Annotated in this window: 45 protein-coding genes, 3 pseudogenes and 1 riboswitch (2 of these 49 cut by a window edge); of the genes and pseudogenes, 22 read left to right on the top strand and 26 right to left on the bottom strand. The window is 40.5% G+C overall.

What is annotated here, in order from left to right:
• Positions 1-348 carry the 3' portion of a hypothetical protein gene (locus tag AC0L4E_RS18510; protein ID WP_473680922.1) on the top strand. It extends 246 nt beyond the left edge of the window, so the window shows 348 of its 594 coding nt (coding positions 247-594); its start codon lies beyond the left edge, outside the window; the stop codon is at positions 346-348.
• A 301-nt stretch (positions 349-649) separates the two neighbouring features.
• Here AC0L4E_RS18510 and AC0L4E_RS18505 read toward each other — a convergent pair whose 3' ends face one another.
• The 9 genes from AC0L4E_RS18505 to AC0L4E_RS18465 form a co-directional block, all read right to left on the bottom strand.
• A complete protein-coding gene (locus AC0L4E_RS18505) occupies positions 650-1,129 on the bottom strand; it encodes a hypothetical protein (RefSeq protein WP_473680920.1) in 480 nt (159 codons plus the stop codon).
• Positions 1,116-2,435, bottom strand: coding sequence for a hypothetical protein (locus AC0L4E_RS18500; protein WP_473680918.1), 1,320 nt, complete (start codon positions 2,433-2,435; stop codon positions 1,116-1,118). Before AC0L4E_RS18500 ends, AC0L4E_RS18505 begins: the two co-directional genes overlap by 14 nt.
• 282 nt (positions 2,436-2,717) lie before the next feature.
• Positions 2,718-3,182, bottom strand: coding sequence for a hypothetical protein (locus tag AC0L4E_RS18495; protein WP_473680916.1), 465 nt, complete (start codon positions 3,180-3,182; stop codon positions 2,718-2,720).
• 6 nt (positions 3,183-3,188) lie between these two features.
• Positions 3,189-4,904 (bottom strand): hypothetical protein, encoded by a 1,716-nt coding sequence (locus AC0L4E_RS18490; RefSeq protein WP_473680914.1) that lies wholly within the window; start codon positions 4,902-4,904, stop codon positions 3,189-3,191.
• On the bottom strand, positions 4,901-5,503 hold the full coding sequence (locus tag AC0L4E_RS18485) for a tyrosine-type recombinase/integrase (RefSeq protein WP_473681748.1): 603 nt from the start codon (positions 5,501-5,503) through the stop codon (positions 4,901-4,903). Before AC0L4E_RS18485 ends, AC0L4E_RS18490 begins: the two co-directional genes overlap by 4 nt.
• A 317-nt stretch (positions 5,504-5,820) precedes the next feature.
• Positions 5,821-6,117: a hypothetical protein gene (locus AC0L4E_RS18480; protein WP_473680912.1), complete on the bottom strand. Its 297-nt coding sequence runs from the start codon at positions 6,115-6,117 to the stop codon at positions 5,821-5,823.
• Positions 6,118-6,216: 99 nt separating this feature from the next.
• On the bottom strand, positions 6,217-7,575 hold the full coding sequence (gene gorA, locus AC0L4E_RS18475; RefSeq protein WP_473680910.1) for a glutathione-disulfide reductase: 1,359 nt from the start codon (positions 7,573-7,575) through the stop codon (positions 6,217-6,219).
• A 194-nt stretch (positions 7,576-7,769) separates the two neighbouring features.
• A complete protein-coding gene (locus tag AC0L4E_RS18470) occupies positions 7,770-8,345 on the bottom strand; it encodes a hypothetical protein (protein WP_473680908.1) in 576 nt (191 codons plus the stop codon).
• Positions 8,346-8,474: 129 nt separating this feature from the next.
• A complete protein-coding gene (locus tag AC0L4E_RS18465) occupies positions 8,475-9,200 on the bottom strand; it encodes a hypothetical protein (RefSeq protein ID WP_473680906.1) in 726 nt (241 codons plus the stop codon).
• Positions 9,201-9,546: 346 nt separating this feature from the next.
• On the opposite strand from AC0L4E_RS18465, the gene prlC reads away from it, so the two are divergent.
• Both prlC and AC0L4E_RS18455 read left to right on the top strand, forming a co-directional pair.
• A complete protein-coding gene (prlC, locus tag AC0L4E_RS18460) occupies positions 9,547-11,601 on the top strand; it encodes an oligopeptidase A (protein WP_473680904.1) in 2,055 nt (684 codons plus the stop codon).
• Positions 11,602-11,805: 204 nt separating this feature from the next.
• Positions 11,806-12,477 carry a PilZ domain-containing protein gene (locus tag AC0L4E_RS18455; RefSeq protein WP_473680902.1) on the top strand — a complete coding sequence of 224 codons (672 nt, stop codon included), beginning with the start codon at positions 11,806-11,808 and terminating at the stop codon, positions 12,475-12,477.
• Positions 12,478-12,562: 85 nt separating this feature from the next.
• Here AC0L4E_RS18455 and ribB read toward each other — a convergent pair whose 3' ends face one another.
• Positions 12,563-13,219, bottom strand: a complete 657-nt coding sequence (ribB, locus tag AC0L4E_RS18450) for a 3,4-dihydroxy-2-butanone-4-phosphate synthase (RefSeq protein ID WP_473680900.1) — start codon at positions 13,217-13,219, stop codon at positions 12,563-12,565.
• A gap of 93 nt (positions 13,220-13,312) precedes the next feature.
• A riboswitch (FMN riboswitch) is annotated at positions 13,313-13,488 on the bottom strand.
• A 236-nt stretch (positions 13,489-13,724) separates the two neighbouring features.
• On the opposite strand from ribB, the gene AC0L4E_RS18445 reads away from it, so the two are divergent.
• Both AC0L4E_RS18445 and AC0L4E_RS18440 read left to right on the top strand, forming a co-directional pair.
• Positions 13,725-14,279, top strand: coding sequence for a thioesterase family protein (locus tag AC0L4E_RS18445; RefSeq protein WP_473680898.1), 555 nt, complete (start codon positions 13,725-13,727; stop codon positions 14,277-14,279).
• Between the two features lie 45 nt (positions 14,280-14,324).
• Complete coding sequence (locus tag AC0L4E_RS18440) at positions 14,325-15,014, top strand: DNA-3-methyladenine glycosylase I (RefSeq protein ID WP_473680896.1); 690 nt, start codon at positions 14,325-14,327, stop codon at positions 15,012-15,014.
• Between the two features lie 11 nt (positions 15,015-15,025).
• On the opposite strand, the gene AC0L4E_RS18435 is transcribed toward AC0L4E_RS18440, so the two are convergent.
• Positions 15,026-15,655, bottom strand: a complete 630-nt coding sequence (locus AC0L4E_RS18435; RefSeq protein ID WP_473680894.1) for a TetR/AcrR family transcriptional regulator — start codon at positions 15,653-15,655, stop codon at positions 15,026-15,028.
• 105 nt (positions 15,656-15,760) lie between these two features.
• Here AC0L4E_RS18435 and AC0L4E_RS18430 point away from each other — a divergent pair, with 105 nt between their 5' ends.
• The 4 genes from AC0L4E_RS18430 (at position 15,761) to AC0L4E_RS18415 (ending at position 22,231) form a co-directional block, all read left to right on the top strand.
• A complete protein-coding gene (locus tag AC0L4E_RS18430) occupies positions 15,761-16,852 on the top strand; it encodes an MBL fold metallo-hydrolase (RefSeq protein WP_473680892.1) in 1,092 nt (363 codons plus the stop codon).
• A 378-nt stretch (positions 16,853-17,230) separates the two neighbouring features.
• Positions 17,231-18,376, top strand: coding sequence for an efflux RND transporter periplasmic adaptor subunit (locus AC0L4E_RS18425; RefSeq protein WP_473680890.1), 1,146 nt, complete (start codon positions 17,231-17,233; stop codon positions 18,374-18,376).
• Between the two features lie 9 nt (positions 18,377-18,385).
• A complete protein-coding gene (locus AC0L4E_RS18420; protein WP_473680888.1) occupies positions 18,386-21,541 on the top strand; it encodes an efflux RND transporter permease subunit in 3,156 nt (1,051 codons plus the stop codon).
• Between the two features lie 189 nt (positions 21,542-21,730).
• On the top strand, positions 21,731-22,231 hold the full coding sequence (locus AC0L4E_RS18415; RefSeq protein WP_473680886.1) for a TlpA disulfide reductase family protein: 501 nt from the start codon (positions 21,731-21,733) through the stop codon (positions 22,229-22,231).
• 90 nt (positions 22,232-22,321) lie between these two features.
• Here the strand turns inward: AC0L4E_RS18415 and AC0L4E_RS18410 are convergent, their stop codons facing one another.
• Positions 22,322-23,953, bottom strand: a complete 1,632-nt coding sequence (locus tag AC0L4E_RS18410) for an AbgT family transporter (protein ID WP_473680885.1) — start codon at positions 23,951-23,953, stop codon at positions 22,322-22,324.
• 611 nt (positions 23,954-24,564) lie between these two features.
• Here AC0L4E_RS18410 and AC0L4E_RS18405 point away from each other — a divergent pair.
• Both AC0L4E_RS18405 and AC0L4E_RS18400 read left to right on the top strand, forming a co-directional pair.
• The gene (locus AC0L4E_RS18405) at positions 24,565-25,755 is read left to right on the top strand and encodes a lytic transglycosylase domain-containing protein (RefSeq protein ID WP_473680883.1); all 1,191 of its coding nucleotides are present in this window, start codon (positions 24,565-24,567) and stop codon (positions 25,753-25,755) included.
• An 8-nt stretch (positions 25,756-25,763) separates the two neighbouring features.
• The gene (locus AC0L4E_RS18400; RefSeq protein ID WP_473680881.1) at positions 25,764-27,137 is read left to right on the top strand and encodes a M28 family peptidase; all 1,374 of its coding nucleotides are present in this window, start codon (positions 25,764-25,766) and stop codon (positions 27,135-27,137) included.
• A 316-nt stretch (positions 27,138-27,453) separates the two neighbouring features.
• On the opposite strand, the pseudogene AC0L4E_RS18395 reads toward AC0L4E_RS18400, so the two are convergent.
• Positions 27,454-28,295, bottom strand: a pseudogene (locus AC0L4E_RS18395) (23S rRNA (adenine(2030)-N(6))-methyltransferase RlmJ).
• A 121-nt stretch (positions 28,296-28,416) separates the two neighbouring features.
• Here AC0L4E_RS18395 and AC0L4E_RS18390 point away from each other — a divergent pair.
• Positions 28,417-29,196, top strand: coding sequence for a class I SAM-dependent methyltransferase (locus AC0L4E_RS18390; protein WP_473680879.1), 780 nt, complete (start codon positions 28,417-28,419; stop codon positions 29,194-29,196).
• Between the two features lie 203 nt (positions 29,197-29,399).
• Here the strand turns inward: AC0L4E_RS18390 and AC0L4E_RS18385 are convergent, their stop codons facing one another.
• Both AC0L4E_RS18385 and AC0L4E_RS18380 read right to left on the bottom strand, forming a co-directional pair.
• On the bottom strand, positions 29,400-30,743 hold the full coding sequence (locus AC0L4E_RS18385; RefSeq protein WP_473680877.1) for a winged helix-turn-helix domain-containing protein: 1,344 nt from the start codon (positions 30,741-30,743) through the stop codon (positions 29,400-29,402).
• Positions 30,744-30,924: 181 nt separating this feature from the next.
• A complete protein-coding gene (locus AC0L4E_RS18380; RefSeq protein ID WP_473680875.1) occupies positions 30,925-33,252 on the bottom strand; it encodes a multiheme c-type cytochrome in 2,328 nt (775 codons plus the stop codon).
• Positions 33,253-33,711: 459 nt separating this feature from the next.
• Between AC0L4E_RS18380 and AC0L4E_RS18375 the strand changes: the two are divergent.
• Positions 33,712-33,864: pseudogene (locus AC0L4E_RS18375) on the top strand (class I SAM-dependent methyltransferase); the annotation flags it as partial.
• A 70-nt stretch (positions 33,865-33,934) separates the two neighbouring features.
• Here the strand turns inward: AC0L4E_RS18375 and AC0L4E_RS18370 are convergent.
• From AC0L4E_RS18370 to AC0L4E_RS18355, 4 genes are all read right to left on the bottom strand, one after another.
• Positions 33,935-34,924 (bottom strand): porin, encoded by a 990-nt coding sequence (locus AC0L4E_RS18370; protein WP_473680873.1) that lies wholly within the window; start codon positions 34,922-34,924, stop codon positions 33,935-33,937.
• Positions 34,925-34,983: 59 nt separating this feature from the next.
• Positions 34,984-36,783, bottom strand: coding sequence for an aryl-sulfate sulfotransferase (locus AC0L4E_RS18365; RefSeq protein WP_473680871.1), 1,800 nt, complete (start codon positions 36,781-36,783; stop codon positions 34,984-34,986).
• Between the two features lie 72 nt (positions 36,784-36,855).
• On the bottom strand, positions 36,856-37,482 hold the full coding sequence (locus AC0L4E_RS18360; protein ID WP_473680869.1) for a disulfide bond formation protein B: 627 nt from the start codon (positions 37,480-37,482) through the stop codon (positions 36,856-36,858).
• Between the two features lie 14 nt (positions 37,483-37,496).
• Positions 37,497-38,108, bottom strand: a complete 612-nt coding sequence (locus AC0L4E_RS18355) for a thioredoxin domain-containing protein (RefSeq protein WP_473680867.1) — start codon at positions 38,106-38,108, stop codon at positions 37,497-37,499.
• 360 nt (positions 38,109-38,468) lie between these two features.
• On the opposite strand from AC0L4E_RS18355, the gene AC0L4E_RS18350 reads away from it, so the two are divergent.
• Positions 38,469-39,482: a hypothetical protein gene (locus AC0L4E_RS18350; RefSeq protein ID WP_473680865.1), complete on the top strand. Its 1,014-nt coding sequence runs from the start codon at positions 38,469-38,471 to the stop codon at positions 39,480-39,482.
• A 21-nt stretch (positions 39,483-39,503) separates the two neighbouring features.
• Here AC0L4E_RS18350 and AC0L4E_RS18345 read toward each other — a convergent pair whose 3' ends face one another.
• Both AC0L4E_RS18345 and AC0L4E_RS18340 read right to left on the bottom strand, forming a co-directional pair.
• Positions 39,504-40,385, bottom strand: coding sequence for a LysR family transcriptional regulator (locus tag AC0L4E_RS18345; RefSeq protein ID WP_473680863.1), 882 nt, complete (start codon positions 40,383-40,385; stop codon positions 39,504-39,506).
• Positions 40,386-40,617: 232 nt separating this feature from the next.
• Entirely contained in the window at positions 40,618-41,982 is a 1,365-nt protein-coding gene (locus AC0L4E_RS18340; protein WP_473680861.1) for an alkyl sulfatase dimerization domain-containing protein, read from the bottom strand.
• Between the two features lie 139 nt (positions 41,983-42,121).
• On the opposite strand from AC0L4E_RS18340, the gene AC0L4E_RS18335 reads away from it, so the two are divergent.
• Positions 42,122-43,045 carry a LysR substrate-binding domain-containing protein gene (locus AC0L4E_RS18335; protein ID WP_473680859.1) on the top strand — a complete coding sequence of 308 codons (924 nt, stop codon included), beginning with the start codon at positions 42,122-42,124 and terminating at the stop codon, positions 43,043-43,045.
• Between the two features lie 77 nt (positions 43,046-43,122).
• On the opposite strand, the gene AC0L4E_RS18330 is transcribed toward AC0L4E_RS18335, so the two are convergent.
• A complete protein-coding gene (locus tag AC0L4E_RS18330; protein WP_473680857.1) occupies positions 43,123-43,512 on the bottom strand; it encodes a YybH family protein in 390 nt (129 codons plus the stop codon).
• A gap of 114 nt (positions 43,513-43,626) precedes the next feature.
• On the opposite strand from AC0L4E_RS18330, the gene AC0L4E_RS18325 reads away from it, so the two are divergent.
• The 4 genes and pseudogenes from AC0L4E_RS18325 to AC0L4E_RS18310 all read left to right on the top strand — a co-directional run bounded on the left by AC0L4E_RS18325 (position 43,627) and on the right by AC0L4E_RS18310 (position 50,645).
• Positions 43,627-44,481 carry a LysR family transcriptional regulator gene (locus AC0L4E_RS18325; RefSeq protein ID WP_473680855.1) on the top strand — a complete coding sequence of 285 codons (855 nt, stop codon included), beginning with the start codon at positions 43,627-43,629 and terminating at the stop codon, positions 44,479-44,481.
• A gap of 360 nt (positions 44,482-44,841) precedes the next feature.
• Positions 44,842-46,224, top strand: a complete 1,383-nt coding sequence (locus AC0L4E_RS18320) for a TolC family protein (protein WP_473680853.1) — start codon at positions 44,842-44,844, stop codon at positions 46,222-46,224.
• Positions 46,225-46,228: 4 nt separating this feature from the next.
• Positions 46,229-47,469 (top strand): annotated as a pseudogene (locus AC0L4E_RS18315) (efflux RND transporter periplasmic adaptor subunit).
• Positions 47,469-50,645, top strand: a complete 3,177-nt coding sequence (locus AC0L4E_RS18310; protein WP_473680851.1) for an efflux RND transporter permease subunit — start codon at positions 47,469-47,471, stop codon at positions 50,643-50,645. The pseudogene AC0L4E_RS18315 and the gene AC0L4E_RS18310 overlap by 1 nt, the downstream one beginning before the upstream one ends.
• A 98-nt stretch (positions 50,646-50,743) precedes the next feature.
• Here the strand turns inward: AC0L4E_RS18310 and sigZ are convergent, their stop codons facing one another.
• The 3 genes from sigZ to AC0L4E_RS18295 form a co-directional block, all read right to left on the bottom strand.
• Positions 50,744-51,316 (bottom strand): RNA polymerase sigma factor SigZ, encoded by a 573-nt coding sequence (gene sigZ / locus AC0L4E_RS18305; RefSeq protein WP_473680849.1) that lies wholly within the window; start codon positions 51,314-51,316, stop codon positions 50,744-50,746.
• Between the two features lie 177 nt (positions 51,317-51,493).
• Positions 51,494-52,192, bottom strand: coding sequence for a glutathione S-transferase family protein (locus AC0L4E_RS18300; protein ID WP_473680847.1), 699 nt, complete (start codon positions 52,190-52,192; stop codon positions 51,494-51,496).
• A gap of 151 nt (positions 52,193-52,343) precedes the next feature.
• The gene (locus tag AC0L4E_RS18295) at positions 52,344-52,898 is read right to left on the bottom strand and encodes a TMEM165/GDT1 family protein (RefSeq protein WP_473680845.1); all 555 of its coding nucleotides are present in this window, start codon (positions 52,896-52,898) and stop codon (positions 52,344-52,346) included.
• 426 nt (positions 52,899-53,324) lie between these two features.
• Between AC0L4E_RS18295 and AC0L4E_RS18290 the strand changes: the two genes are divergently transcribed.
• The 3 genes from AC0L4E_RS18290 (at position 53,325) to AC0L4E_RS18280 (ending at position 56,785) form a co-directional block, all read left to right on the top strand.
• Positions 53,325-54,344 carry a cation diffusion facilitator family transporter gene (locus tag AC0L4E_RS18290; RefSeq protein ID WP_473680843.1) on the top strand — a complete coding sequence of 340 codons (1,020 nt, stop codon included), beginning with the start codon at positions 53,325-53,327 and terminating at the stop codon, positions 54,342-54,344.
• 4 nt (positions 54,345-54,348) lie between these two features.
• A complete protein-coding gene (locus tag AC0L4E_RS18285; RefSeq protein ID WP_473680841.1) occupies positions 54,349-54,765 on the top strand; it encodes a MarR family winged helix-turn-helix transcriptional regulator in 417 nt (138 codons plus the stop codon).
• 139 nt (positions 54,766-54,904) lie between these two features.
• Positions 54,905-56,785: a GGDEF domain-containing protein gene (locus AC0L4E_RS18280; protein WP_473680839.1), complete on the top strand. Its 1,881-nt coding sequence runs from the start codon at positions 54,905-54,907 to the stop codon at positions 56,783-56,785.
• A gap of 19 nt (positions 56,786-56,804) precedes the next feature.
• Here AC0L4E_RS18280 and AC0L4E_RS18275 read toward each other — a convergent pair whose 3' ends face one another.
• Positions 56,805-57,671 carry the 3' portion of a BamA/TamA family outer membrane protein gene (locus tag AC0L4E_RS18275; RefSeq protein ID WP_473680837.1) on the bottom strand. Its footprint extends 345 nt past the window's final position, so only the last 867 of its 1,212 coding nucleotides appear in the window; the start codon falls outside the window, past its right edge; its stop codon occupies positions 56,805-56,807.

Here is a 57,671-nt window from a genome sequence, read left to right as displayed (position 1 = left end):
AAGCAGTCTGTTAAAAATAGTAATGTTGGTGAAATGCGCTTTTCAACTCTTGTCGATTATGAGTTTGTGAAGCGGTTAATTCCAAGTGCAGAAGTTGGTAAATATGCCGCTTACGGATTTGATAATGCAGTGTGGACGACAACACCTTTGCGCAGTAAGGACTTAAGGGAGGGAACCTCTAGTGTATTTTACTTTTATCCAACAAAATATTGGTTTAATTCATCAGATAACGGAACCACATACAGGTATACATATAGGGTAACAAAAATTCGCGACCCTAAGTTACTTGGTTTAATTTACCTACATAATTCTGAATTTGAAGATAAAAAAATTGCAATTATAAGATAATTAAGTGCTCCTCAATTCAAATATTGAATTGAGGAGCACTTGCATCTAACTATTGAGCAACTTAATGTACCTATTATTGCTCTATTCTGTATCTGTCTGATTTATAAGTTTATAATATTAAAGGGTAAAAGCGTCTTTCAAATGATTTCACGTATATATTTATAGTGATTAAGTTGTACTAGCTTAGACTTGAATTGACAGTTGCCCAATTTAGTCGGATAGATGACAAGTTATAAAGTGTAACTCAAGGAAGTTTCGATTTTGAGTTTTGCCCACCCAGATACTCTAGTAACTAATAAAGCTATTTGTTAAATAGAAAAATTTCTTTCCTCTTTAAAATTGCTAACTCTTCTCTAGTTTCTTTGAGATTTACCTTTAACTCTTTATTCTCTATTTCGAGTTGATTAGATTTGCTTTTAAGTTGTCGAGTTAAGTCGTTAAACTGATGATGTTCTGCTGTCAGCTGTTGTATTATTATTTTTAATTTCGAACTTTCCTCTCTATGTTTTACTTTAATCCGTTTTTCATTAGCTAGCTTAGTTCTTAATGTCTTAGATTGATCTGCTATGGGGTTAGTAACAGCTTTTTGGCTTCTTTTTAGTTCGCGAACTTTAGACGAAAATTCAGCATAGTAATGACAACTACCATTTCCTAAGTTAGCTTCCTCTTCAACAGCCCTTATACTTAAAGCCCTGCCTTTGGCAATACGTCTAGGCTCTCCGGTTAGTATTCGCTTAAGAGCTGCCTCTAATCTCATTATCGTGTTTTCATTTTTGCTCATGTTGAGTTATCTCAATTGGGTGCTCATATTTTTCGAAAGTCATTTCAAAATCTTTCATAACAGATTCTGCGGCTCGGATTTGGGTGATGCAGTGGGCATAAATTGAAGGGGATACATCAACTTGATTTTGGAGGAAAATTGTTAATTGTGAGTGTTTTTCTTGCCAATATTTAGCTTGTGTTTGGTCAATAATGCTTCCTCCACCTTTACAATCTACGCAAAAAGCAGGGTTTACAACACCATCCATGTCGCAGTCGTAACCATTCTTACAATAACTATGTAGTGTCCCGTGCAGTGTAAGAGTTCCTTTTTTCACAGCATCATATATAACATCCCAAGAGCTATATATGTGTGGGATATCTTCACGCATTCTCATGATAGCTTTTCCGTGGCTTCCTGATAAAGGAGACTTACTGTTAGTCATATCAAAAAATTTATTTGTAGTTTCTTCAAGCGCTGTTTTTTCGAGTAGTTGTTGGAAATCACTATCTATTTCTAAGTCATTTAATCTATTTGCAATACTACCGACGGAATACCAGTCAGCCATTTGAAGGTAAACGTGTTTATACTGTTGTTTCAAAGCGCTGCTATTACCAAGCCTATGCCTTGTTGTATATAATGCTAGCGAGCGTCTAAATTGATGAGGCTTTAATGGCCAACTTTCACCTACAACACATATTTCTCTTACTTTATCTAAAGCATTGGGATTAGAGCGAATAGCCTCAAAGTAATCTTCTTTCGTTATTATTGTGTTATACGTTTCTGAAAAAAGTTGTAACCTTTCTGGCCACTTAGTTATTATCACTGGTATTTTTGAGCGAGCAGTTCTATTTAACCAAAGATAATTGTTCTCCTCGATTGAAATGTCTCCTTTCAGCTCTTTTCGCCAATAGTGTGTGAAAAACTTCATGAGTTCGATTGCTTTTTCTGTGATGGGTGAGGTTACCCAAGTCGTATTCTTTTCACCAAATTTAAAGGTTCTAGATTGTAGAAAATGGAATGTATGACCATTGATTTCGTCACAAAAATAACTATCTGGTCTCAGTGCACTCAGTTCTGAGTCACGCATTCCTGAAAATGCTCCACAGCATATGTAGCATGCCGTTGTTATCCGGCCATATAACTTCTTCCACTTCGCAGCTGTCTTTATGTCTTTGAAAGGAGGTTTTAATGAATATTTAGCTAAAATTACAGAAGCTTTGTATGGCATCGCTTTATTTATTTCTGCAGCTTTAGCATGATTTTTTGAACCATCTACAGAAGTCGAGTTTAAAAAATTCCAAATTCCATCTTCTATTTTTTTCAACTACAGCTTGTCCTTTCAGGTAGTTTTCTTGTAGTTCTCTTTCGATAGTTGCTAGTGTTTCTCTATGTGGGTAAAAGGTTTCAACTAATTCAATTGCTTTTGCATAGAGTTCATCCGCTATTCTCTCGGGTATGGCCAGTGTTTGTTGAGGAGTTTTATTACTAAGTCTTAAAGCATGTTCATACGGTTTTGTTATGGAAAGAGATAAATCTATTTGAAGCCAGGATTGTAGTCGGATGACACTATTAATACCTGCGTAAACGTGCTCTAGAGTTCGTTGAGCTAAGTTTTTTTAATTAAGAAAGAATCTAATTTTTGTGAGGTTACGGGGTTTTCTAGCTCAGATATTGATTCGTAGTTATTTTCATTTAAAAAAATATATACTTTTTTTATTGCGGCTAATCTGTTTACTAATGTTTGGATTTTTATATGCCTGCTTCGTGTGCTGTTTTTTCGAAATATCCAACCGTAAACAATGAGCTTTAATTCCATCGTTAAATTTTTAGATGATTTTATGAAACTGAAATCAAAGGAATCTTTTTTTGTCACTTGCAAATTTGATGTATAGGCCTCCATTAGCCAGACTTGATCCCCGAAATAACTGAGTTCATTTCCGTCTCTACTGTTGCTAATCAAAGTTTGATCAAGTTTTTCCCAATGACTTTTATTTCTTAATTCGATTACATCTATAGCGTCAACTAATAAGTTTCTTGGTAATCCATTGGGTATGTTAATTAGTGGAATCATGTTTACTTACCTAGGTAACAAATCGGGATTAAGCCAAAGCGGGTGTCGGCCCGTTTTCTCTAATTTAGCTTCAGCCTTATTAAGTAATCTTTGTTTTATTTTTGGAAGAATAACTTGATTAATGTACTCCAATGTTTTTGAAAAATTTTGGTTAAAGTGCTTTTTGTTCAAATGAAAGTATAGTGACTCTTCAAGGCAATCTTTAAATGATAAAAGACACCAAATGTCTTCAATCGATTGAACTATTACCTGATGTTGACACCCAAAGCATGCCAGTAGATTTGCGCATGCTAAACCAGGTTCATCTAAATTATGTGAATTGACTTTCTTGTTAAATTTCTTAGATTGCTCGCCGAATGGACTAGAGCAGTAGGCGCCATGTGCTGATTGTTTTACTTGGGAGGAAAAGTTATTTATTAACTCTTCATAAGTAAGAACCTTTATACAAAGAGTCTCTTTAGCCTGCTTTATAGTTGAGCTACTTTTAGCTTGTTCTTCCCTGATTAATAAAGCCTCTTGCATCATTTTAGTATTTTCAAATCTGTTCCCTTCGGAATAATTTTTTCTAATGATGTTAGGAGTATTATTTAACAAAAGAGCAGTTTCTATCTCATTACTATTACATTGTGATATTTGGCTTCCTGTAGCCCTAAACCTAGAGACGTTTAGCCTAAGCTCTCTTCCTGCCGCATCAGTCATTGGGAAATACTTTCTGATAAAAATGCTATTAAAATCTCGTAAAAATGCGTTGTTCATGGGCGCTTTCTTACCTTCCCAGCATGTTTGAACTAAAAGAGCATCACTAGAGCTATCTACTAATTTTGAAACCTCAAGAAGTGTTTCAAAAAAATCTATACAATATTTAGGTATATCAATGTGATGTGAGCCTATTTCAATAGTAATGACTTTAAATGCTCTTCTCTTAAAAGCTGGCATGACATACCAACTTTCTTTATCAACCCCAACGTTTTTAGGCCGCTTGAGGTTAAATAGTTGAGTAGCATTTGAATACGTGTAATAAGCCAACAGAAATGTAGCTGAAATCATCATTTTGTTTACGGCTAGGTAAACTGGAGTGGATGTACCTTGCCATTCAAAAGTCATTGGTGAAGTCGTTTTAGAAGCTTTCATATATTTTTCAGGTGAAATCATGAATTGCTTCGCTGTTTGTTTAAAAAACGCTCTTAGAAGAGGTAACATTTTTTTTAAGTCAGAATTAGAATATGCCTCATAAGGTGAAGAATCATTCCTAGCTAAAATAATTGCACTATCAAGCCAGTTCGCAGAAGCATTATTTAGCTCTAAATTTGATAAGATGATTCTTAATGATGATATTTTTGTGATGTAACTTCCACTCTTGATATTACCAGCTCGGTAACGGTTATAAATATAATCACAGTAAGTTTTGATTGTTTCTAGCTCAATAGGAGGGAGGACGTTAGAGTCACACCACTTTAAGTAAGAAGTAAATCTTGAAAAGTAATTGGAAATTGTAGCTGTAGATCTTTCTTTGCTAAGCATCATCAGTGTTTGTTTAAACTCAAGTGCTAATTGATCTCGTTGAGCGTATTGAGTCACTCGAAAGCTTTTAATTTCCTGAGTTGTTGGAATTCCCAAAAACCTTATTCTGTTGAAATCGAGGTAATGAATAGTGTTAGCACCATCTCTCTGTGCTTGACATAAATTTGGTAGCCAAATATTACTTGTGTCACTTGACTTCATTTTGCTCCCTCTATTGCCTCGTGCATTATCTGATCCAGTAAGGCAAACTTGTTTTCAATAGCTGATTTTTGCTTTAAGTATTTTATATATTTCATAACTGTACTTATTTGGTTGTGGCCCATCCAAGACATAAGGCAGTCAAGAGCTTCACTAATAGGTAGTCCAGCATTAAGTAAATCATTAAGGCGATACGTGGCATAAGAACACCTTAAGTCATGAAAAGTATAATTAAAGTCGAATGGTATACTCTTTATTTCTTTCCTAAATTCCGACCAGCGAGAACTTAATGTATCTTTTTTTATCGGGTTACCATATTGGCTAATGAATAGTGGTTCGAATTTGCTTTTCACTTTTAACTTGTTAACTTTTTTTAAACGCCTTTCACTTATTGAGTAGCTTCTCAATCTAGATAACAAAAGTGCAGAAATTTCAATTTTTCTTTGTTTGTTAAATTTAGTTTTAACACCTGTTGAAGGCCCTAATACTAAGGCAAATCTACTTTTATTATCAGAAGTTGGGAATGCACTATTTAGTGCCTCTAATGTAAAGGAACATGCTTCTGTTATTCGTAATCCACTTAAGACTGCTAAGAAGCAAATTAACTGAAATTCAATAGATTGATCATTTAATTTGGAAGTAAATGCAATTAACGAATCTTTTGTTAAAGGGTTAAGGTTATTCTCAGGATTTTTAGGAACACGTATTCTAAGGTCTGAAGATTGAACAATAAATTTAGGCTTTAAATAGGCAAGTCTATCTGACTTTTTTACTGTGACAAATTCAATAGAAAATGGAGCTGACTTCTCGTTAGGTATGCTGATTTCTGACTCTTCAATAGCCCAAATATAGAATTGAACTACATGTTTTAAGTAATGATTAGCTGTCGAGTGTGAAACTCTTCCATTTTCAATTTCAGTTAATAAATAATATTTAAATAAATATGTAGGTTTAAGCCTTTTAATGGGGGGATTTTATCCCAACACAATGAGTTTTCTTCTAAAAATGACCAATATAGCAACAGGGCTCTAGAATACGAACTGAGGTTTTTAAGTTTTTGTGTAGCAATTAAATCAAAGAACCAAGCGTTGACTGAATGGATAAATCTACCGTCTTGTCCGTAAAGGGTAGGTAAACTTCCTAAGTTATGCGACTCCATTGTTTCATCTTTATCCCAATTGACATAAACATCAGAAGATTTGAAAAGAGTAGCCATTTTTCTTTACCTCTAAAAAAGCCAACTAAACCTGTAAAAGTATAGTTGGCTTTGGAAGAAGTTCCAGAGTTGAAATAATGTATGTGTATCTTTTCTACATTAACGTGTCATGGTAACAAACTCTTCTGCGCCTGTTGGATGAATAGCTACAACTGCATCAAAGTCTGCTTTGGTTGCGCCCATCTTCATAGCAACACCAAAACCTTGCAGGATTTCATCCATACCAAAGCCAATACCGTGAATACCTACAACCACTTCGTTTTCGCCTGCGCAAATCAACTTCATTTTGCATGCTTCACGGTGTGCAGTAATCGCAGTATACATAGAGGTAAACCCTGATTTGTACACTGTAATATTATCTTCGCCGTATTGTTCAATGGCTTCTGGTTCAGTTAAGCCCATAGTGCCAATTGGTGGATGACTGAATACTACGGTTGGAATAACGCTGTAGTCCATTTTCGCATTTGGCATATTGCCAAATAGACGCTCTGATAATAAACGACCTGCTTTAACAGCAACAGGAGTCAGCTCTACGCCGCCTTCCATAATATCACCAACACAGTAAATACCTTTTGCAGTAGTATTTTGCTGCTCGTCAGTAACAACATAGCCTTTGTCATTCAGTTTTACATCAGTGTTCTCAATACCGATATTGCCAGTTGATGGTGAACGGCCAATTGCCCAAATTAAGCTGTCGACAGTGATGCTTTCACCGTTTTCAAGCTCTAGCGTGAGGCTGTCATCAGCATTTTTTACCACAGCTTTTGGAATGCTATGGGTATGCAGTGTTGGCCCATTGATGTCCATTGCTTCAACTAAAGTGTCAGTCAAAATTGGGTCAAAATTACGTAGCGGCGCATGTTTGCGAACTAATAAATGGGTTTCGCTGCCTAAAGCATGTAATACACCTGCAAGTTCAACAGCAATATAACCCGCGCCAACTACAGCAACACGTTTAGGTTGCTCACGTAGGGCAAAGAAACCGTCAGAATCGATACCGTATTCAGCACCTGGAATATTCGGAATCGTTGGCGCGCCGCCAGTGGCGATAAGGATATGATCAGCAGTGTAATGCTCGCCATCGACTTCAATGGTTCTACCGTCGACAAACTTACCGTAACCGTTAAGCAAGGTAACATTATTGCTGGCAAAACCACGTCCGTAAGCATCATGGATACGACCGATATAGGCTTCACGGTTATCAACTAGGGTGTTCCAGTTGAAGTTATTTACGGTCACGTCAAAGCCATAATCTTTGGCAAATAAATGCATTGCTTCAGCTACATGAGCGCCATACCACATGACTTTTTTCGGTACACAGCCGACGTTTACGCATGTTCCGCCAACATGTTTTGCTTCAATAACCAAAACTTTTGCACCGCGCATTGCTGCACGATTACCAGATGCGATACCACCACTGCCTGCACCTAGGCAGATATAGTCATAATGTTGAGCCATGTTAACCCTCTCTATTTATTACTTCTGCCAAGCTATCAATTAATTACAGCCTGACTTTAATAAGTGTCTTTTTGAGTTCGAATGATTTTATTGCAGCCATTGTAGGGTGGAATGCCATCACAAGCTAGTTTCAAAGACCGTATTAAATTGTAATTTATTGCAACGGTTTGAGAGGTTGTAAGATGAAATTGACGCTAACGTTTATATTGGCAGCTTGAATGTTGTGCTTGAGTGGGTCCTGAGGTTGCACAGTTCATACAGTCCCATTCTTTTTGTCTGTGACTTAACTCGGTTTGATGATATTCAGCTTGCTGCTGTTTGATGTGACGCTTCAAATAGGTCATTCGACTGGCTAACCAGCGACAACTTGGATCGTTGGCGACCGCCGTTTTAGTATTGGATTTGGCTGCAGGTGATGAATGAGGTGACCGTTTGCGTGATGACAGCTGCGCTGATGCAGATCTATCTAGCTGCATTTCATCTGCAGAGTATTCGAGAGCACTTTGCGGAATTGGCAAAGTGATAGGGTTGCCTTGGTTATCAAGTACGCTGCCAATAGCGAGTGAAGGTTGTGGTTTTTTAGTGGATTGCTGTGTGCGATTACTTTCAGTTTTACTTGATTGAGTCAGTTGGCTTAGGTCGTTAGCTTGAGTGGAACTAGTGAGTGGCAAGGCTAATATCACAATGATTAAAGGTGTGAGTTGGTCGTCGTTAAACTTGTTGGCAAGTTTACCGTTGAATAGACGGAAAAGTCCCTGAATCTGTTTCATAAGCATTCCTTTGCTTGTAGTGAGCCAGTATCATGATTTGATACGGCTCACTTAGCTTAGAAGTGAATACAGATGTTTGCCAGAAGTGACTGCAATCGAGTTGATTGTTATGAGGTATTAAAAGTGAGCTTAAAAACTCCAGCTTAAGTGAATACCACCATAGCTTTCATCTAAACTGCCAGTGTAGCCTTCCGCTTTAGCTTCTTTTTTAATGTCATCCATGGCTATAACATGGCTAAAGTGAGCACTGATAGCAATATTACTGGTGAGGGCATAACTGGCTTCAACCCCCATTTGAAAATGGTTAGCGCCATTATGTTCTTCGGTAGCGTACTGGAAATCAAATCCTTGGGTGATATATGGGGTGACAGAGAATTGTTCGGTTAATTGCCAAGGACTGTGCAGGCTGACCTCGATAAAATATCCACCCGCTTCAGTAGCATAGGTGTAAGCAACTGATGGGATTAACCAATCCACACCTGTATATGCTACTTCAGCAAAAAACTCATTGTCGTGCCCACGTTCGTCGCCATAAAACTCAAGTCGTTGGTAACCCACTACGGTTTCTAAATCTTCATGTAGGTGTAAAGCGTACTCTAAACCAAAATTCCATTCGGTATAGTGTTCTGAATCGCCTCTTACCACTGCGGCATAAGTCGTTAAGTCGCCACTCGTGACAGAAGCTCCGCCAAGGTAAACACCGCCGTCAGCTAAGTTATTTCGGCCTTCTGATATGTATTTTGAATCCCAGCCTAAATCGACTCCAAATTCAATATCTTCGGCATGAACTTGGTTAGATAGCATTGCTGAAAAGCTGATCAATGATAAAAGTAAAGGGTTCAAATATGTTTTCATATCAGTGATGTTCTCATCGGTGAAATAAAGATGCGGTAAGAATACATGATTCGGAATTATTAAGAATGAGAACGAGTTAGATTTGCGATCAGCTTGTCAATAATTAAAGTGTAAAGGCTACGTAAATTAGTTTGTGCAGCGGTTCACGTTTTTTAAGGTTATTTTAAGGTAGTGATTTGAATTATCTCTGTAGATGGAGGATCTCAAGTTATAGCAGAGTAGAAACTTACTGGATTTGAGCCGTTAATTAGAGGCTTTCAATCAAGCTGTAGACTTGAATTCATCAACTCGAGCCCTTATTAATAAACTACAGGCAATTATTACCCTATTTCCCGAGGAATCACCTATGAGCAACACATTGCTAGATAATCCTTTATTAGAGCAAAGCGAGTTACCGCAGTTTTCGAAAATTAAAGCGGAACATATTCAACCTGCTGTTGAACATGCCATTGCTCAATGTCGCAGCAAAATTGATGAAGTGTTAGCAGATAACAGCACATACTCATGGGAAAATTTAATTGAGCCATTAGAAGAAGTGGATGATCAGCTAAGTAAGATTTGGTCTCCGGTCTCGCACATGAACTCAGTCACCAGTACTGACGAATGGCGTGAAGCTCATGATGCATGCCTACCTTTATTATCTGAATATGGCACTTTTGTGGGTCAACACCAAGGCCTTTATCAAGCTTATAAATCTATTCAAGAATCAGCAGATTTCGAGCAGCTTTCTACAGCGCAGCAAACCTTACTGACTCAAAGCTTACGTGACTTTGAATTATCAGGTATTGGCTTAAATGATGAACAAAAAGTGCGTTACGGTGAAATCGTAAAGCGTTTATCAGAACTGACCAGCAGTTTTTCAAATCAATTGCTTGATGCTACGCAAGCATGGACGAAGTTGATTACTGACGAATCACAGTTAACTGGACTACCAGAGTCAGCAGTTGCTGCGGCAAAAGCCATGGCTGAAGCGAAAGAGCTTGAAGGTTGGTTATTTACTTTAGATTTCCCATCTTACTTACCTGTGATGACTTACAGCGAAAACCGTGAATTACGCGAAGAGTGTTATCGCGCGTTCGTGACTCGTGCATCGGATCAAGGCCCAAATGCTGGCGAGTTTGATAACAGTGCCAATATGGATGAAATTTTAGCGTTACGTCATGAGCTGGCACTGTTATTGGGCTTTGATAGCTATGCCGATAAATCACTGGCCACCAAAATGGCCAACGATTCTAGCCAAGTACTATCTTTCCTCAATGAGCTTGCACTTCGCTCAAAAGAGCAAGGTAAATCTGAGCTTGCTGAGCTTAAAGCGTTTGCTAAAGAGCACTTTGATGTTACTGAAATGGCATCTTGGGATTTGAGTTTTTATGCTGAAAAATTACAGCAGCATAAATATGAAGTCTCACAAGAATTATTGCGTCCATATTTCCCTGAAGACAAGGTGTTATCGGGCTTGTTCTATACCGTGTCACGTCTATTTGGCTTAAGCATAGAAGAACAGCAAGACTTTGATAAATGGCATGATGATGTGCGTTTCTTCCACATTTATGATGCTGAAAAAGTTCATCGTGGTAGTTTCTATCTTGATTTGTATGCCCGCAGCGGTAAACGTGGTGGTGCTTGGATGGATGACTGTCGCGGCCGCCGTGTAACAAGTTCAGGGCTGCAAAAACCTGTTGCTTACTTAACGTGTAACTTTAATGGTCCAGTCGATGGCAAACCTGCATTATTTACTCACGATGAAGTAACCACTTTATTCCATGAATTTGGTCATGGTATTCACCATATGCTAACTCAAATCGATGTTGGCGGTGTGGCAGGTATCAATGGTGTGCCTTGGGATGCAGTGGAGTTACCAAGTCAGTTTATGGAAAACTGGTGCTGGCAAGAAGAGGCATTAGCTGAAATCTCAGGTCATTTTGAAACAGGTGAGCCATTACCAAAAGCATTGCTTGATAAAATGCTGGCTGCAAAGAACTTCCAATCAGGCATGATGATGTTACGTCAGCTTGAGTTCTCATTGTTCGATTTCAGAATGCACCATGAATTTGACGCCGAAAAAGGCGCAGATATTCAAGGTATTCTTGATGAAGTACGTGGACAAGTTGCTGTGAATGTACCACCTGCGTTTAATCGTTTTCAGCATGGTTTTGCGCATATTTTTGCTGGTGGCTATGCTGCAGGTTATTACAGCTATAAATGGGCTGAAGTATTATCTGCTGATGCATTTTCACGCTTTGAAGAGGAAGGTATTTTTAACCCTGAAACGGGTGAAAGCTTCTTGAATAACATCCTAGAGATGGGTGGCAGTGAAGAGCCTATGACTTTATTTGTTCGTTTTATGGGGCGTGAGCCGAATACCGACGCACTATTACGTCACTCAGGTATTAATGCCTAAGTTCAAATGAAGATTAATAAGTAGTTGCTTTTAATCAGTAAAATAATAAAATTTAAAGACACTCTAGGTTATAAATAGTAACTTTAGGGGTGTCTTTTTTTGTTTTCATCTTGTCAGGATTGATTGTTTTGTAAGATAAACTTATTAAATCATTAAAGTTACATTACTATGTTATCGATAGCATAATTTGAACGGATTCGTATTTTGAACGAGCAACCATCTCCAGAAGAACAAGTGTTCTTTACATTAACACCGGGTAGATCGGTGGATATACAAATTGATTTTCCAGTTAAGTTTAGAACCAAAGCGACATTGGTGGGTTATGAACTGGGCAAGTATATTATTTTAAAACATCCTGCGCCGCAGCAAATGAACAACTATAAAGACGTGTTTGTTGAAGGTAATGGTGTAGTGGTGCGTTACTTGTTAGAAGGTCAACAAGGCGAGTGTTATGCCTTTAAGTCAACAATTCGTAATATCACTAAAATTCCAGAAAAATTTATCTTTCTGTCATACCCAAAACAAATCGAAAACCGTCAATTACGTACCCATCAACGTTACGTCACTCACCTACCTGCAGCCATTCAAGCTAAAGATGAAAATGACGCTAGCCATGGTACTCAGCTAAAAGGCATTATTTCTGATATATCATCAAAAGGTTGTGGCTTCGTATTTAAAACGGACAACCCGAATTTAAAAGTGAGTCAGAAAGACATTATTGTGATGATCCGCAACCCTAATAACGAAGGGATCAGTATCCCAGCTAAGGTATGCAACAGCCGCTATGAAGACGGTAAGGTAAACGTTGGTATTAAGTTCGAAGAAGATGACGTGCAGATTAAAACCTTGCTGAACCAACTGTATATTGATCTTTAATGGCTTAATTGTGCAGGTATAAAAAGAATTAAAAGCGACTTATTCAGTCGCTTTTTTTGGGTCGTGATATTAGCTATTTATATGCTTACGCTAACTTTAAATCATATTGTTGGCGGTACATCACCATGTCTTCAATGGTCAGTACTGGCATATTGTGTTTAAGGCCAAAAGCGACGATTTCAGGGGCTTTTGCCATAGTGCCGTCTTCGTTGGTCACTTCACATAAAACGCCTGCAGGTTGTAAACCCGCCATTTGCATTAAATCTACCGTGCCTTCGGTGTGACCTCGGCGGGACATAACACCACCAGCGCGTGCGCGAAGTGGAAATACATGTCCTGGTCTTGCAAGATCACTCGCTTTAGCATTGGCTGCAGTAGCTGTTTTTACCGTGGTTACACGGTCTTGAGCTGAAACACCCGTGGTCACGCCTTCTTTAGCTTCAATAGACACAGTAAACGCAGTTTGATTGGCGCTATTGTTATCTTGCACCATTGGCGGTAGTTCAAGCTTGTTGGCTTGATCATCCGTTAAGCATAAGCACACAATACCGCTGCATTCACGGATCATTAATGCCATTTGCTTGCTAGTAAGATGTTCTGCTGAATAAATAATATCGCCTTCATTTTCACGATCTTCATCGTCGAGCAATAATACGCCGTTACCTTCGCGCAAGGCTGATAAGGCTTTTTCAACACGTTCGATAGGATCGCCAAATGGCGAAAGTAGTGATAGCTGATTCATGGTTAACTCCTAAAAAATACCAGAATCAGGGCTTTAAAGAGGGTTTTTACGCCAACCGAAATACACCAGCAAGCAATATGCTCACTGGCGTATTTCTATTCTCTCTCATCCGGACTTTAACCGTCGGCTCTGGAATAGTAGACATTACATCTACATCACCAAATCTGCTGACCTCGACGAATCGAGCGCTCGCGGGCTTAGTTAAGATTACATAAAGGTAAGTTAACATCACCGCCGGTGGGGAATTTCGCCCCGCCCTGAGAATTAAAATAACCTGCTCACACCCAATGTGTGAACAGAGCCGCCATGGTAAGCCAAAACGCTCGTTTAAAAAAGTGCTAACGCTCACAGAGGAGATAATTTTTAACTCCAAGTGAATAGCTGAACTCTACAGCGCATATTTTCGTATAAGTTGTTCTATTTAATGATTTGTTAATTTAGTGAGTGGACTTGATAGCTGGTATGACCTCTGATAGCCTGATGCGCTCAAAAGGAGTAGTAGTATATGAATTTATATTTCCGTCTAATGTGGTTACTGTTTTGGCGTAACCGTCAGGCTAAAAAAATTGGCTTTTTAGATACCAGCCGAATTAGTTACCGTGCATGGCCACTTGATTGTGATATCAATATGCATTTAACCAATTCACGTTACCCTGCATTTATGGATCTTGCTCGTACCCATATGATTGCTGAAATGGGTTTGATGAAAAAACTCCTTAAACTTAAATGGCTACCTATCGTTAACGCGTCTGAATTCACTTTCTTCCGTGATATTAAGCCGATGGAAAAATTTGAGATTGAAACCCGCATAGTAGGTTGGGACGAAAAATACTTTTATATCGAACAACGTTTTGTCACTGCTAGAGGCTTGCATTGCATCATGCACATTCGTGGGGTGTTTATTTGCCGCGGTAAGCAAGTTCCGATTAAACAGCTCGTTGAAGCTGCTGACTACTTTGGCCCTGTGCCAGAGATGCCACCTGAAATAGTGAAATGGAAAGAGTTTCTACAGGTTAAGAAAGAGCAAAATCTTGCACCTAAATTGAGTTTAGCTTCGTAAACGTTATTATACCCAAACGTAAAATACATTGAGTAGGTAACCACTGTGGCGACATTAGAGACATTTAGCGATATTTTTGACCGTGCTGCAGAGCGAAAAGGCGGCGCTAAAGCGTTAGGTTTATTAATGCCGCAATCATTAGAGGCTGACGAAATTGGTCAATATGCTGATGCGCAATTATTATCGGCGATGAGCAAGCAAGTGTTTCAAAGTGGCTTTGTATGGCGGGTTGTTGAGAATAAGTGGCCTGCCTATGAAGAAGCTTTTTTTAATTTTGAACCTTTCAAAGTATTAATGCTGTCGCCAGACCAAATTCAAGCCCGTGCCACAGACGCCAGCCTAATCCGCCATCAAAAGAAAACCCAATCTATTGTTGATAATGCCTATATGGTTCAACAACTCGCTGCTGAACATGGCAGTTTCGCAGAGTTTATCGCTAATTGGCCCGAAGAAGAGATTACCCAACTGTGGCAAGTTTTGAAAAAGAAAGGCAGTCGTTTAGGCGGTAATACAGGGCCTTACTTTTTGCGTACCATAGGTAAAGATACTTTTTTGCTTACTAACGACGTTCAATCATATTTGAAAGCCACCAAGGTGGTTGATGCAGGCTTTACCTCACAAACCGCTTTACGCCAATCCCAAGCTGCATTTAATCATTGGCAGCAAGAGTCTGGCTTAAGTCTCGCTCACATTAGCCGAATCATTTCCCTTAGTGTCGGTGATAATCGCGTTTAATTGTCAGATAGTTAGTGTGATTCACTCGGTGTGACTTGATAGCGGCACAAAAACATTTTTGCGACTTCATTTGCAATGTTTTGTTGTTCTTCGTGGTTTAGTCTTTCTGAAAACTGCATGACTTGGGGCCAAAAACAGCTGCCTTTAATGAGGCTGTGTATTTGCTGTAAGGCAAGTTCTTCGTCAGTAAGCGCGAGCTTTTTGTCTGCTGCGGCTGCCCTTATCCAACGCATAGTGGCACTTTCTTGTTTTTTGACTCGCTGAAATTCTTTATTCATTGACTCAGGCGTATAGAAGAAGTGACCAATAGCCATACGCGTTAGCTCAATGTACTCCTGACTACTGATAAAACTGACTTCTTTAAATACCACTTCAGATAGCTGCTCAAGTAACGGTCTATCGCTTTGATACTCTGCAACATTATGCTTAAAAGAACGGTCCCATAAGTCTGCCATTAAGGTCATGACAATCGCTTCTTTAGTTTCAAAGTGATTGTAAACCGTGCGTTTTGACACTTCGGCGACTTCAGCAAGTTTGTCCATGCTGGTAGCCGCGACACCAAACTCTGTGAAAGTCACTTTGGCTGCATGAATAATCGCTGCACGTTTCTTTTGGCTTAAAGTCATTTTTTCAGTAGGCATCAATTTTGTTCTCAATATAAATCTTAGGACATTCTACACTGGGCAGTTTACTTTTCAATCATATTTTATTAAACTGCACCGTGCAGTTTACTTTTGGGTTTTATAATGAAATACATTTTGATGTTAGTAGGGGTATTGGTGATGGCTTTTTCAATAAAAACACTTTTTACGACCAATAAAGCAGAAGCGGAAAAATATGAGAATACAGATATCAAATATCAATCAGGTTTAAGTGATATTTGGAATATTGCTAAAAGCCATATAACCACCAAAAGACTGCATCCAATACCTGAAGTTGAAGTGCCAGTTAAGCCAATGACAGCGACAAGCTTGAGCTTTTCTAACCAAGATGAAATTTTCCGTTTAGGTCACTCTACGTTACTTCTTCGTCTTGATGGCGAATATATTCTTTTAGATCCAGTATTTAGCCAAAGAGCATCACCTGTTCAGTGGGCCGGACCAAAGCGTTTTCATCAATCTCCAATAAACATTGAACAATTACCTCCGATTAAGACGGTCATTATTAGTCATGACCATTACGATCATCTTGATAAAGCAGCTGTCATTGCGCTGCAAGATAAAGTTCAGCACTTTGTTACGCCTGAAAAGGTGGGTGATTATTTAATTGAGTGGGGTATTGAACCAAGTAAAGTGACGCAACTAGCATGGTGGAACGAGTTTAGTTTGGATGGGTTAACACTTGTGGCAACACCTGCACAGCATTTTTCGGGTCGCGGCTTATTCGATCGTGATACCAGTCTGTGGGCGAGCTGGGTCATCCAAGGTGAAAATAGTAAGTTGTTTTTTAGTGGTGACGGTGGTTATTTTTCTGGTTTTAAAGAAATTGGAGATCGTTACGGGCCATTTGATATCACCATGATCGAAACGGGTGCCTATAATGAATTGTGGAGTGAGATCCATATGATGCCTGAACAAAGTCTGCAAGCGCATAAAGATTTAAATGGTGAGAACTTTCATCAAACCGCCATGATGCCTATTCATAATGGTACTTTTGATCTGTCACTACATGATTGGTTTGAGCCGCTAGAGCGGATTGTGCAATTGGGTGAGCAGGCTAATGTGTCTGTTATTACCCCCGTTTTTGGTGATGCAGTGAATGTTGCTTCACCGAAGAAAACACAAAGATGGTGGCGAGAAATGCTGCCTGGTCATGAGTGGATCTTACAATCACAGTAAGTTTTTCATAGAAAATAGAAAAATATCTGGTTTAACCTAAACTAAACCAAATAAAATACTATTTCATATGCATATTTTTTAACGTTATGTTGTATATTGTTGCTTTTATAACCCGCCACAGCGCAACGTATCTGTAACATATATAGATTGTGTTTTTTGTTGGCACAAACTCATTAACAACCCTGAAACAAAGGGGCTAAGCTTATTATTTGTTTACAATTTATAATATTTTAAATGGTTGTTGAGTTTACACGGGTGTGCGATAACAGTGCCCATCAAAAAGTAAGTAAATTGAAACGTAGGAATATCGCTATTTAGTAACTATTTACGCAGTGGAGCGTAAGGTTATTGATGATGTCATTAGGAGTAAGAACAGTCATGCACAAAGCACTGAAAATAGCCTCAGTTATCACTGCGGCTTTATGGATTACCGCTTGTGGTAAAGCCGATCAAGGCCAAACCCAGCAAAAAGCGCCTCCCGTTCCTGTAGGAGTGTTGAGTGTGACTGAGCAACCTCAAGCTATTCAAGTTGAGTTACCTGGTCGTAGCCGCGCATATTTAGAAGCAGAAGTACGTCCGCAGGTATCAGGTATTATCACTAACCGTGGTTTTGTTGAAGGTAAGGATGTTGAAGCGGGTCAATCGCTATATCAAATTGATTCAGCAACCTACACTGCAGCGCTTATTAGTGCTGAAGCTGACTTAGCAAGTGCGAATGCTTCTTTAGCATCGGCAAAAGCAACAGCAGACCGCTACTCAGCTCTAGTTCAAACCAACGCAATTAGTAAGCAAGATTTTGATGAAGCGGATGCGGCATACAAAGAAGCGATTGCTAACGTTACTGTTGCAAAAGCAGCGATTAATACTGCCAATATTAATCTTGAGTACACCGAAGTGAAAGCGCCAATCTCTGGCCGTATCGGTAAATCAAGTGTGACTCCTGGTGCATTGGTTACAGCAAACCAAGCAGCAACATTAGCTAAAATTCAACAGCTTGATCCAATCAATGTTGATATTGCTCAGTCAAGTGCACAGTTATTGCGTTTAAAGGCAAAACTGAGAGACGGCAAACTACAACAAAGCGACAATGCTGAAGTTAAGTTGGTTCTTGAAGACGGCACTATTTATGAACAAGCTGGTACATTGCAGTTTGCTGAGGTGAGTGTTGATGAAGCCACTGGCTCTGTGACTTTACGTGCTGAATTCCCTAATCCTGATGGGGTGTTACTACCTGGTATGTATGTACGCGCGATTTTAAATGCGGGTCAAGATCCAAAAGCGATTTTGGTACCTCAAAAAGCGATTACACGTAATACCAAAGGCCAAGCGGTAGCTATGGTTGTTGGTGCTGAAAACAAAGCTGAGTCACGAATAGTGACGACTGCTGAAGTGATAAATCATCAATGGCGTATTACGGATGGTCTAGAAGCTGGCGATAAGTTAATTGTCGAAGGCTTACAAAAAATTCGTCATGGCGCAGTTGTGGCACCACAAGTTTTATCTGCAACTCCAGCAACTAAATAGGGTAACGTTATGGCTCGTTTCTTTATCGATCGCCCTATTTTTGCTTGGGTGATCTCAATCTTAATCATGCTTGCAGGGGTCTTAGCAATTAAAGATCTTCCTGTTGCACAGTATCCGACGATTGCACCGCCAACCGTTGAAATTACTGCGTTTTATCCAGGTGCGTCTGCAAAGACCATGGAAGACACGGTAACTCAGGTTATTGAGCAGCGAATGACGGGTATTGACCATTTACGCTATATTGCTTCAAGTAGTGATAGCTTTGGTAATGCGACTATTACCCTAACATTCAATGCTGAAGCTGATCCTGATATTGCTCAGGTACAGGTACAAAACAAGCTGCAAGCAGCAATGACTTTGCTACCTCAAGAAGTACAATCGCAAGGGGTTAACGTTGTTAAATCCAGTGCTGGCTTCTTAATGGTTGCTGCGTTCGTATCTGAAGATGATTCATTACAGAAAACCGATATTGCTGATTATGTCGCTGCTAACATTCAAGACCCGCTTAGTCGTGTTGCTGGTGTAGGTGAAATTCAGTTATTTGGTGCGCAATATGCAATGCGTATTTGGCTTGATCCGTTAAAACTCACTCAATACAACTTAACCAGTATTGATGTTATGGCAGCGGTTAGAGAGCAAAATGCACAGATTTCTGCAGGTCAATTAGGTGGTGCACCGTCGATCGCTGGCCAAGAGTTGAACGCAACAGTAACAGCTCAAAGTCGTTTACAAACGCCTGAACAATTCCGTGAGATTATTCTTAAGTCTGACTCATCAGGTGCTAACGTTTATTTGAATGATGTAGCACGTGTTGAACTAGGTTCTGAAAGCTATTCAGTTGAATCTTTCTTTAATGGCAAACCAGCTGCGGGTGTTGGTATTCAGTTAGCTACAGGTGCAAACGCACTTGATACGGCAGATAACGTGCGTGAAAAGCTAGCAGAACTTCAAGCTTATTTCCCAGATAGCTTAGAAATTTACTACCCATACGACACGACTCCTTTCGTTGAAAAATCAATCGAAGGTGTTGTGCATACGCTGGTTGAAGCGGTTATCTTAGTATTCTTGATTATGTATCTGTTCCTACAGAACTTCAGAGCTACTTTGATTCCGACTATTGCTGTACCTGTAGTACTGCTTGGTACATTTGCAGTCTTGTCTGCGACAGGTTTCTCGATTAACACGTTGACCATGTTCGCAATGGTACTGGCTATTGGTCTATTGGTAGATGACGCCATTGTCGTGGTGGAAAACGTCGAAAGGGTAATGTCCGAAGAGGGCCTCAGTCCACTCGAAGCGACCAGAAAGTCAATGGATCAAATTACCGGCGCTCTAATTGGTATTGGTTTAACACTATCCGCTGTATTCGTTCCTATGGCATTTATGTCAGGTTCGACAGGTGTTATTTATCGTCAGTTCTCAATCACGATTGTGACAGCAATGTCATTATCAGTATTGATCGCGATGATCTTAACTCCTGCGTTATGTGCGACCATGCTTAAGCCTATCCCTAAAGGTCATACTCATATTAAAACGGGTTTCTTTGGTTGGTTTAACCGTAACTTCGATAAGCTAACTTCACGTTATGAAGCAAGTGTTGCGGCTATCTTGAAGCGCACAGTACGTATGATGGGTGTTTATCTTGTTCTGGTTATTGCAACAGCGTGGATCTTCATGCGCATGCCAACAGCATTCTTACCAGATGAAGATCAAGGTATCTTGTTCACCCAAGCTATTTTGCCAACTAACTCGACCCAAGAAAGCACCATTAAAGTGTTGGAAGAAGTGAGTGACTATTACCTGAATGAAGAAGGTGACACGGTAAAATCAGTATTCAGTGTTGCAGGCTTCAGTTTCGCAGGTTCTGGTCAGAACATGGGTATTTCATTCGTAGGCCTACAAGATTGGGCTGATCGTACTGAAGCTGGTCAAGATGTTCAGTCATTGTCTAATCGTGCAATGGGCCGATTCCAGCAGATTAAAGATGCACTGGTATTTGCATTCGTACCGCCTGCTGTAATTGAGTTGGGCACCTCGAATGGTTTCGATATGTACCTGCAAGACCGTAGTGGTATGGGGCATGATGCCTTGATTGCAGCACGTAACCAATTGTTAGGCATGGCAGCGCAAAATCCAAACTTAGTAGGTGTTCGTCCGAACGGACAAGAAGATGCACCTATGTATGAAATTCATGTAGACCAAGCCAAGATCCGCGCCCTAGGCGTTGATATTGATAATGTTAACAGCGTATTGGCTACCGCTTATGGTGGCTCGTATGTGAATGACTTTATTGACCGTGGTCGTGTGAAGAAAGTATATGTTCAAGGTGAAGCTGAATATCGTATGCAGCCAAGTGACTTAGATACTTGGTACGTGCGTAACTCCGAAGGTGAAATGGTACCTTTCTCTGCCTTTACAACAGGTACATGGGAATACGGTTCACCTCAGCTACAACGCTTTAACGGCTTACCAGCGATTAATATCCAAGGTGCAACAATGCCAGGATACAGTACTGGTGACGCGATGCTTGATTTCGAAGAAATGGTGAAACAGTTACCACCAGGATTTGGTATTGAGTGGAACGGTTTATCATACGAAGAAAGATTGTCAGGTAACCAAGCGCCAGCGCTTTACGCCTTGTCAATCTTAGTGGTATTCCTCGTACTTGCAGCACTTTACGAGAGCTGGTCGGTACCGTTTGCGGTTATCTTAGTTGTACCACTTGGTGTTATTGGTGCACTAATAGCGATGAATGGTCGTGGTTTACCTAATGACGTATTCTTCCAAGTAGGTCTACTGACGACGGTGGGGCTTGCAACCAAGAATGCGATCTTAATTGTAGAATTCGCTAAAGAATTCTACGACAAAGGTGCCGGCTTGATTGAGGCGACATTGCACGCGGTTCGTGTACGTTTACGCCCAATTCTAATGACATCATTAGCATTCGGTTTAGGTGTTGTGCCGTTAGCAATCAGTACAGGTGTTGGTTCTGGTAGTAAGAACGCACTAGGTACTGGTGTACTGGGTGGCATGATGAGCTCAACCTTTATTGGTATCTTCTTAATTCCATTATTCTTCGTAGTGGTTGAGAAAATATTCAGTAAGAAAGAGCGTAAAGGCTACAAACCGCCTGAAGCTGAAGCGGAAACCACTGAAAAAAGTTAATCGTTAAGTTAACTGATTCATAAACTTAAAAGCCTGCAATTTGCAGGCTTTTTTATGTCCGAACATAAATAATTAGGTCAAAGCTAAATAGCTAACGCTTTATTGATCCTTGCGTAGTGGGATAAACGTAAGTTTAATAGTTAGAGATATACACGCTGATAATACAATGACACCAGTTTGGAAATTGATATGGAATTAACAATAGCGCGCAAAAAATTAATACTGAATATGGCATTAATGGCTGTACTTGCCATATCTGCTCTGAAAGTGAATGCCGCGCCTTCTTTAAGTCACATGGTGCAAAACGAGCTTGGTGAGCAAGTCAGCTTGAGCGAGTTTAAAGGTAAAGTCGTGTATGTGGACTTTTGGTCGTCATGGTGCGGCCCTTGTCGAAAGTCTTTTCCGTGGATGAACCAAATGCATACTAAATATCAGCAACAAGGTTTGGCCGTTGTAGCCATTAACCTTGATGTTGAATTACCGTTAGCGTTGAGTTTTTTAAAAGACTTTCCCGCTGATTTTGCCGTTCGTTACGATCCAGATAGTGAGGTCGCAAGACTATTTGCACTCAAAGGTATGCCAAGCAGTTTTATTTTTAACCGACAAGGTGAGCTTGTTCAGCAGCATACGGGTTTTAATTTAGATTATCTTGAACAGTATGAGCAAGAGCTCGTGGAGCTATTGAAGTAAGATTAGCTATAGATGGGAGAGTTTATTGCCAATAAAAAACCAGCCATAAGATGACTCATGACTGGTTTGATTGCTCAATTGTTTATTATCCTAAGGCGTGTAGTATGTCGCCGCGCCAGGACCTACAGGGAAGCCTAGAACGAATACCCATAGGAAGAAGAACAAGGTCCAACCGATAAAGAACACGATTGAGTATGGCAACATGGTGGCGATGAGTGTGCCGATACCTAAGTCTTTCTTATAACGACTTGCTACCGCAAGAATAAGCCCGAAGTAACTCATCATTGGGGTTATCAAGTTAGTAACAGAATCACCAATACGGTAAGCCGCTTGAATGGTTTCAGGTGCGTAACCCACCAACATCAACATAGGTACAAAAATAGGTGCTGTCACTGCCCACTGAGCAGAAGCACTACCCAGCATCAAGTTAATCACCCCACACAGCATAATAAACAGCACAAATACTAATGGCCCAGTTAAGCCAATACTGCTTAATGCATCAGCACCAGTTACCGCAAGTACCGCGCCTAGGTTCGTCCATTTAAAGAAAGCAACAAACTGTGAAGCAAAGAACACCAGCACGATGTACATACCCATGGTGCTCATACTATGAGACATGGCGTTGATGACATCAGTGTCTTTATTCATGGTGCCAACAACTTTACCGTATACCAAACCGGGAATCGCGAAACCAATAAAGATGAAGGCAACAATCCCTTTTAAGAAAGGTGAGCCTGCCACTAAGCCTGTATCTGGGTTACGCAATGCGCCCCAATCAGGCACGATAGTTAGGGCTAATAATCCTGAAAACACTAATACTGAAAAACCGGCCATTTTTAATGCATGCTTTTCAGTTTGGGTAACCTTATCCATCTGCTGTTCAGATAAATCATCAGCCGCTTCTGAAACATCGTATTTACCTAATTTGGGCTCAACAATTTTCTCAGTAACAATCGCGCCTAAGGTGGTGATTAAAAACGTCGACACGAACATGAAATACCAGTTTACTTCAGGGCCAACGATATAATCTGGATCAATCATTTGTGCAGCAGCTTCAGTAATACCTGACAATAATGGATCGACCGTGCCGAGTAATAAGTTGGCACTGTAGCCACCAGAAACCCCTGCAAATGCGGCTGCTAGACCAGCTAAAGGATGACGTCCCAATGAATGGAATATCATCGCAGCCATTGGGATAAGCACTACATAACCTAGTTCAGAGGCTGTATTTGAGACAATACCTGCAAACACAATTGTCAGGGTAACTAAACGCTTTGACGCGCCCATGACCAGTAAACGCATAGCGGCAGAAAGCAGGCCTGAACGTTCAGCAATACCTACACCTAGTAAGGCAACAAGTACGGTACCTAGTGGCGTGAAGCCAGTAAAGTTAGTGACGAGGTTTGAGACAATCATTCTCAAGCCTTCGGCGTTCATTAGGCTGACGACGTGGATCAATCCGTCTTCGCTGCGGCCTGAGCTGCCTATTGGTCTTGGATCTGCGACAGTAAGCTCAAAATAGCCTGCGATACCACTGAGAGCGATCACGGCTAAACAGAACATGGCGAATAAGGTAATCGGGTGAGGTAATAAGTTACCTAAACGCTCAACAATATTAAGAAATTTTACGAAAGCCCCACTTGAGGCGAGATCTTGTGGTGTATTGTTGGATGGCGGCGCCCCATTATTAGGTGGCGTAGTATTTGATGACGTAACGGACATGATCTTCCCTTTAGCTTGGCTTAATTATTATGAGTTTGAGATTTTGCCAACTTACAGACTAGCTTATAAATTTTAAATTAAGCTTAAATTAACGATGAAAAAGTTGATAAATAATACTTAACAACAGTTATTCAATCAACGCAACGTAATGACAACTCATTTTAATCAAAACATCTAATAAAACCATGATTTTTTTGTGTAAGGGTATAAAAAACACCCACTACTATTTTGTTTTAGCTTTATGTTTTTTAATGATAAAAAAAATAATATCTGTTTTTTGTTGATGATTATATAGTTTAATCAGTATTTCGTTGTAGCTAAATGTAAAGCATTCATTTTATAAGGTTTTAACCCTGTTTTTTATCAGGTTTTTGACTAAGTTGTAAAATTGTGTGCAATAAAAACACACCGCTTTTAACTGACTAGGATGAACTTTGAACTGATTTGTGGCTATTATGGAGAGGTGAGACAGATAACATTAAACTGAACCGGTCTCGATATCATAGGTGAGTAAATAGTGAATCTAGTGTTTTACTTATTGCTTTGTTCAAGTTACCAGCTGTGATTGATACAAAAAAGACAGATAGTTTTATTAAATAATTATAAGAACAATGAATAAATTACTGAGTTTAATTAACCGTGTTGTTGCTACATATGCCGCTAGCGCCTTGCTACTCGGTAGTGTTTTTGCTGGGTATGAGTCAGAACCATCGGCAATAAAAAAAGCCAAAGTATCCATGACGCCAATGGCAGAAGAAAGTCTTGCTACTGAGTTAAAACCACAAAAATCGCTTTCTCCAACAACGACAAAAATTACTGAAGTGGTACAAAAAGAGCAGCTAGAAAAATCTCCTGAACCAGTAAAACGTCAAGAACGGTACCTTCCCTCTTCTTCTCATACTAAAACGACTCGGGTATCTGTACCTCAGGTTGAAGTTAAACAACAGCAAAAATCTAAGCAAGTACTATTAGCACCAATCGTAGTGCTCCCTGCGGAAGAGCAAGTAAAGCAAGATGTTGAAAGTCGCCTGCAGTTAAAACCTAAAAAGCAGCAGGTACTTCACCCAGCAGTTGTGGCTTTACCTGATGATTTGCCTAAACCTATGTTAGTGCTACAACCTAAAGTTATCTCGCAGCCTGTGGTTGATATAAATACGGTGCAAACTCCAGTTAAATCAGTAAGCAAGCCTAAATGGGTTAAGCCATCAAAAACGGCATCTTTTTCTGATCAAAGCCTGAAGACCAGTAATAAGCCTAAGCGTAAAATCTATCAATATGAACAGGGCGGTATCACCACCTTTTCTAATATCGTACCGGACAGCGCAGATTTTGAAGTGTTACTTTATGACTGCTTTGCCTGCCAAGTGAACTCGCAAGTCGATTGGCACCGTATTCCTTTATTCGCTTCTAAACATAGCGATTATATAACTGATGCTGCAGAACAATTTGATTTAGATCCAGCGTTGATACGAGCAGTTATCCATGCTGAATCTGCTTTTAATGCTAAAGCGCGCTCAAAAGTGGGTGCAGTTGGCTTAATGCAATTAATGCCTGCAACCGCCAAAGAGTTAGGGGTCAGTGACGCCTACGATATTAAGCAAAATATTTGGGGCGGCAGTCAGTATCTGGCTTATTTACTCAAACGCTTTGATAACGATATTGATTTGGCCTGCGCAGCCTATAACGCGGGACCTACGGCAGTCACTAAATATCAAGGCATACCGCCTTATCCTGAAACCCAAGCCTATGTAGAGCGAGTCAAAATACTCTTAAAACGCTACCGCACTGCACTGCAAAGTTAGAGGAACTTATGAAACAAGTATTACAACTCACCAAAACGGCCGCTGCATTGGCTGGCCTCATGTCACTAATCAGTTTTGGCGCGAGTGCTGCGCCAGCACCTTCGCAAGAAGACTTACGCTTATATGATATTGCTGTGGCTCCCAAAGCTGAGCGCTTACATGATGACGTTGCCAAGCTAGTAAGCTTTGGCACAAGGCATACCTTATCGGAAACTAAATCGGATACGCGTGGTATTGGCGCGGCAAGGCGTTGGATTAAAGAAGAATTTGAACGCATTTCAGCTGATTGTGGCGGATGTCTTGAAGTGGTGATGGTCGGCGAAACGGTCACAGGAAAACGAATTCCAGAGCCGACTGAAGTGGTCAATGTTTTTGCGATTCAACGCGGCAAAACTGACCCTAACCGAGTCGTTATGATGAGCGGGGATATAGACTCTCGTGTAACTGATCCGATGAACTTTACTTCAGATTCACCTGGAGCAAACGATAATGCATCAGGGGTGGCTGGCGCATTAGAAGCGGCGCGAGTGCTGTCTAAATATGAGTTTAATGGCACCATTGTTTATGCGGCGTTGTCAGGTGAAGAGCAAGGCTTATATGGTGGTGATGTATTGATTAATTACGCTAAAAAACATGATTGGCAAGTTCAAGCCGTACTCAATAATGACATGATAGGCAATATCGCAGGCATAAACGGCGTGATAAACAATTCTACCGTTCGAGTATTCTCAGAAGGGGTGAGAATTGCTGAAACAGAAGCCGAGGCAAAAGAGCGTTACTTTAGTGGCGGCGAAAATGATTCAGCCTCACGTAATTTAGCCCGAAATATTAAAACCTTGGCTGACCAATACATGACGAATTTAGATGTGATGTTGGTATATCGTCTCGACCGTTTTGGCCGTGGTGGCCATCACTTACCATTTAATAAAGCGGGTATGCCAGCTGTTAGGGTGATGGAAACCAATGAACATTACGATCGCCAACATCAAGATTTACGTACCGAAAACGGTATCGAATATGGTGATGTGATTGAAGGCGTTGATTTTGACTTTAATGCCAAACTAACCGCATTAAATGCGATCAGTTTAGCCTCAATGGCTTGGGCGCCTGCGCCGCCAACAGGCGTTAAGATTGAAGGGATCATGCAACCCGACACTAAAATTCAGTGGAATGATAATAGTGATAAAGATGTTGTTGGCTATCGGGTTTATTGGCGCCTAACGACTGAGTCTGAATGGACTCATAGCCGCTATGTTGGCAAGGTGAATGAATTTATTATGAAAAATATGGTTATAGATAATTATCTCTATGGCGTTGCTGCTGTCGGAAAAGACGGTAATACCAGCCCTGTGGTATTTCCTGGTGCAGCTGGCGCTTTTTAAAAACGTCTTAAGGAGTTAAGCAAAAAGGGGGCTAGAAAGAATGTTAAACAAGGATGTAGACATTGAATAAAATATTAACCTTGCCGGTAATCAATGCGCCGAGTGGAAATATGGTCTCGAAAAGATCCACAGCAAGACGTTTCTGTAGGCCTTTTCAGTGCCTTGATGGGTTTGATTGTTCGTCCTTTTTCTGGCGATAAAGGATGCGTATAGCAGGCTTTATCACCTGAAATTCATTCATTAAAAAGCCACCAATAACGGTGGCTTTTCAATGATCTATTATTGAGTACTTTTAGCTATTTCACTCAGGTATTTTCTATTCAGGTACTTCTAGCTTAACCACTGTTTTTCCGCCACTTTGACCTAGGCAGCGCTCTAAGTAATCTAAAGTTTCTTTAGCAGCGGTATCTAGCTGCCAAGGTGGATTAATCACCCATAATCCTGCAGCTGTCATACCAAAGGCATTGTTGTCTGGCGTAATTGATTGCTCAATTCTAAGTTGATTTTTAATGCCGCTATCAGCCAATATTTTCAGCATAGCTTCAGTTTGCGCTCTATCAACGACAGGATACCAAAGCATATAAACACCTGTTGCAAAGCGTTTGTGCGCCTTAATGATAGCGTGTGCAACATCTTGATAGTCGGTTTTCATTTCATAACTTGGATCTATCAGTGCAACACCGCGGCGCTCTAGTGGAGGTACTGCGGCAATCAGTCCTTTTAAGCCATCACCTTTAACCACACGTATATGTCTGTCTCCAGCAAATTGCTCATCAAGTGAGGCAAAATCAGTACTGTGAAGCTCATGCAATACCATGCGGTCTTTGTCGCGCATGTTCATATCAACAAAAGCAGGAGAGCCAGGGTAATAAGCGAGCTCATCTTCACCTTGGTTGAAGTGTTTTACATCTTCAACATAAAGCTGCAATGACTCAGGTAAATCATCTTTACCCCAAATTTTGGCAATACCATCTAAATACTCGCCGGTTTTTTAGAAAACTCATCGGTCAGGGCATAACCGCCAGCACCCGCATGGCTATCAATGTAAGCCATAGGCTTATGTTTTTTGTGCATAAGTTTAAGCACTTGCAGCAACATTGAATGTTTCAGTACATCGGCATAATTGCCAGCGTGAAAACCGTGACGGTAACTTAACATGAGTGATCCCAGACTAGTTTGAACAGTAATAAACTGTGTAATGAAACTATTATAAGTTTTCTATGGCAACAGGTATAGGTATTCACTACCGCAGGCATTTGGCATAATAGTCACAATCCCATTGAGTCTTGGACATTCCTTTGCAAATACCAGTTTTTTTAATCAGCAATACCCATCTTTAGTTGATATCAGTGAACGCTGGGGCTTAGTGTGGGATAAAGAAGCTGAGTTTGAATTACGCTTCGAGCAAAACACCTTAACCTTACATAAGCGTGACGAACCTAAGCTTGATGGTATCGAAGTCGATTTTGTTTCAGGCGCTGTAGCCCATCGACGTAAATTCGGCGGCGGCCGCGGTCAAACAATTGCTAAAGCGGTTGGTTTGAAACAAGGTATTTCTCCGACGGTTGTGGATGGCACAGCAGGTTTAGGTCGTGATGCTTTTGTGTTAGCGAGTTTAGGTTGCAAAGTCATTATGGTAGAACGTCATCCCGTGGTGGCCGCATTACTTGAAGATGGCCTGCGCCGTGCTTATGAAGATGCAGAGATTGGCGAGTGGATGCGTGAACGCATGAGTCTATTTCATGGTTCAAGTATCGAAGCTTTGGCCGATGCTGCAGCGCAGTCAGGTGAAGAAATTGATGTAGTGTATTTAGATCCTATGTATCCACACCGTGAAAAATCCGCGCTAGTGAAAAAAGAGATGCGCGTGTTTCAAACTCTTGTGGGTGCAGATTTAGATGCCGATGGATTATTAAAACCAGCCCAAGCATTGGCAACAAAACGTGTGGTCGTAAAGCGCCCAGATTATGCTGAAGACTTAGATGGCGTAAAACCGAGTATGGTGTTGGCACAAAAGAAAAACCGCTTTGATGTCTATGTTAAGGCAGCAATGAAATAAATTAAGCAATAGATTTATACTAATATGTTAGATGCTGCCTGAATACTTGATGATGAAAAATACAGACCACGGCATTAGCTTTGAACAAAGTTTCTTTTTAGTTCTACGGTGTATTGAGTTTAGAGTGTGAAATTATCCGGCCTAATAAGTGGTTTTAATATAAAGAAAATATTGCTGCAATTTGGCTAGTTAATTTCTTATATTCATAAAGATATTTGTTTTCTATGTGCCCACATAACAGTATCGGCCCATAACGGTAGCACCCAGACGCCGCTGTCATCATCTTGATAAAGTTGCCTAAGCACCACTTGTTCACTTTTGAGTACATTTTTACGTATTTCTCGATATATCGTCGCTGATTCTTTTGATATCTGTTGTGGGCTAGTAAATGAATGTTCTTTTATGTCCACTATAAAAGTGTTAATTGTTTTGCCATCAATGTCGTTTTTCGTTCGCTTAAAGTCCCCACTAAATTGATATCTAATGGAAATTTCTTTAAGCATATCATCGGTGATACACGCTGCAGCAACTAAGGTTCCTCTGTTTTCTGAGTCATAAATCATCGATAAACGTACATCAGCTCGTACTATATTTTTGTTATCAGAATAGTAGTACACATCAGCACGATATACGTCCTCCACTAAGTCTCTTTCACTCGTTTCAAATTTATCGAGCAAGATTTTATTATAGGTCACTTGCTCCATTCTTAATTTTGTATCAGCTAACCATTGAATATCCAACGGTGTACTGAGTGAATTGGCTGAGCGAACAAGATTTAATGGCTGTTTATCGATACAGGTTTCATCAAACTCGTTGCATAGTGAGATCGATTCATAACGTTCATTCCCGAAGCTATATATCTGTTTTTCTGAACCGTTATCAAAAATTTGGTCGTAATTAAACCAATCGGAAATGGCATCGCTAGAGGTGCTCATTCGCAATGGTTGATTGTCGAGCTTTACGGTATGAAAAAGTGTCGGAGATTTTGCTAAAGAGAATTTTTGCTGCGTTATTGCTGCAATATCTGGTTTCGCCAATATAGAAAGGTTATTGACAACCGTTCGTAGGCTGCCAGAGAAATGTAACCCTGCAATAAGCATAATAATGCCAACCACTGCACTAGAACGATAAAACAACGGCTTATTGAATTTTAATCGGCTATTAAATTCGGATGATGTTAAGTCTGGTAGCAGCTCTGTTGAGGCTTGTGGGTTATTATCTTGAAATGATGACGCTAGGTCTTTTTGCTCTTCAATAATACACAGGCTATATCCGTATCGAGGAATATTTTTTAACTCGACATCGCTCTGAGTGACTAACTTTTTTCTTAAACTACTTATACACTGCGTCAATGATGAAGGCGCAACGACTCTTCCAGGCCAGCCTGCTGAGTTTAATGATTCTTTGCTTACCATTTCTCCGATATGACAGACTAAGCACTTCAATATTTCTAATTCAGCAAGCGAGAGTGGATTACGGCTTGAAGATTTAAGATCGACTAAGTCTCTCGCATCTAAATCAATAATTAAATAATCTGTAATTTTCACAGGTTAACCTCTCTGCGTGCCTTCTGCGTTACTTTTCATTGACAATTGTATCCGATCTAAAAAACGGTAAACCGGAGCAAACAAATGTTTCGGTTAAAAAAATGAAACTATGTAAAAAACTGTGACCAAAATAAAAAGACCCTAGCAAAATGCTAGGGTCGAATAGTTGTAGAAAGAAAATCTAGTTAAGTTTATGAGATTCTTTCAAATTGCTAAGGTCATGACACACAGAACAAGATTCTTCACCCGTGTATTCATTTAGAGTAACCCCGAATTGGGCACCATTTTGCTTCATATGAGCGATAACATCGGTACGTACTTGACGACGATCTTCACCTGTTTCAGCAGCACGTTTACCATGACAGCTTAAACATACCGCTGCAGTTGGTGATACGTAGGCATCTGCTTTAGCATCCACTGCGTAACGGCCGTTGATTGGGTTATTAGGATCTGTATAGGTATCCATGTAGTCTAAATCAAGCGCTAATGGTTTGCGTCCGACTAAGTATTTTGCATCAAAGCTGTCGCCCTTGTGACACTTAGCACAGTTAGCTAAATCTGCTGAGTATTCAACATTACGTCTCCATCCTTCACCACCTTGGTTAGCGCGATTGTTAGCATGCATTGAGTGAATCCAAACTTTTTGATCTGGATGGCTCATTGTTAGCTGCTCGACGAAATCTTTGTCACCTTGCTTAGTGTGAGCGTTACGCAGCACTTGGGTTGGAGGTACGTTAGCATTATGACAAGCCATACACTCTTCAGCCGCATTAGATGCAGTAGTCCAATCTCGTTCTGCACGAGGCAGTATGTTTTTAAGTAAGATTTGCTCTTCACTATCAACATTACCCGAGACACAAGTTGTACCGTGATATTCACCGTCACCCGCTTTAGAGTGACAATTACGACAGTTAAGCGTCATTTGTACAAAGCCATCTTCTGATGTGGTTGTACCATGACAATCACCACACAATTCGTTAGTTACGATTTCACGACGTGGACGCTCAGCTATCAAACCCTCATTATCAAAGAACTCTAACCAGTTGTAACCCGCGGCACCGTTGCTCCAGTCAGTTTGGCCATCACAATCCATAATTTTTTCACCATTGGCATCCATACAGAACCAAATACGTGGTGTGACGATACCGTAGTTATCATTTAGGTTGCCTTCAAAATCGTCTTCCATATCGAAAGGACCAATTTCATAAGTCGTTTTACCATTTTCGTAGTTAAGTACGATTGGGGTATCAGAGTATCCTGGGTATGGACCTTTATTCGTATGAACTCGTAAAATTTTACCTCGGCCAGCTGCAACATCTTCACCGCGGCCCATGCCCATGTCCTGGCCACCCCAGTTGATATAGAACTCGGCATAATAGAGATATTTAACTTTATCGAGCTGTTCGTTACGGCTGACGCCATCTTTATCCAAAATATCGACAGTCAGTTGAACGTATGATCCTGGTTTAGCTTTGTTAGCTTCAGCTTCTGGGGCTGATACCATTTTAGCGTCTGTGACAGTAAGATGCAGATTGGCACGGCGTTCATTTTGACCTTGATAAGTTGATAAATGTACTTTTTCAATGATGTCAGGAGTATGACAGTTAGCACACTGAGTGTTATCAGCATATGGCCAGTGATTGATACCTTCTTTAAAGTTGACACTTGTGTGACAAGTTACGCAGGTTTCTGCCGTAGGAGTCATTTTCCAGTTGGCAAAATCAGTGGCTTGTTCATTTTGTGAGTGACAGTTGTCGCAGCCGCCCACTGGTGCAGGGATTACACCAATATGTACTTCATGCGCGAGCATTGGGAATACTTTGCTGATATCACTAACTTTGTTGTCAGTATGGCAGGCGACACAAGTTTCAATTTCGGTGTATTTACCTCCATGTATAGTGAAATCATCATGACAACCCGCACAGTTTTGATTATTCACAACATTCTTGCTGTAAATCGCCTCTTCACCTTGAGCTCTAAAATCAACATGTGTATTAGCGTAAGATACCTCTGTTGAGCCAACTGACTCCCCACCTGTCCGCAGAACCAGTCTTAGTGTTTTTTCATCGTTAATGGTAAAGGCTGATTCAGTAGTGACATCTTTTTCAAAGCGGTAAGTGTAAGTACCATCTTGATTATCGACGAGAGAACCACATGCCGAATACTTACTCGCTGGGCATGCTTCAGAACTGAGCAATGTCCAAGTGTTTGCGTCGCCATCAGTGCCTTTATCTAATCCGGAGAGAATAAAACCAAACTTATCCAAACCGACGACAGGCAAATCCTTCTCATTCGTTACCATAAACGTTACATCTGATTGCGTACCGACAGCAATCTTGTCAACGGCGACAGTTAAACTATCTGCATCCGTTGCAACAGGTATTCCAGGTGTTCCAGGTGTACCGGGTGCACCATCTTTACCATCTTGGCCATCATCTCCAGAACAACCTCCTAGGGCTAACCCAATGAAGGTTGCTAATATCGCAACTTTTAAATTAATTTTTTTCATCATCTGCTCCACTTACTTTTATTTCGTCCTCTATATTGAGGTGGCGTAAATGTAACTAAACTTTGAAAATTAAAGCGTGATGGTTCCGGTTGTATTTATTGGGAAAACTCGCGATGTGATTTTGGTCGCAAATTTAAAGCTATTTGTTCACCTTGCGTTATCCGTGTGTTGTCAGCTTGTTTTGCTTGGGGGTGTTTTGAGTTAAGGGTTTAATCTTAATTGCGACAGATATCACTAAACAAATCCACAAAAGATAACAAAAGTCTGATTAGTTCCCAATAGCTAGGATTTATGATTAAAACTGCAATTTGGTTCTCGATATAATTCACTCAGTACTACTTCCTCCTGTGTTTTCCCACGGTAAATGACTTACTGTGATGACTAGTTTATGCAAATTAAAAACGGTAACGAAGGCTTACCTTGCCGTTTTATTTTAAATATGCAGATTTAGACGTCTAGGGTTTATTAAAACCAGTCCAAGCATTGGCAACAAAACGTGTGGTCGTAAAGCGCCCAGATTATGCTGAAGACTTAGATGGAGTAAAACCGAGTATGGTGTTGGCACAAAATAAAAACCGCTTTGATGTTTATGTAAAGGCGGTGATGAAATAAGTATTATAAAAAACCGCTTTGATAAGGGAGGACAAAGCGGTGGGATAAAGTGATGATGAAAAAGGACAAGCTATATTCTGAATCGTAAACCGATACTGAGTGAATCTTCAGAGTAATCATCGCCAAAGGTCGCAGGCTCATCGCCATAAACAGCACCTTCTACGTAAAACGAAAGTGATTCAGTATGGTGGTAATTAACACTGCCAATTATTAATGATTGAGTGTCATCGTTGTATTCATCTTCGTATGTTTTGTGCTGGTATGAAACAGCAAAATCAAACTGTTCGTAACCATATTTTACTGCGCCGACGTAGGTATCTTCAGATTTATTAAATGCATTCTCATTTATTTCAATCATGCCAGCGAGAGTTAAGTTCCCCATTTTATAATCAGCACCAAGAGAATAGCGCTCGTAATGGTTCTCTTTTTCAACTGCAGGGTAGGCTTTATTGACTCTGACGTAGGCCGCACTGGTGTTTAATGTCGATGAGTTATAAACAACACGTGCGGTAACAATATCGTCATTAGTACCATTGTCGTCTTTAGGGGTAACAATTGATGCGACAAATTTTGCTTTGCCAGAACCGATATTAATAGACGGTGTTGCGTAAGCTAATATATTGGTTGAGTATGCCGCTTGCTCCCAAAGCATTTTATTTCGGCTAGCAAGCTCGTTGTTATTTGACTGGTGAACATCGACACGTTTATAAATATCACCGTAAACACCTGAGTAACCATTACCAACAACTAATACCCCGTAGTCAGTAATCAATAATGCTCTGGCGATATTCACTTCAAGGTCGTTTAAACCTTTGTCGCTAAAGTTATCTGAATACTGTGCTTCAATTTCATACTTAACTTTAATGCTGTCAGTCGCGTACATACCACTCGCGCCAGCTTTTGCGAGTTGAGCTTCGGTTTGAAAATCTTTACCTGATTGCCAGACGACTTGCCCTTGGCCTTCGCCGTAAAAAGTATTACTGAAATCACTGGCTTGGGCCGCTGTCATACCACCAAAGGCTGCGATGCAGGCGATTGCTAAATGTTTAATTTTCATCATAACTCCAGAGCCACCTAGTCCTCTAGGTGGCTATATATGTGAATGGATTACCGAGTGAATTACTTGCTAAATGGTGGTGTCACTACTGTAGCGCGGTATCCTGGTGCACCTGGTGCCATACCGTGAACCCAAATCTCAACTGAAGGCTCTTTTTCGCCGTGCTCAATTTCTACGATTTTACCAATGGTTTTACCCGCATATAGACCCGTACTCATTGATGCAATCAAGTTTGAGTCTTTGTCTGGGTAGTACTCACTGATAGAGGTAACTGGTGAGTAGAACTCGTAGCCACGCTCTTTACCATACTGCCAAGTTTGTTGAACCGTCATTTTCTTCTGGTCAATCTTGTACTCAACACCACGGGTGTACTTGTCTTCTGGCATTAGAGGCTGTTCGTTGAAACGACCGTCACCATTATCTAGTACGAATAGGTTAAAGTTGCGCTTACCTGAATCTTTACCGATATAAGCAGTGTGCTGAGTCCAAGTGAAGTCGAATTCGCTTGGATCTGGACATTTGCCCATTTCAGTACATTCAATCTTGCGGCCACGGCTATCAACTGGTTGTAGTACTTTCTTCGCTAGCTCACCTTTCCAACCACCGCGAGCACTTAGAATCCACTTAACTTCGTTGTCTTTACCAATCTTAATGTTTGCTGACTGGTGACGAGAAGAGATGATAAGAGAGTCATCATTTTCATCGTAACTGACCGAGTTAACGTGTACCCAGTTACGACCTGTACCCACACCTGGAACGTCGCCGTATGGTGCGTTACGTAATTCTTCGTCTGTTGCTACTTGGTTAGCATGGTCAGCATCTACGTTTAGACATACTGCACCCATATCTAGCCCTTTAAGGGTGATATCGCGGAATGGATCAAGAATGGTGTTTAAATCCCACTCGTGTACCACTTTACCTTGTTGGTCAACTTCGATGATGTGGTCACGTACGGTATTAACAAGGTCGCCCATGCTGTTTAGGTAGTCTTTTTTCGCTACACGGATAATCATATTGCCGTTTGGACGGTGATGAATATCATGTGAGAAATCAGAGTAGTTACCTGGTAAGTCACGAGAGAATACATGCTCACCCATTAAGCTCATGCGGTGATAAGCTTGACCAGCACCCCAAACTAAGTCTTTACCGACTTGTTTAAGACCCATCACGTAACCCGTTTTACGGTAGTGGTTAGCGTCACGGAATGCTTGATAGTCCATGTACCAACGAAGGTCGCCGTTAGTATCGTACATGCTCAATGTTGGTGAACGATCCCATAATGCTGCACCTGGAGAACCTGGGTTGTTATGGCTGACGATTGAGCGTTGCGAACCATCACCGAAACCATCCACTAGGTATAAACGGTCTTTAAATTTCTCAGTTGCTTTAACAACCACTTCGCCTTGCATATAAGAAGTTCTTGCATTGGCTTGTGGGGTAAATTTAACACCACCAGTACGCATGTTGAATACGTGAGACTTGCTTTCGCCATTCTCTTTCCAGTCAACTTTTACTTTGTTTTGGTAGTCAGGGTATAGACCAAATACTGGGATACCTGAGTGTTGAAGTAATTCAGTTTTAGCGACTTCATAATTGATATCAATACCGTTTTTTCCTTTGGCTAAAACGGTCACTTCAACATCGGTTAGCGTGCGTTGTGAAGGGATATCGATAATGGCTGTTAGCGGTGCTAAGCCATACTTATTCATATGAACAACACCGATAACTTCACTGCCATTTGAATACACTGCCATTCCTCGTGTAGATTTTAGTGAACTCCCAACTTTTGCTGCTTCAGCATATTGGGTGATCCCCATACAAGTTACAGCCGCGACGAGCATAGCAATATTTGATAATTTCATTGTCACTCCAGTATTTATTTAATTGTTTATGTTGAATATTTTTTATTACTTTTTACTTACTAATTTTTTGATTTATTTGGCTTTGAACTTCTTAGCAAGACTCGCTAACCAACCAACGGTTGCAGCGCCTAGGCCGACGATGAAGAAGCTGTATGCGATGATGCAGTACTGAGCCATATTCAAGCCAAGTAGTGTCCAGTCGTCTTCACCACAGATACCTGATGGTTGGAATTCAAATGGGAACCACTCATGTAGTGGTAAACCTAATGGGAATGTTGGTTCAGTTGAGCAAGCAACACCGCCGCCACCTGAAGCAAATAAGTCACCACCAACAGCCATTGCAGCATCTAAGGCGTGAGCATTGTCATGCAGAACAGCTAACTCAATTGACCAAGCCATACCTTGACCAACGCCGTACCAAGCTAGGTACATACCAATGAGTTTCAGGTAAATATTGCCTGGCTTGATTGCCATAATGAGGCCTGCAAATAAGATGCAGAACTGGCTATAGCGGATGTAAACACAAATCTCACAAGGGTCCATTTCTAAGAACCATTGGAAGTAACCCATTGCAGATAGGATTAAAAAGCCTGCTGCGCCACCCATTAGCAACCATAACCAACGTTGTTCTTGCCACTCACTTAATGTTTGGATTGGAGCAGACTTTAAGTCTGTAAATCCTTGTTTAAAATCGACCATGATGTGAATCCTTTTTATTTAGTCGCTAACTCAGCAATTAATTCATCTAGCATTGGCATAGAGCGGATTGAAGAGGTTTTGATGAGGTACTTTCCGTTAACAACAAGCGCTGGAATACCTTGGATTTTTGCGATTTCGATTCCGCTATCCCATTTTGTAATGAGTGCTTTAGCTTCAGGGCTTGCTGCTTTTTGTTTGAGTTCAGTAACGCTGGTATTTAGCTCTTTTGCGGCAAAGGTGTAGACTTCTTCACCGTTTGAGAATTTCTCATTGGCATCATGATATTTAGCGTAAAGTGCCATTTTAAGTTTTGTGTACTGGGTGTTGCCCATTATCTTTGCTGCGGCTATGACGTCAGTTTTTTCTTTTCCAAATGGTGGTTTTGATGTGATGTGGTAAGCGTCGTACCCCATGTCACTTGGTAAGTTCTTCACCATGTTAGGGATTACAGCAACTTCATACTTGTAGCAAAATGGGCAGTTAGCTGAATAAACCTTTACTACTTGGTTTTCAGATTTGAATGATTTATCACCTAATTCAATGTAGTGCTCACCGGCATTGAAGTTGCCTGCGGCTGCGGAAAGTGAAAAGAATAAAGTGCTAAGAGTAAGTATTTTTTTTAGCATGGTTTGTTTCCTCAATTTTAATTAGATGAGCTTTTTAAAAGCTTAATGTCGTTAACTTGAGGTAAATTTATTGAATTATTAAAACAATGAAAATAACGGCAATGAAAATCGATTTTTCTTAAATGGAAATAAATTTTGGGACAGCGCTCACATTTATATGTTTAGTGGGATGTGTTTCTAATTAAATAATAAATTTATTGGTGATCTAAGTTTAAATGTTAATGGTTAATTGGCTTGTGTTGTGCTTTAGTTCAATAATTATGTCGCGGTGTAGAAAATGTTTAAAAATTGGTTTAAGGTGATGTTTCATTTTTAAAGAATAAAATTAATTCTTTTTCTTAAGGGTTTACTGCTATTTAAATGCCTAAATTAAATCCGCCTTATTTATTTCAAACGTTTTTTGCAGCTTCTTTAGTTTTGTTTTTTTGCTTTCTTAATTCTCAGGGAGTTATACTTTTTGAAGATTTTCGATATACGCAAAAGTTCTTGGGTTGTGTTGCGCCAGTTGTAATACTAATCTGCCTTAGTTTAGGTGGGGGGCATTATGTTGTTAATAAATACTGGGGGACATTATTTAAAGAAAGCGGTGTCGGTTTTTCAAGGCGGGTGATCGGTTTATCATTCTTTTTTGGTTGTACTAATTTATTGCTATTAATCAAAGGGGAAAAAGTAAGATTAAGTTTTTCTGAACGGTATATATTACTGTCTATTTGTTTTGGCTCTGCTGGTGGATTAACTTGCTTGTCTTTATCGACTTTAGGCTTTCCTATTTATCAATTAGTTATCACTAGTTTATTCCTGCCTGTTTATATACTCTTTGTTTGTTACCTTATGACTTGGAGTTCAAGAACAAACTTAAGCCTGAGGCGTGAGTATCCAAAGATAATTCCATTAAGGATAAGCTTGAGAAGCTATCTCAGTAAATATTGGTTAGGTAGCAGTAAGCTTGTGGTGAATAAAGCGATTGTAGTGATGCTATTTGAAGTGGTACAAAAAATAGCAATAGAAAGGAATATTGATTGGAGTATATTTACTTACTACCCAGCTGAAATCTTATTAAAAGCAGGTTTCACAGTCGATACTTCACTTATCATTGCAGAAGCATGGCTAGCAAAAACCTTTGCGAATCGGGATCTTGCCATGATTTACCTGTCAGGCACGGATGTTTTTGGCCAGTTAACGCTTTTACAACAGCTGTTTACTCTTCCCATGCTGATTAATATTGTCAGTATCAGTTCTGTGATTATCATTACACTGAACATTCTAGCGTTATTTGGTCGCAACGGAATACAATTCATTAAGGTGTTACCAGTAGCATTACTCACTGCATTCGTGTCGCCAATTATTCCTATTGTTCTGATTTCATTTTGGTAATTGCCTATATGGCAATCGGTTCTATTGATAGTTGTAATTAAACTTCTCTACAATTTTATCCATTACTCCTTTAGCTGCATCACTCATGATTTGGTTTTGAACAGTACACAAATTGACAAAGCTTTTACTTAGGTAGGTTCCATTTAACAGTACTTTGAAGTTGTCTGGGCGATTGGTTGCTAGAGTCCTATGTGGGACCAAACCAATACCGTTGTGATTTGCAATGAACTCATTAGAGACGATTTTTGAGTCAGCGAAAATTTTACTATTTAAATCAAATTGGCACTTTTCACCGTCAATGTTTTCACAATAGAAATAACACTCGTCATAGCACTCAATAGGCGTCAGTATTAGGTTATGTTGAGAAAGTTCGCTGATGCTCTGTGGTTCTCCAAACTCGGTAAGGTATTGAGTGCTCGCTACAAAATAACTCTTCATTTCATCAATAACATGTTTACTAAATTTAACATCATTGATAGGTGCAGTTGTTATGACAAAGTCACCGATGAAATTCTCAATCGTATTTAAATCCATTACGGTTGATATTCTTATTTTTATATTGGGGTTATATTTTATATATTCACTTATCACTTCTCTAACTAACCGGATAGCTAAGCCTTGGTTTATGCCTATGTGAACTTCATTGTGATTGAGGTTATTTTCTTTTAATAGTTTGTTGTTAATTTCATTTATTTTATATAGGCCATCTATTAAGTCTCTGCCTTTACAAGTTAATACTAGTTTTCCGGAAACTTTTTTGAATATAACAATTGAATAGTATTCTTCAACTTTTTTTAAACGTTTGTATATTGTTGAAGGTGAAACATCCAACAACTCGGCTGCTCGAGTCAGGCAGCCTGTGGATACAATAGCTGGAAGTGTTGATACAAAATCAATATGCATATCATTATTAAGATTGGAGTTGTGTATATTAAGCTTACTTTAAAGTTTTAATTGATATTGTTACCGATGTCTCATGGAATAATTCTGGGTGATATTGAGTGAGTGTTTTTTTGGTTTTTAAATACTGGCTATATTAATTAAATCACAATATTTTGATACCTTTTGAATTGTTTGTGAATTAATTTAAGGTGAAGAGAAGTCATTAAAAGTAATGACTTCTTTTTTCACTAAGTTAAAACCAACGATGAGTTATATCACCGGATTCTAGTTCATTAGCATAACTCAAGAAGTAGTTACGATGAGGTGCATTATATTCTCTTGCTGCAAGCTTCCTTAAAGCTGTTATTTTTACCTGTTTGGCAAAAGCAATATCGGCATCATTGAGCCACTTATAATGGTCGACTAACTCTAAAGCCCATTGAAAGTCTCCTTTCTCTAATGCCACTTGTATTTGTTTAGCGAGAGTTTTAGTACCGCCTGCTAAATCTGCAATCTTTTGCGCTCTTTGCTGTGGTGAGAGAGGGGTTAAAGTTGCAGGATTACCATCAAACCAGCCTACTAGTCCTGAGTAAATAGCGCGAACAGCATTAGGTACATTTCCATAAAACTCAGTTAAGTAAGATGTAGCTGCTAATTCTGCAGGGAGTGCAATTTCGTGGGCTAATTGATCTGGCCCTTTTCCTTGATTCATGCCTGCAACGGTTTGTTGATACACACTTGCAATTGCTTTGCTGTAATCGCTTAGTGCAGTGGTAGCAGCTTGTTGACCATGTATTGGGCGAGTGTGGCCAGGGATGAGATGTTCAGGTTCATGCGCCGCCATTTGTGCAACACTATTAGACCAATCTAGTACGTTTCTGTATGGCGTACCACGAATGGCATATAAGTTAGGGAAGGATTGATAGAAGTTATCACCGCTGAATAACACTTTTTCTTTTGGCAGCCATACGTACAGCGCGTCATCGGTTTCGCCTGGACCGGCATATAACTCAAGTTCTACTCCGCCTATAGTGGTTTTATACACACTTTGTTCAAAATTGATTGTTGGCTTTAAATGGCCTTGGCCACGATCATGGTCGATAGTCCCTGCAGCGGCAACTCCGCGGTGAGTGATTTGCTCAGAGGGCAATTTACGTCCGAATTGACGAATACCCCTTGGGATCATTGTTGGGTTTATGTCGGCATTTGTGCCGTGGTCTGTGCCGAAATGCGCTCTTGCAATGACGATGGGTTGCTCACCATCAACAAAGGCACTAGCGCCTCCGGTATGGTCGCCGTGGCTATGGGTATAGATGATGGCTTTTACGGGCTTGTCGGTAATTTTTCTGAATTCAGCAAATGCATTGGAAGCTGCTGTCGGTCCCATTAGGGTATCTATAATGATGACACCTTCATCTCCGACAATCATTGAAGTGTTAGCGCCATGATAGCCAACCGCTGTATATACATTATTACCTGACTTGATAATGCTTTTGGTAAATTGTTCGCCTTGTTTGGCGAGTAATGCACTGGCTTGAGCGGGTTCTACTTGGGTATTGGCTATAGCAGAATTTATAAATAGGACGCTGGTTAAGGTGAGTAAACTTCGAGTAAACATAGATGAGACTCCATTGTTGGCTAAAGTTACCAACAATAATAAGAAATTATGTGATCGACATTGATTATCCTATAGGTAAGTCATTGAAATAATACCCTATCAAGTGCATGCTTTGTTCCTAAAAAAGGAACAATCCTAAATGAAACGTTCATTGAATCACCTGAAAAGAGTCGCCATTTTTACCACTATTGTGGATAACGGATCTTTTACGGCAGCGGCGACTAAACTGTCTATGCACCGCAGTAAGGTCAGTGAGCAAGTTGCGCAGTTAGAGCAAGATTTAGGCGTTAGATTATTGCAAAGAAGTACTCGAAAGCTGGTTTTAACTGTAGATGGTGAAAAGTTATATCAAAAGACTAAGGATCTATTACCGCAAGCCCACGTAGCACTTGAATCATTACGAAGTGCTAACGCCGATTTTCAAGGTTCGCTGAAAATAACCACCACACATAGTTTAGCCCAATGGGTATTAGGTCCATTTCTATGTGAGTTTACCCGAGTTTATCCTGAGCTAAAGATCAATCTAGAAATTTCAGATAATACGGTTGATTTACTTGATGGCGGTTATGACCTTGCATTACGTGGTGGCTCACCTAAAGATTCGTCATATGTGGGCCAACAACTGTGCACTTTACCCATGTATTTAGCGGCTCACTCTAGTTACCTCAGCCGTTATGGGACGCCTAATAACCTAGAAGAGTTGAGTGAGCACAATGGTATATCAATTAGCCAAATAGGGCTCATTAACCAACTTAAATTGACAGACCTACAAGGTAAATTTTACTCAATTTCGCTCAGGAATAAACATCAAACTCAGTCACCACTCGGCGCTTCGATGATGATAGAACAAGGGTTAGGTATAGGGTTACTCCCTGCTTATATTATCAATGAGAGCAAAGGGAAATTGTTACCTGTTTTACCTGAGTATCATCTAGATTTTTTAACCATATCTTTGTTGTATCCATCTAGGCATGCATTACCCGCTCGAACTCGGGCTTTTATTGATGAATTTAAGCAATATCTTTCTAGTAACCCTATTGTATCGTCTTTAGAAGTTGAGTAATTTCAAAGATATTTGAGTTTAGAAAGCTAATGTGCGACAGAGGTTTATATTAAAGGTGCTAAAAAAGCACAGTAAATTTAGCGTTCGCCTTGTACTTCAAATTCATCGCTAGCTAGGCGTGCTTTGCCATCTGCTTCAACAACCCAAAGCTCACGATGTACAACACCAAAGGCTTTATTCATAGTCCAGTTTGAGGTCAATATATAGCCATTATCACCTTCAGCTTCCCAAGTGACATCGGTGTAGTCAACATCTTTAAAGCCTTGTTCCATAATACCTTGCCAGAATGCTTCAATCGCTTCACGACCTTCGAATACGCCAAATGGGCGTGCTCTCATAATGCAGTCTTGTTGGTACTGGGCGGCGCATCCTTTGGCATCTTGATTATTAAACGCGGTTTGCCATGCTGCAATACCGTTTTTGCATGCTGTTAAAATGGTGTTTTCTGCTGTTATAGAATGAGACATATCGGGATCCTTTCTAAGCTGTTTGACTATCAATTGAGATAAATAATAGCCTTGTCACTAGCGTAGAAAAACAGCTATATTTGCAATCACTGTTTAATAAAACTAAACAATAAAATGAATAGATTTCGTCAAATGGCAGTGTTTGCCCATATAGTTGAGTCTGGCTCGCTGACACGTGCTGCAGACTCGCTTGAATTATCAAAGTCGGTAATTAGCCAGCATTTAAAAGCATTAGAAACTGAACTAGATGTAGTATTACTAAAGCGCACCACTCGTAGACAATCCCTTACAGTAGCGGGTGAGCAATTCTATCAACAATGCAAAGCGCTGAATCAGATTGCCAGTGATGCATGGTTAGATGTGCAGCAAACTAAACTTGTTCCTCAAGGGCGAGTGCGAATCACTGCACCGAATGCATTAATGGAAACGTTAGTGACACCGGCCATTAGTAGTTTACTTAAACAGTATCCATTGCTGGAGCCAGAGTTAATCAGTCATGATCAACATTTAGATTTATTATCCGAAGATATTGATTTAGCTATTCGGGTCGGCCAATCAGAACAAAGCATGTTGATGCAAAAACGTATTGGATCATTTCGAGATGTATTGGTGGGTAGTAAGTCGATTATAGAGAATGCTGATATTGATACACTGCCGTATGTTGCCAATACTTGGCAGGGTAAGAACATTGTTCATCAGTTTGAGTCAAATGCGCATCAACTCAAGCAATACACCGCAACAGCCCATTGCGAGACCAATTCGTTTCATACCTGCTTAGCCTTGATTCAATCTGGCTGTGGAATCGGAATTGTGCCTGATTTTCACCTTCCTAAATTGAGTGACGATATCGCGTTAGTTTTCCCTGGCTATGATCTGCCAATCAACAATATTTATGGCTTACACCCATATGGGCACAAAGCGCCGTTAAATGTAAAAGTTTGCCTTGAGGCAATAACTGCCGTGTTTTAACCACTCTTTGAGTTAATTCATACATGACTTAGTGTCTAGTATGTTGCATTTTTCAGATTTCTCGATTGAGAGTGTAAGCAAGTATGTCTCAACTGACTTATAGGACCTTATACATTCAGAAAATCTCGTCACCTCGCCTCTTTGTATTTAAGTGATTGTTTTAGATGACTAACCTATTATTATTTAACCATTTTTATATTATGGGTAATATGTTGTAAGTGACATATAGCTTGTCATGTTAGTCGGTTAAGGTTGTAGTTTTGTAAAACCGTGCAAAGTTAGCAGAATAGAGTGTGAATTTTCGGTGCAAATCTCTAAAATCGTTAACATAAAAATAATCACACCTTGGAATCTAGGTCGATGAACAAACATTTCACTGTAGCGTTAATAGCTTTATCGCTAAGTGTCTTAGCAGGATGCACCAGCCAGTCATACTTGGACGAAAAACAGGTTACACCTGAGCTGCCGCAAACTTGGTATACCAATGCTCAGGCATTAAAAGAAAATCAGCCTTGGGTTGAAGCCATTGCTACAGACCAATTATTGGAATTAGCCAGTATTGCGTTAAATCGCAATCAAGATTTGATTCAATTAGCCCTAGACATTGAAGTCAAAAAGCAGCTGCTAACAGTCAGTGACTCAAGCTTTTGGCCTGAGTTAACCGGTGGGCTGACTTCTGGTCGTAATGGCGATAATGACACCCAAACTAACACCAATAGCCTCAGTTTCGATTTAACTTATGAGCTTGATATTTGGGGTAAGTTATCTGACAGCGCTAAAGCGACTAAGCTTGATTTATTAACCGCCGAAGCTAACTATCAGCAAGCGCGAGATAACTTAGTGGCTGATGTAGTAAGTGCGTATTACCAAGTGGTAACGTCTCAAGAGTTAGTCAAGCTATACGAGCGCCGCACTGAAAATGCCAGAGTGAGTTTTGATATTATTGAGTCTGGCTATTTCCAAGGGCTGAATACGGCTCTTGATGTGTATTTAACTCAGAATGCTTTTTACAACGAGCAATCCAATCTCTTCGGTCAACGCAATCAATTAAATTCCGATATACGCCAATTAGAACGATTACTAGGTGGCTATCCTGCAGCCAAGTTGCTGGTGGACGCTAAATTACCATTATTGCCTCAAGGCATAAAAATTGGTATTCCGAGCGAACTGGTTAAGCGCAAACCTTCCTTACAAGGGGCGTGGTATCAGCTGTTATCTCAAGATGCGACCGTCGCTTACACTCAAAAACAGCGTTATCCGTCGCTACGTCTAGGTGGCAGTGTAGGCAGCAGTGGTAGTGAGTTCGATAATCTGTTTGATGGTGATTTTAGCAGTTGGTCGGTGTTTGCAGGATTAACCTCACCGATTTTTAATGCTGGAAGGTTAAAAGCGCAAACTGAGCAGCAAAAACTGATTTTAAAACAGCAAGAGCAACAATACCTCAGCACCTTGTTTACTGCATTCGAGCAAGTGGAAAACACCTTGGGTTTAGATGCGAGTTTACAACAGCAATACCAAGCGACTCTCAAGTCACAAGAAAATGCACTGCAAGCCGAAACCCTGTCATTTGAGCAGTATCAAGTTGGGCTAGAAAGCTACACCACGGTGTTAGATGCGCAAACTCGCTCGTTTGTGGCGCAAACTTCTGTGATCAATTTAAAAAATCAAATCATTGCAAACCGTATTCAATTGCACCTGGCACTAGGTGGCGATCTCGATGCTGGTGTAACCCAAGATGAATAATATTATGAATAAAAAATACCTTGTCCCTGCCGTCATTATTGCCGTTGTTGTTATCGCGATATTTGTCATTACCAGCAACCCTCCGACATCTAAGCGTGGTGCTAAAAAAGCGGCGAGTAATGTCTCGGTTGAAACCCGTCAGATCCGTTTGCAAGACTATCAAATTGAAGTCAGTAGCTTTGGGGTAGTTAAGCCTCGAACTCAAAGTTCACTTGTCACTCAAGCATCAGGACAAATTTTATCAATTAGCTCGAACTTTCGAGAAGGTGGCTTCTTTGAAAGGGGGAGGTTTTGGTTCAATTAGATGACCGAGATTATCTGGCTGAGGTGAAGATAGCTCAAGCAGGTTTATTGCAAGCCAAGCAAGGCTTACAAGAAGAACAAGCTCGAGTTGAACAAGCATTAATTGATTGGAAACGTTTAGGCAATGGCCGTGAGCCGACAGAGTTAGTGTTACGCAAACCGCAGTTAGCTGCAGCGCAGGCATCAATGCTATCTAATCAAGCACAACTGGATAAAGCATTACTTGCCTTAGAGCGCACTAAAGTTGTTGCACCATTTGACGGTCGCATTTTAGAGAAAAGCGTTGATGTTGGCCGTGTGGTGTCAACCAATGCCGAACTTGCGACTATTTATGCCACGGATTATGTTGAAATTCGCCTGCCAATTAACAATAAAGATTTAGCTTTAGTCGACTTGCCTGAACAAGGTAAAAAGGTCATCGCACCTGTTCAATTCGAATCTGACTTAATTGGTTTACAGAACTGGCAAGGGCAATTGGATCGCACTGAAGGTGCGATTGATGATAGCTCACAGCAGCTTTATGTCGTTGCGCAAATCGATGAGCCATTTAGTTACCAAAGCCATAAACAAATGCCATTAAAAATCGGCCAGTACCTGACAGCTAAAATACAAGGCAAGGTATTAGCTGGCGCAATTGTTATTCCTACAAAATCGATTTACCAAGGCAGTTACGTATACATAGTAGAGGATGGAAAATTACTGCGTACCGAGGTCTCTATTTTGTGGAAAAACAGCCAAGATGCGGTGATAGCTACAGGCCTTAAAGCCAACGATGATTTAGTGACAACATCTTTAGGTCAAGTGAGTTCAGGTACGCCTGTATTAATTTCAGGTGCAGCTAAACCCCAAAGAGCGCGACCTGAAAATCGCCCGACAGATGAAGCGATGGCAAAAGGCCCTCGTCAGGGTGAAAAAGGCGTTAAAACTAAGGAGGCGCAATAATGATTGCTTGGTTTACTAGAAACCATGTTGCCGCCAACTTGTTGATGTTGTTTTTGTTGGTGATTGGACTGGGGTCGTTATCGACACGTATTCCGCTGGAAGTTTTCCCGAGCGTGGATTCTGAAGTTGTTTCTGTCAGCATTTCGCTGCGGGGTGCGACTCCTGAAGATGTTGAGCAAGGGGTAACAATTCGAGTTGAAGAAGCGGTTCAAGATCTTGAAGGGATCAAAAAGATTACCTCGAATTCTTCTGAAGCTTCATCTTATGTCAGCATAGAAGTTGAAAGCAGCTATGATCCCCGGGAATTACTAGCAGATATTAAGAGTCGAGTTGACTCAATTAATACGTTTCCCGCAGACGCTGAAAAGCCTGTTATCGCGCTGGCGCAACGTAAGCGCGAAGTTATAGCGGTTACCGTTACCGGCAAATATAGCGAAAAAGAAACCTTAGAGTTTGCAGAGGTCGTGCGAGACGAACTGCTGCGCCTTGAAGGCGTCACTCAGCTTGATTTAAGTGGGGTGCGAAATTACGAAGTCACCTTAGAAGTCCCACAGGATAAACTGCAGCAGTATCAATTAACGTTGGCTGAAATTGCTCGTGCTATTAATGGCTCGAGTACGGATATTTCGGCAGGTAACTTAAAAACCCAAGGCGGTGATATTCTGCTTCGCTCAAAAGGCCAAGCCTATTACAAAGATGAGTTTGCCAATATTGCCATTAAAACCGCAACTGACGGCACGATTATTCGCTTAAGTGATGTCGCTAACGTAATTGATGGTTTTGAAGAAACCCCAGTACGAACCCGATTTAACGGCGAGCAAGCCGCGTTTATTGATGTGTATCGAATTGGCCAGCAAAGTGCGATTGATGTGGCTGATAAAGTAAAAGGCTATATCAACTCACGCCAAGACAGTTTGCCTGCAGGTTACAGTTTAAGTTACTGGGACGATGATTCAGAAATCGTTAAAAACCGTATTTCAACGCTGGTAGGAAGTGCCATGCAAGGTGGCATTTTAGTGCTGCTATTGTTGACGTTATTTTTACGTCCTTCTATTGCGTTCTGGGTGTTTATTGGTATTCCAGTATCGTTTATGGGCGCGTTTATTTTCATGCCGTTTTTCAATGTATCGCTAAACGTCATGAGTTTATTTGGCTTTATTTTGGTATTGGGTATCGTGGTGGATGACGCCATTGTCACCGGCGAAAATATCTATAGCCATTTAAAAACCGCACCTAACGGTGAAATAGCGGCCATTAATGGGGCTAAAGAAGTAGCAGCACCAGTGACCTTTGGTATTTTAACCACAGTCACCGCCTTTTTACCTATGTTATTTATTGAGGGAAATCGCGGGGCGATATTTGCCCAAATTGCCATTGTGGTGATCCCTGTATTGCTATTTTCTTTGATCGAATCCAAGTTTGTACTGCCAGCACATCTTAAGCACATCAAACTGCGTCAAGAAAATCAAAAGCAAAACAAATTTGAAAAAATGCAGCAAAATTTTGCGGATGGTTTTGAGCGAGCGATTATTAAGTTTTATCAGCCATTTTTACGGGTGGCATTAAAAAATAAAGCCGCGACGTTAAGCTTATTTACGGGGGTGTTGTTTATTATTTTTGCCCTATTGATGACGGGTTGGACTAAGTTTACTTTCTTCCCACGTATCCCAAGTGAAACGGTGCGCTTAAGCCTTACCATGCCAGCGGGCACACCATTTGAGGTGACTAACCAATACATTATTGATATTGCTGCCAAAGCCAAGGTTTTGCAGGATAAGTATATTGATGAAACCACTAACGAAAGCATTATTTTGAATATTCTTGCGACCACAGGTGGCCGTGGTGGTACTTCTAATGCCGGTGGCGTGCGTTTTGAAATTATGCCGCCAGAAAAGCGTGAGTCGGATATTACCTCTGGGCAATTGTTAGCGGAGTGGCGCCGTATGGTGGGTGATGTCCCAGGCGCTGAGTCGGTGACTTATCGTGCCGAAATCGGCCGTAGCTCTGACCCTATTGATGTGCAGTTAAGTGCTAACTCATTGGACACACTCAGGGAGATTGCAGATCATGTGAAAACTCATTTGGGTAATTATCCAACCGTATTTGATATATCCGACAGCTTATCCAACGGTAAAGAAGAATTACTGATTGAACTGACTGAGCAAGGTAAAGCGTTGGGCTTGACCCGTGAAGAAGTGACTAATCAGATCCGTAGTTTCTACTTTGGCTCTCAAGTGCAACGTATTCAGCGAGGGCGAGATGATATTCGAGTGATGGTTCGTTTGCCGCTTAATGAGCGTCAGTCGTTGGCAGACCTTGAAAAAGTATTGATCAGTACCAGTGGTGGCTCGCAAGTACCACTGGGACATGTGGCAAAAATGACCTCAGGTAAAAGCCCATCGACTATCAAACGTATTGACCGTTATCGCGTGTTAAATGTCACGGCCGATGTGGACAAAGACAATACCAATATGACGGTCTTACAGGCTGATTTGAAAACTTATCTTGATGGGTTAGTGGCGCAATATCCTGGTGTGCGTCACTCGTTAGAAGGTGAAGCTAGAGAGCAGAGTGAAAGCTTTGGTTCATTACAATGGGGCTTAGTGTTTGTCACATTTATGATTTACAGCTTATTAGCGATTCCATTTAAGTCTTACATACAACCTTTGATTGTCATGAGTGTCATCCCATTTGGCTTAATTGGTGCCGTCATGGGGCACTGGATCATGGGTTCTGCCCTGACCATATTCAGTATTTTAGGAATGTTGGCGTTAGTGGGTGTGGTAGTTAACGACTCACTGGTCTTGGTCGACTTTATCAATAAAAAGCGCGCAGAAGGAATGGCGCTGGTGGAAGCGGTGCTTACCTCAGGCGCTAAACGTTTTAGACCTGTGATGCTGACCAGTTTAACCACCTTTATTGGCTTGATGCCGCTATTGTTAGAGCGTTCAACTCAAGCACAGTTTTTAGTCCCGATGGCGATATCACTGGGCTTTGGTATTATTTTTGCGACCTTTATTACGCTGATATTGGTGCCGGTTAATTACATGGTTGTCGAGCGTATTAAGGGTGTAAAAGTCGATGAAGCGGAATTTGATAAAGATTATGGCGACAGTTTTGCGCCAGTGCCTTTTGTTAATGACTCCGCAACTAATGAACCTGTTAAAGCGAGTTAGTTGAAGCTCTAGCTAAAAGTGAATGCTAAAAGTGAATGCTAAAAGGGAATGTTTAAGTGCAGCTGGTTATATAACCCATCAATAACCAGCTGTTTAAACTAGCACTTACCGCCACAATCTTTCCCTATTTTACGGGTATAGGACACTAGGTTACCTTTGGCATCTATCTTAAAATCACAACATTGATTAAATAAGCTGTATAGAGACTGGCGGCTTTTTTGTACCCGCGATTTTAAGGTCGAGTACTTAATATCTTGCTGTTCTGCATAGGCTTTTTGTGCAACCCCATTGAGCTCAACTGCGGTAAGCAAGTCTGCTTCTTCTTTGGGTAAGCCATTAATAAAGGGGGTAATGCAGTCAGTCATTTGCTCAAAAATGTCATCACTTTCTTCTAAGGCCCAATCATGGTCTTCATGTAGCTCACTGGTTTGATTTTTAGCGCGTTTACGATAAAAATCGATAATGGTGTGATTAGCTATTTGAAATAGCCAAGACTTCAGCTTTTTAGTGTCTTGGATTTTGTCTAAGCTGTTATAACTTTTGATTAGGATTTCTTGTAGTAAATCATCAACATCAGCATGGTTTGAGACATTTTTGGTCAAAAAAGCTTTCAGGCTGGAGCGATATTCTGCCCAAATGGCTTCAATACTGATTGGTGTTGATGTTGTCATCGTTTTTCCTATGGTACTTATTTTCACATAACGCAAAAACTGATCTAAGCATACTTAGATCAGTTCGGGTGTTGTCATTATTATCCAGTGTAGCGCTGAATTATCAGGATGTATAACGCCTATAGTTTCTTGTTTAGCTTCTTGCTTAGTGCCCTGAATAGCTACATAAATAGCGACTTAACCGCAGCAGCTCGAGCTAGCACTGCAACCGGTTTGCACAATATCTTTGCCTTCTGCCAAATAGGTATTGGTTAAGTAAAAGCCTGAGAAATTCTCAACAAAGTCACTCGATACTGTTTTTTCAATTAAACCTGATGCCAATATAGCTTGTTGCCATGTTTGCATTTTAGGTAAACCACACAACATGTCATAGCCCGACTTTTGCTTAATAATATCAGCACGGTGAAGTAGTGGTAGCCAAGCTAAATCGACGTTACTTAATGCATCAGACTTAAAAAACTGAGTGCTACCAGTAAGCTGACCTTCAGCTTTTTGGAATGCTTTGTACAATTTCTCAAATCGAGTTTCTAGAGTCGCTTTATCTTTGCTGCTCATCGCGCCACATTGTGGCAAATAATGCTTAGAACCCAAGTAACTCCATGCACGATCTAATGCACGTTGCTCGTTAGTCACATTTTGTTCAAGCGGGCCAAATTCATCTTCTATGTATTCAATAATCGCATCAGACTCGAATAATGACGTGCCATTTTCTGTGACCATCACAGGTACTTGCCCATTAGGTGAAATAGCTAAAAACCATTGTGGTTTATCACTCAAGCTAATGTATTCAATTTCATAAGTAATATTTTTAGCCGCCAATGCTGCTGTAACACGTTGAACAAATGGACAGATTTTAAAGCTGATAATTTTAATCATGGTTTGTACCTTCTTACGATGTAATGCAAATTTAATTGATTAATTACTCATAAGACGAAGGCTGATAAAAAAAGACGAAATTTTTTATCATCGAATCGAAAAGGTATTAACCCCAATCTGGTTAATACCTTATATCAATCACTTACTGTTTTTAAGCTAACATTGCTGCCATTGCTAGCAGCACGAACAAACCTGCTGTAATTCTGCGTATTAATGCCAATGGCAACTTGTCTGCAGACAGTTTTCCAATAATCACTACTGGCACATTGGCGAGCAACATGCCGATAGTAGTGCCTATCACCACCATAGCTAATGCATCTGAATATTGTGCGCCAAGAATGGAGGTGGCTATTTGGGTTTTATCGCCTATTTCGGCAATGAAAAACGCAATGAAACTGGCAACAAAGGGCCCTCTATTTGAGACTTTTTCGTCATCGTCGAGCTTATCTGGCACGAGGATCCATGCTGCCATGGCTAAAAAGCTCACCGCGAGCACCCAAGTTAATATCTCAGGTGATAAGTAATCGGCAATCACCACCCCTAAATATGCAGCTAAAGCATGATTGGCAATGGTGGCTAAGAAGATTGCTGCAATAATTGGAATAGGTTTGCGGTATCGACTGGCTAGTAGCAATGAAAGTAGCTGGGTTTTATCACCAATTTCGGCCAAGGCGACTGTGGTAATGGATATTGCTAAAACGCTCAAAGGGTTCTCTTTTGGAGGTGGGGATTGTGATTAACCTAAGACAATGCTCACTCCCCACCTCGGGTTGTGATCATTGTCTATGGTCTCACTAAACTCAGTTGGCACTGAGTCTTGAACGCCATGATGATGTGCATCAATTATGTTGACGAACAAACCGACTTATTTATATCGATAGATGCAAATAAGCGGGCAAGTTACTCCCCAAAGACAGCGGCATTGTAAAGATTGTCAGGATTGTTTTCAAGCTTAACTGAATATCAGCAATGATGAGCTCGCGAGGATTATTGACTGAACCCGGGTGATTTACAGTGTAAATTTTTACTGAATAATTGATTGAGAACAAAAAAAACCTTCAATGAAATTGATTTGGTTTGACTATCAAGGTATTTTACCTAAATACTTTGATAGTCAAACTAAAGGTGCCGTGTGCGATTTACAACTGAACATCAACATGACTTTTGTGCTCAGCAAAGTGCTGGCGAAAAGAGAACATTCTACGTATTAATATTAACTGTGACCGCTATGGTTGTTGAGATCATTGCTGGCACAGTATATGGCTCGATGGCATTGCTAGCTGACGGTTGGCACATGGGCACCCATGCTGCAGCGTTCTGTATCACTTTATTTGCCTATCGTTATGCCAGGAAGCATGCTGATTCTGATAAGTTTTCGTTCGGAGCGGGTAAGGTTAGTGTATTAGGCGGCTACACCAGCGCAATTGTTCTGGGTGTGGTGGCGTTATTAATGATGGTTGAATCCATTCATCGGCTGCTTAATCCGCAAACCATTCATTTTAATGAAGCGATTATGGTGGCTTTTTTTGGATTAGCGGTGAATGTTGCCAGTATTTTCTTGCTGGGTGAGCACCATCATCATGATCATGGCGATTCACACGGTCACTCTCATGGTCATTCACATGGTCATTCACACGGTCACTCTCATGGTCATTCACATGGTCATTCACATGGTCATGCTCACGAACATCACCATGAGAAAGATAGTGTTCATTCTCATACCGAAAAACATCATGATCATAATTTACGTGCTGCCTACATGCATGTTTTAGCGGATGCTTTAACCTCTGTATTAGCGATTATTGCGCTGGTTTTTGGCAAGTTTTACGGCTGGCATTGGCTAGATGCAGTGATGGGCATCGTTGGTGCGATAGTGATTACGAAGTGGACATTGGGCTTGATGAAGCAAACCAGCCCTGTGTTATTGGATGAAAGTATCGATCCGCAATATAAGCAGCTGATAGCAGACGTATTGGCGCCTTATGCTGATATTAAAGATATGCACGTTTGGAAAATTAGCGGTCATCATTATTCTGCAGCGTTAACCTTAGTGGCAAAACAAGCAGATTTTTCTATCGCTGAATATAAGACCTTATTGAGCCAATTTGATAAAATCCATCATCTGACACTTGAAGTCCACCCAATGAGTTAACTCAATGAGCAATATTGAAAATTTAAATCAAACCATTACTGAATTTTACGACAAGATGTCTTCTTGGGAGCAGTCTGTAGTTAAAGAAACAGGCTATAGCCTTGCGCAAACTCATACCATCGAAGTGCTGGGAACATTTGGCGCGCTCAGAATGAAGGAGTTAGCGCAAAAACTCGGTATCACCACTGGAACGCTTACTGTGCAGGTGGATAAATTAGTGAACTTGGGATTGATGGAGCGAACGCCTCATCCAGAAGATGGCCGTGCAATTGTGGTGCAATTAACCGCATCTGGGTTAGATATTCACCATCAGCACCATCAACTACACCTTGATTTAATGGGGGATCTTACTCGCCATATTGATTCTGAAGAAGCCAAAGTGCTGTTGTCATGTTTACAAAAAATGAATCAAGAATTTTAGTGTCTAGCTCGTAAAACTCTGTTCTATATGTAACTAAAAGTAACAAAAATATCTTTAAATCAATATTTTAACCTTGATGAAATACTGTGTTACCCTGAAAAGGATATACTACAAAAGGGTTATGATGTTGAGGTTGTATATGGATATATTATTGATGAAAAGGTGGCGTATTTGCCTATTCGGCTGCCTTTTTGTGCTCAGCGCTAACGGATTGGCCAAAGAAACCTTATTAGAATTACAAAACGCTGTGGCTGAAATCAGTCCTGCTGAAGCAGTCGTGCTGCTGGATAAATTTGATATAGCCAGCAGCGGGCTTTCGGCAGAAGAACAAGCGCAAGTGTATTTTCTTTATGGTCAAGCCTACGAAAAAACTCGTCAATTAGATCAAGCGATAAGTAGTTATGATAAAGGCATTGCGCTGGTTAAATATCTACCCGTTTCAGACATTCTTATTGATAGCCATTTAGAACGTTCTTTTGCACTGTATCTTCAATCAAATGACCCTACGACCTATTGTGTTGACAGAAAGCAAGCTCTTGAATATGCCCGTAAACACACTAATTCTGAACTCCTTGCTAAAACGCTGACCCAAAATGCTTTCTGTTTTATAGAACCTGACACCGTTTATAAAGGCATCGATTTACTTGATGAAGCCTTAATGGTGGTGGATAAAAGTGAAAGCCTTAATGTTCATCGTAAGGCTATGATTTATAATGCTACAGGCAGTTTGTATCGCCGTGTTGGTTTACATCAGCGCGGCTATGAAAACTTTAAAATTGCCTATGAAACCTGGAAAACCATCAACGATATCGAAGATATGTTTAACATGCAGCACAACATGTTAAGTCAAGCAATTAAGTTAGGTGATTGGGGTAAGGCTGAAGAAAGTATCCAACAGCAATTTGAATTAGCGCGAGTTGCCAATGGTGAAGGCGACTTATTGTTTTTCTCCCACCTGAATGCAGGACAACTGGCGCTAAGAACCTATGACTTCACTCAAGCTGTGGTTCACCTTGAAAAGGCCGTTTCGCTGCAAGAGACCACCAGAGAACAGTATTTTATTACTAGCACCTACTTGTATCTCGCGCTTGCCTATACGCGCAGTGGTGATTTAAATAAAGCGGCTGAAATGGCAAGAATATTTAGGCTGGATGAAAAATTCCCTGCCAATATGAAGGACATGATGTTAAAGGCTGATGCCATTATTGCATTAGCAGAAGATGAGCCAATAAAAGCTGCCAATTTCTTTTTGCAGGTTATTGATATTGAACGAGAGAACAATCAAAGCATTATTGACAGTAAAGTACTGACGACTTCATTGGATCATAATATTAAACTCGCTGCATTTGAGAATGAGCTACTTGAAAATCGCCTTGCTATTAATGAGTTAAATTGGGCTGCTATTGAGGATAAAGAACGTATTAGTGATTTAAGGCTCACTTTATTCCTAGTACTTGCTGTGGTGTTATTCGGCATAGTACTGATTTTATTGCACTCAAGAAAAACCCTTAAAGAGCGTGCACAAACTGATTACCTCACTGGCTTATCTAATCGTGGCTACACCTTCCAAAAAGGGCAGAAAATTATTGATAGGGCCATCCGTAAGCGCCAAGCCGCTTCTGTGATTATTTTTGATATCGATAATTTTAAATCTATCAATGATCGCTTTGGCCATCATATTGGCGATTTAGCGATTAAAGCAGCGGCCCAAAGAGCCCGAAGTTGGCTTAAAAAGAAAGACTTAGTCGGTAGAATCGGCGGTGAAGAGTTTTTAATTATCTTGGATAATACTAATCTTGATGAAGCCTTTACTATTTCTGATAGGCTGCGAAACGGTATCGCGAATCAGTCATTCCACTTTGATGGCATTGATGTTGAGTTTACTATTAGCTTAGGCGTGGCAACGTTAGATAGCGTATCAACGACATTATCAGATCTCACTAAGCAAGCCGATGACGCCCTATATCAAGCTAAGTTTTCGGGTAAAAACAAAGTATATTTAGCCGAGCAGTGTGCTTAATTACAAGTGAACAGAGCGGTTAAAATCCGCTGCCGACGTTAAAGTAGAGAGCACTTTGCTCCTCACTAAAGGCAATATCAACCCCCATATGGATGCCGTAACGACGAGCTATTTGATAACGAAATCCTACACCGTATGCAGAAATGAGTTCGTCAGATGAAGACTCTGTCATCGTGTTTGCCGACGATGAATTTAGCACTGCATTATCTTGATAGGTGTAACCTAAGCCGTAAAAGCCAGATAAGGTCCAACGATGATTAAGGTGATACATGACCTGTGTTTGCAATGTAGCGACTTGATCGCCTTGATACCTAAACGATGACACCCCGCGTAACTCAATATAAGGCTTAACTGTAGGCGGTAGCGCATCGTCTTTTGCGTAAAAAGCTTGGTAATCTCCCGCAACAGCCACTGTCCACTTCTCAGCCACCGGCCAAAAGCTTTGACCACTTATTTCAAAGCTATCATAGAGGTAGTCTGAGCCAAGTGCCTCGTTATAACTCATGTATTCTGCAGAGACTAAATAACCTTTCGAAGGGTAAAAAATATTATCGCGAGTATCATATTCCGCGGCTAAACCAAGTCCTGATGAGGTGTTATGTTCTCCAAGCGTTTGCTGGAAAATCCAATCAACAATTTGGTTCGAAGATGAAATACTCGATTGTGCCCAAAATTGTTTTACACCTAACATTAACTGAGTTTCAGGGATGCGAAACAATAGTTTTTGACTGGCAAAAGCCGCAGTGGTTTGGGTATCAAAACTGACAGGTTTGTCGATGGGCAGTAAACCGCCTAAGTTAGAGTAAAGGTCAAAATTGACCTTACCGGCCCCACCTATGGCGGTATAGCGAATATGATCTTGCTGCCAAGAGTGACGATGTCCAGC

The organism is Shewanella sp. GJ50-10, assembly GCF_055808815.1.
The sequence above is the reverse complement of the archived record's forward strand: the minus strand, read 5'-3'. Positions and strand labels throughout refer to the sequence as shown.

What these genes read in the sequence shown, in the direction of transcription:
- AC0L4E_RS18505 (WP_473680920.1), bottom strand. Translation starts at nt 1,129, where the DNA reads ATGAGCAAAAATGAAAACACGATAATGAGATTAGAGGCAGCTCTTAAG.
- AC0L4E_RS18495 (WP_473680916.1), bottom strand. Translation starts at nt 3,182, where the DNA reads ATGATTCCACTAATTAACATACCCAATGGATTACCAAGAAACTTATTA.
- AC0L4E_RS18490 (WP_473680914.1), bottom strand. Translation starts at nt 4,904, where the DNA reads ATGAAGTCAAGTGACACAAGTAATATTTGGCTACCAAATTTATGTCAA.
- AC0L4E_RS18480 (WP_473680912.1), bottom strand. Translation starts at nt 6,117, where the DNA reads ATGGCTACTCTTTTCAAATCTTCTGATGTTTATGTCAATTGGGATAAA.
- gorA (WP_473680910.1), bottom strand. Translation starts at nt 7,575, where the DNA reads ATGGCTCAACATTATGACTATATCTGCCTAGGTGCAGGCAGTGGTGGT.
- AC0L4E_RS18470 (WP_473680908.1), bottom strand. Translation starts at nt 8,345, where the DNA reads ATGAAACAGATTCAGGGACTTTTCCGTCTATTCAACGGTAAACTTGCC.
- AC0L4E_RS18465 (WP_473680906.1), bottom strand. Translation starts at nt 9,200, where the DNA reads ATGAAAACATATTTGAACCCTTTACTTTTATCATTGATCAGCTTTTCA.
- prlC (WP_473680904.1), top strand. Translation starts at nt 9,547, where the DNA reads ATGAGCAACACATTGCTAGATAATCCTTTATTAGAGCAAAGCGAGTTA.
- ribB (WP_473680900.1), bottom strand. Translation starts at nt 13,219, where the DNA reads ATGAATCAGCTATCACTACTTTCGCCATTTGGCGATCCTATCGAACGT.
- AC0L4E_RS18445 (WP_473680898.1), top strand. Translation starts at nt 13,725, where the DNA reads ATGAATTTATATTTCCGTCTAATGTGGTTACTGTTTTGGCGTAACCGT.
- AC0L4E_RS18435 (WP_473680894.1), bottom strand. Translation starts at nt 15,655, where the DNA reads ATGCCTACTGAAAAAATGACTTTAAGCCAAAAGAAACGTGCAGCGATT.
- AC0L4E_RS18430 (WP_473680892.1), top strand. Translation starts at nt 15,761, where the DNA reads ATGAAATACATTTTGATGTTAGTAGGGGTATTGGTGATGGCTTTTTCA.
- AC0L4E_RS18425 (WP_473680890.1), top strand. Translation starts at nt 17,231, where the DNA reads ATGCACAAAGCACTGAAAATAGCCTCAGTTATCACTGCGGCTTTATGG.
- AC0L4E_RS18420 (WP_473680888.1), top strand. Translation starts at nt 18,386, where the DNA reads ATGGCTCGTTTCTTTATCGATCGCCCTATTTTTGCTTGGGTGATCTCA.
- AC0L4E_RS18415 (WP_473680886.1), top strand. Translation starts at nt 21,731, where the DNA reads ATGGAATTAACAATAGCGCGCAAAAAATTAATACTGAATATGGCATTA.
- AC0L4E_RS18410 (WP_473680885.1), bottom strand. Translation starts at nt 23,953, where the DNA reads ATGTCCGTTACGTCATCAAATACTACGCCACCTAATAATGGGGCGCCG.
- AC0L4E_RS18405 (WP_473680883.1), top strand. Translation starts at nt 24,565, where the DNA reads ATGAATAAATTACTGAGTTTAATTAACCGTGTTGTTGCTACATATGCC.
- AC0L4E_RS18400 (WP_473680881.1), top strand. Translation starts at nt 25,764, where the DNA reads ATGAAACAAGTATTACAACTCACCAAAACGGCCGCTGCATTGGCTGGC.
- AC0L4E_RS18380 (WP_473680875.1), bottom strand. Translation starts at nt 33,252, where the DNA reads ATGAAAAAAATTAATTTAAAAGTTGCGATATTAGCAACCTTCATTGGG.
- AC0L4E_RS18370 (WP_473680873.1), bottom strand. Translation starts at nt 34,924, where the DNA reads ATGATGAAAATTAAACATTTAGCAATCGCCTGCATCGCAGCCTTTGGT.
- AC0L4E_RS18365 (WP_473680871.1), bottom strand. Translation starts at nt 36,783, where the DNA reads ATGAAATTATCAAATATTGCTATGCTCGTCGCGGCTGTAACTTGTATG.
- AC0L4E_RS18360 (WP_473680869.1), bottom strand. Translation starts at nt 37,482, where the DNA reads ATGGTCGATTTTAAACAAGGATTTACAGACTTAAAGTCTGCTCCAATC.
- AC0L4E_RS18355 (WP_473680867.1), bottom strand. Translation starts at nt 38,108, where the DNA reads ATGCTAAAAAAAATACTTACTCTTAGCACTTTATTCTTTTCACTTTCC.
- AC0L4E_RS18350 (WP_473680865.1), top strand. Translation starts at nt 38,469, where the DNA reads ATGCCTAAATTAAATCCGCCTTATTTATTTCAAACGTTTTTTGCAGCT.
- AC0L4E_RS18345 (WP_473680863.1), bottom strand. Translation starts at nt 40,385, where the DNA reads ATGCATATTGATTTTGTATCAACACTTCCAGCTATTGTATCCACAGGC.
- AC0L4E_RS18340 (WP_473680861.1), bottom strand. Translation starts at nt 41,982, where the DNA reads ATGTTTACTCGAAGTTTACTCACCTTAACCAGCGTCCTATTTATAAAT.
- AC0L4E_RS18335 (WP_473680859.1), top strand. Translation starts at nt 42,122, where the DNA reads ATGAAACGTTCATTGAATCACCTGAAAAGAGTCGCCATTTTTACCACT.
- AC0L4E_RS18330 (WP_473680857.1), bottom strand. Translation starts at nt 43,512, where the DNA reads ATGTCTCATTCTATAACAGCAGAAAACACCATTTTAACAGCATGCAAA.
- AC0L4E_RS18325 (WP_473680855.1), top strand. Translation starts at nt 43,627, where the DNA reads ATGAATAGATTTCGTCAAATGGCAGTGTTTGCCCATATAGTTGAGTCT.
- AC0L4E_RS18320 (WP_473680853.1), top strand. Translation starts at nt 44,842, where the DNA reads ATGAACAAACATTTCACTGTAGCGTTAATAGCTTTATCGCTAAGTGTC.
- AC0L4E_RS18310 (WP_473680851.1), top strand. Translation starts at nt 47,469, where the DNA reads ATGATTGCTTGGTTTACTAGAAACCATGTTGCCGCCAACTTGTTGATG.
- sigZ (WP_473680849.1), bottom strand. Translation starts at nt 51,316, where the DNA reads ATGACAACATCAACACCAATCAGTATTGAAGCCATTTGGGCAGAATAT.
- AC0L4E_RS18300 (WP_473680847.1), bottom strand. Translation starts at nt 52,192, where the DNA reads ATGATTAAAATTATCAGCTTTAAAATCTGTCCATTTGTTCAACGTGTT.
- AC0L4E_RS18285 (WP_473680841.1), top strand. Translation starts at nt 54,349, where the DNA reads ATGAGCAATATTGAAAATTTAAATCAAACCATTACTGAATTTTACGAC.
- AC0L4E_RS18280 (WP_473680839.1), top strand. Translation starts at nt 54,905, where the DNA reads ATGGATATATTATTGATGAAAAGGTGGCGTATTTGCCTATTCGGCTGC.